The following is a 57,671-nucleotide window of genomic DNA, read 5'->3' as shown; positions in this document are numbered from 1 at the left end:
TTGATATGCTGCCTGCTTCTCTCCAGATAAGTGACGGATTGCTCGTAATTCCGGCTGGCGACGGCGAGATACAGTATATCGACCAGATTGAGCTGGGTAATTCTCGATGCCATCGCTCCGCTGCGGATTTCATTTTCGGTGGCGGAGGTGCACAGCGGTATGTCTGCGTTCCGGCTTAAGGTGGAATTGCCGTATTTGGCGATGCTGATCACGGTGCCGCCGTTCTCTTTGACGATGGACGCGGCGCGGATTACTTCTTTTGTCTCGCCAGAGTACGAAATGCACACGGCCGTATCTTCGGCGGTTGCCGTTATGGCACTGGTAAGCTGCACATGCGGGTCGGCGAACGAAAAGCTCGTTTTGTTGATCCGCAAAAACTTCTGCTGGGCATCCATTGCAATAAGGTTCGAAGCACCCACTCCAAAAAAGTAAATCCGCTTCGCCCGGTCAATCGCCTCCACCGCCCGCTCCACCATCTCTTCATCCAGAATTTTCAGCGTATCGCGGATCGATTGGATGTTATTGTTCGAAACATTCTGCATAATCGCGGCAATGGTATCGTTCGGACGAATTTCCTGATAGCCAACGATTCCTGAATCTCTTCCTTGTAAATCGCCGGCGACTTTGATTTTAAGCTCCTGGTACCCCTTGAATCCGATCGTCTTGCATAGCCGGACAATGGCTGCCTGACTGGAGCCGCTTTTTGCAGCCAGCTCGGCAATGGACAAATGGATCATCTCATCCGGATTCTGCAAAATATACGCGGCAATCTTGTGCTCAGACGGACTGAGCGATTCATGCAATTCCCGCAGACGAATTAAGCCGCCATTCATTGAAAGCAAGCACCTCCCTATAAAGTGGTATTTTGCAAATGATGTTCGAAAAATACCTTCATGTCTAAATGTTAGATTAAATAACATAAAAGGTTTGTTATCCTTCCAAAACATTGGATTGAATTCATTATATGAGTAGTGAAATAAAATTTCAACTAATATTTTTCATGTGAAATTTTATTTTACTTTAAACGAGGTTTCCCATATAATTAGAAAAAAATCAAAGTGGTGATTGATCGATGAAAGTGTATGTAGGCCTTGATGGAGGTGGCACAAAGACCGATGCAGCCGCTTTGGACGAACAGGGAGCCCTGCTGGCCCGCTGTACCGGAGGGCCCTCGAATCCGCATAGCGTCGGATTCGAGGTAGCGCTTACAGAAGTCATGTCAGTTATTGACGGAGTATTGGAACAATTACAGTCAAAAGTTGAAGATTGCGCTTCCATCTGTCTTGGTATGTCAGGTTTCGATACCAAGGAAGAATGTGATCTGCTTCAAAGCTCTGTTCAGCAGCATCTGTTAGAACGGGGGCTTGTCCTTCCGGTGTTCGTGCGTTCCGAAGGAGAGATTGCCCTGATGGCCGCACTAGGCAGCCGTTCCGGAGCGCTCATCATCTCGGGCACAGGCTCCATCTGCTACGGTTATCTCCCGGACGGTTCCCGCCTGCGCACCGGCGGCTGGGGACATTATCTGGGCGATGAAGGCAGCGGCTACCAGGTCGGCCTGCGTACGCTGAAAACGGTCATGCGCAGCTTTGACTCCATTCATCCACCGACCATAATGACCGATATGATTATGCGGGAGTATGGATTTCAGCAGATTACCGACTTGAAGGGTTACATCTATAACCCTGCCCACAGCAAAGCGCAGATTGCCGCCTTCGCCAAAATCTGCGTTCAGGCCGCCACGCAGGGAGATGATGCCGCCGCTGGCATTCTTGTAAGCGAAGCCGAAGCGCTCGCGGATACGGCGGCAGCGCTGCTGCGCAGATCGCCCGCACTCCAGCAGGGGCAGGCCGTGCTCAGCGGCTCAATGTTCAGATACGCGCCGCTCTTCCGCGAAGTGCTGTGCGGCAGGCTGCAGGAGTCATTCGGCGGGCTGGTTTTTGTTGACGGGAGCCGGGGAGCGCCGCCTTCGGTCGGAGCGGCGCGGCTGGCCCGCGAACTGGCGGACGGGCGACAGGACGAACCCCCATCTGCCCTGTTGTAGCTTCAATACAGAGAAACAGGATTTTGCATATTCGATCGAAATGCGGCTTGGGAGATTATGCAAAATACTCAGTATACTAGACTGGTAGGAGGAAGAACCTCATGAACCATATTTTAGGCAGTTTGATCACAGAGCAGCCCAATGACAAAACAAATGCAATCGACCATCTCGATTCCGCCGGAATCATGCATCTAATTAACAACGAAGACCGCCAGGTCGCCGAGGTAATCCACAGTCTGATTCCGCAGATTGCCGAAGCAGCCGACTTTATCGTGGAGGCGTTCCGCAGCGGCGGCAGGCTATTCTACGTCGGCGCCGGAACGAGCGGGAGAATCGGCATTCTTGACGCCTCGGAGTGCCCGCCGACCTACGGGACGAACCCCGAGATGGTGCAGGGCTTAATCGCCGGCGGCTTCCGGGCCGTCAAGGATCCGGTCGAAGGCGCAGAGGACAGCGAGGAGTTGGGCGCCTCCGATATCGATGATGCCGGAATCGGCGCGAGCGATGTCGTCATCGGCATTGCCGCCAGCGGACGTACGCCTTATGTGCTCGGCGCGATGAAACGCGCCGGAGAACGGGGCGCGGTGGTTATCGGCCTCTGCAACAACTACGGGACACCGATGGCCAGGCTCGGCAAGCTGACGATTGAAGCCGTTGTCGGTCCTGAGGTCGTCATGGGCTCGACGCGAATGAAATCGGGAACGGCGCAAAAAATGATTCTGAACATGCTGACCACAACGGCAATGATCCGTATCGGCAAAGTGTACCGGAATCTGATGGTCGATTTGAATCCCTCCAACGAGAAGCTGGTCTACAGGGCCAAGCGCATTATCGAACTGGCTACAGATGCCTCTGGAGAGCAAATTGAACAAGCCTTCCATGAATCGGAAGGCCATGTGAAGACGGCGATTGTTATGCTTCTGGCTGGAGTTGACGCTGCCGAAGCACGCCGCCGGTTGACGGCGGCGGACGGATTCGTGCACGGCGCTTTGGAGGAAAACTAGAATTGCCCCAATATTTGGTACACAACTAATTGGAAGCAGCCTCGTACAACTTAGATGAACATATTAACAACGAGGTGATGACAGCATGACCATCAACAAGGGAGTATCGCTGGCTCTGCTGGCTGTGTCGCTGCTCCAAGCGAATCCGTCTTATGCGGAGTCGGTGCCGCTGACTCCAGTGACGGCCGTCTATCTGGACGACCGCCCGCTTCAGCTTGCCGCCCAGCCGCTGCTGCTGAGCGGGACAACGCTCGTCCCCATGCGCCAGTTGTTTGAGGTGCAAGGAGCCGGACTTTCCTGGAACGGATCCAGCAAAACCGTAACGGCAACCAAAAACGACACGGTGCTGACCTACCGCATCGGAGAACTCACCGCCACCCTAAACGGCAATCCGCTGTCCCTGAATGTTCCCGGACGGATTGTTGAGGGCAACACGATGATTCCACTGCGTTTTGTAAGCGAAGCACTTGGAAGCACAGTGAAGTGGGATGCCCTGACCCGGACGATCCGGATTGTCTCCAGGAACGATTTTTTCACAACAGTCCTTTCCGGGGTCAACCTGCGCAGCGAGCCGGATTCATCGGGAGCTTCCCATTCCCAGCGGCTTATTTCAGGCGGCGAAAAGGTTCATGTCATCCGCGAGGTCAATGCCCTCTGGCTGGAAGTACGCACTAAAGACAACCTGACCGGATACATATCGGCAAAACCAAAATACAGCGATTATACCAGCCCATCCCTGGCGGAACGGCAGGGAGATGAACTGATCGCCTACGGGGAGAAATTCCTCGGTACCCCTTATGAATTCGGCGCAGCAACCGGCCAGACATCGACCTTTGATTGTTCTTCTTTTGTGGGGGAAGTGTTCCGGCATACGCTCTCCATCGACCTCCCCCGTGTCTCTTACGATCAGGCTAAAGAAGGCCGGAAGGTCGGGCTGAACGAGCTGCGCAAAGGTGACCTGCTGTTCTTCAGCGCACGCGGGCTGGAGATCGGCCATGTGGCTATCTATGCAGGGAACAACAAATTGCTGCATACGTTCTCCAAAGAACGCGGCGTTCATTTTGACACGCTTGACGACAAATGGCAGAAACGGTTCGTAACGGCCCGCAGGCTTTTTTAGGACGACCCGGGCAGCGAATAACAGCAGGCTTTTCCATGGCCCGTAATGGTCAGGCAGATCCCGCCATGGTGCTCCTGATTGTGCCACCCAGAACACCCATTCATTATCTTCTGATTGCCTTTTGCCGGACGCCTCCCTTGGGGTTTGCGTTCAGGCGGCAAGAGGTCTTGATTCGTTCCCATTGTTCGACACGTAATTCGTACCATCTTCTCATATGGGAAGGAACTAATCTCTTTAACTGCATAGGACTTGAGCTCAGACACAATTGGGAACATGCAGAGGGGATACAGATTTTCACACTGGATAATCCAGATTGGTCTATATTCATTGATCTAGAAGGAACGATACTGGCTGAAAAAGATTTTGAACCGATATCTATGGAACGAAGTGAATCCAATTGGATTCATTATAAGATGGCGGGGACAACCTTTAAAGGCTACGGTGGCGTACAAAATTTGAATGAGTTGTTAATTGTTTTTAAAAACCGGGGAGAGTCTTTGGAATATAGACAGGTGCAAATTGAGACAAATCGGCTCATCATTCGTGTGATATTTGCAGATCCGATTGGGAAAATATACATACGTACACTTCACTGCCTGAAGTCACTAGGCACATAGCATGGGGACCGAATACAGAAGAAGCTACAAAGGCGTATATAGAACAAGTTCTAGCTTCACAGCAGGAACAGCCAAGACAAGATTACGAACTAGCCATTGTCTGAAAAACGATGGAATCCTGATCGGCGGTATTGGTATTCATGTTAAAGATACTAACGCAGAAATGGGTTATGTTTTAAATCCAGATTATCAAGGAAATGTCCACCATAACCTGCTACACCTTCATATCCACCCATGGCTTGAACCTCCTTTATTTGTAATACAACATAATATATGACTACATTAGAGGAAAAGGCATACAGGTAAACATTACTAGGGCTCTATCGGATACATACCGGTAGAGCCTTTTATACCGAAACAAGGATTGGGCGTTACCGGCACGATGCTTTAAAAATTAAACCCAACTGGCTTTAGTGATGATAACCAACAGAATAAAGAGTACTAAAATTGCAGTTGGCGATGTGAACGCACCAAAATGTTTTTCCTTACGCTCATGTCCACATCCGGCTCCTCCAACGTATCCACTCACATGAACTCCTTCTTATTTTTAAGATACGTTATACGGCATGTGTCAATAAAGAAATTGACTAGACTAAACGGTAATTCGCACAAGGAAGGCTCCTCCAGCTAAGTTCCCACAGATCCCTTTTACCGATACTATCTGTTTTCGTATATGTTGAGTTTAATAAAGTTTATATGGGACATTTCGTGAATAAAAAATCCTTTTAGGAACAGCAACATGCATTGACTACTGGCATTTTGACCGAGGAAATCTATCTATTAGGTAATAGTTTCTTTTTGCTGTAATAGATTCATGCTGATACATCGCTATTGCCACTATCATATAAATAAAGCAGACCTAAGCAAAGGGGGAATGCAGATCCCAGAACAAGAAGTGGTAATGCGCTGGCAACCAATGCACTGAACATCAAAATTTCCAAACGCAAAAAGCACCACTAAGACCATCCGTACCTTCATTTCCTGTGAAGGGAGGTGATATCCATGAGTAGAAGACATTCCAAACACCATGTAAAAAGAAAAAGCTTATCTATCTGGTCAAAACAAAAAGCGTTTGCGCGTGCACGTGGCAATGCGCTGGCTGCCAATCTGTTCAACGTAAATGTCAAAAAGAAAAAACATTAATAATGTTTTTAGCGGGGAGGATTCCCTTCCCGCTTTTTTTGTTACATAGTTTCTATCGCCAAATGAAAAAGAACTCCAAACCGGCTATTTTCCAGTAGTGTCCTTCTTACCTCTACTCTAAATTCAAACTCTTCCATAATAGAATAAATCCCCGCCGACCAATTAATTAGCGGGGATTTATTCTTATTTTGAATATTCACTTACTTCAAACGTTAATATCCGATCATACAGCATGTAGTCCTTACGGCTACTGAATGGTCCTTTGTTGTTATCATGTTTTTTGATCGCGTATGAAGCCGATCCAGTTCCGGCCTGTTTGGCCTCATACCAGGCAATAAAATCGTTGACCTCTTTCATACTTAGATCGAATTCTTTTTCCAAACCAGTTGTCATGGTGACTACAAGAATTGCGCGATTACCTGAAGGTTGTTCAGGATCAGGTTGACCCCCTCCTCCTTGTGGAGTTGCTGATGCTTCATTTGAATATTCCGAATCTACACCATTCACTTTTACACTCACAACAATTGAGTTTAATAAAGTTTATATGGGACATTTCGTGATTAAAAATCCTTTTAGGAACAGCAACACGTATTGACTACTGGCATTTTGACCGAGGAAATCTATCTATTAGGTAATAGTTTCTTTTTGCTGTTAATAGATTCATGCTGATACATCGCTATCGCCACTGACATATAAATAAAGCAGACCTAAGCAAAGGGGGAATGCAGATGATCAGAACAAGAGTAAAAACGTTCAAACACCGTGTCGGTAAAAACAAATTCCTCGTCGTTAAAATTTTTCAATCCGCAGATGCCAGAACAAGAAGTGGTAACGCGCTGGCAACCAATGCACTGAACATCAAAATTTCCAAACGCAAAAAGCACCACTAAGACCATCCGTACCTTCATTTCCTGTGAAGGGAGGTGATATCCATGAGTAGAAGACATTCCAAACACCATGTGAAAAGAAAAAGCTTATCTATCTGGTCAAAACAAAAAGCGTTTGCGCGTGCACGTGGCAATGCGCTGGCTGCCAATCTGTTCAACGTAAATGTCAAAAAGAAAAAACATTAATAATGTTTTTAGCGGGGAGGATTCCCTTCCCGCTTTTTTTGTTACATAGTTTCTATCGCCAAATGAAAAAGAACTCCAAACCGGCTATTTTCCAGTGGTGTCCTTCTTACCTCTACTCTAAATTCAAACTCTTCCATAATAGAATAAATCCCCGCTGACCAATTAAGGTTAGCAGAGCTTTTTATAGTATCAGTATCTACAGGGGCATAACCTATAAAAGCAACATTAGTGCTTTAGTAACCCACCAGGCAGCAGTTTCATTGCCGGTCACTTGCAAAGCACCTGCATATATTGCATCTTCAACAGCTCCAGTAAAGTTGTCAACAACACCAAGGATCTGTAAGAAACCCTCTACTCCAACTCCTCATTGATTTTTATATTAATTTACCATTGATGTAATATTTATACTATCTACGGTAAACTATAGTTGGTTTTATGGTAAGTTCTATTTTTGACGAAATAATTTTGTAGGAGGTATTTGGTGAAAAACATTTGGAGATTTATCATCGCGCTGCTCATCGGTAACATCATCGGGAATCTTACTTACGGAAGGTTAGAATTTTTTCAATACAACACAGGAACTGGATTTTTCACATTAGAAAATCTCATTAAGTTTATTATCGACTATGGTCTTGCTGTGATTATTGCATTAATCATATATGTGTTGATTGGAAAAGTTTTTACGAGAAGTGGTCAGGAATAAACCAAAAGGACTCTACTCGTATATAACCAGTAGAGTCCTTTTGCACATCCACCCTGAACTGATACTGACTCCGATCAAAACATTTACCGTTAATATAAATCGATTCAGGTGAAAACTTTTCTACGGGGCCTCCATATAATCCAAAGAGTCATTTGTGTTCTTCATTCGGTTGTTTTAGAACAAGTAAGAGTTTTTTAATCTCAATCAGTTCGCCTTCAATCCGATGAAGGTGGCTCTGCATATCGTCAATCTCTTGTTCGGCTTTGTAGTTGATCGCGAAGTCAATGATCGATTCATGCTTATCCCTTGCAGTTTGGCGGTTCTGACTCATCATAATGACTGGAGCCTGGAATGCTGCGATAAAGGACAAACACAAGTTCAACAAGATAAATGGAGGTTCATCGAAATGAAAGCGAGTAAACGGCAAGCTGTTCAAGAGTATCCAGATGGTCAGAAAAATAGCGAAATAAGTAATAAATCTCCAGCTACCGCCGAATGATGCAATCCGATCCGCAAGACGATCTGACCAGCTTGTCGTTCTTTGGTACGCTTCATCTAAATGAGAAAGAATGCTATTTTCGTAACTATCGACTAGCCGATCAATACGACGAGTATTTTCCTGATTCAATTCAATATCAAAGCCTTGAATATGAGCAGCACTTTTATTTTGCTGCTTTTTTTGAAAAAAATTCATTTTTGACATGTCGACTGCCTCCTTGTTTTAAGGCAGTCAGGCCCAATACTACTCCGTAGGAGAGGAGTTGCAACCATACTCAATTACGGTATCTAGTTTTAACCCGACTGCCAATAGACTCACTGGTTCTGGATCCGGTTCAGACGAACTTCGACTACTCATAGAATGGTTCAACCCCTCTCCCATTATCATGTTGTGGGCTCCATATTTTACTGATTCACACTGGAACCATATCACTGCCAATACCTAACACATTGAAAAAAACGCCCCTCAGCTCAACTGAAGGGGCGGCGTCGTTCTGCATGCAAAATAAAACATGCAAATATCCGATTCCCCCAAGTCGAGCTTTAGCACTATACGACGTAGAAGAACCAAAGTTCTTTAGCCACATTAAGAAGAGCCTTAATCCGGCAATTCCTGTTATACCCATTGGCATCTTTCGATGTTTCCGGGCAGTGGCTTATGTTCGTATAGGAGCCTCACCTAACGAGGACATCAATATTTCCTTAGCAAGCATACTGCTGTCCAAATGTGCTGTCAACCCAAATATATATACTCTTACCTGGCTTAATGCTGCTGTAAACAGTTCCATATCTGACTTTAATACTTTATATGTATGGTTCATGCTGATCATCTCAGGATAGGTATTCGGTGAATAGTTTGAGAAATCCTTCAATAAAAAAATTCTGGAGAACTCCGGGGTTTTAAAATACAAATAAAGAAGAGCAGTGAGAGTATTTCCCCTCCTGCTCTTTTACTTTTTCTACTATCGCATCAATTTACCATATATGGTACTGTATTCGAATTCTGAGGGAGCATGTATGCTACACCGCTACTCAGAGTAGTAATATTGCCACTTACTCTAGTTCTATAATAGCCTTTTCCCCAATCAGCAATATAGAAACTTTCTTGGTCACCCTTCTATTTGTTAAGGAACCCCTCTTTTCAATCCCTCTCCTTCCAATTGTGTCCCAAGTACCTAAACCAAATAAACCCGATTTTTGAAAATGCATATCAAAGTTCACAAAAGTAATTTGATATTGTGAATTTTTTTTCATTGTAATGTATTATGAATTTTATAACATAATTTCTGGAGGTGGTACTGTATGGAGTACAGATTAACTGATACTCACTTATATATACTTGAATATCCTAGAGTTCTTTGCTTTGTCCGTCCAGCAAATGAATATAAGGATTTAGGAGAATTAATGGAAAACGGCTCGTTTTATCACATTTCAGCAAAAGAAGATTTCGAATTTTTTGATCACAATAAAGTACCTACGCCCGGTGAGGGAGGGAGCTTCTTTTTTGAAGAATTCCTTAATCCAATACTTTCATTAGTAAATGAAAACAAAAAATGAGAATCTGCAAATAAAGAAGGACTCCATACCGGCTAAAGGCCAGCGAAGTCCTTCTTTATATCTACTCTAAATTCAAATTGATTAAGAAAGAAATATGATCCGTTTATTTTAATGGATTCGGGGGTGTACTTCTCCAGTGCTCCACCATAGTCCACTATTCCATCATTTCTGAGTCCAACAGCCTGACAACGTAGATGTGGGACTGGAACAGAGAGGCTGCAAGAAGGTCAGTGTCTGTATGTAATATTCTATGCAAGTATCAACACCTCATAATTCCGAGTTATTATCTTTATGATCAGGATTTTGATTGCAGTCTAATTTGAAGTTTATTGAAGAAAGCCATAATCAGTGCTTGACGAAAGAAACAAAGGTTGAAAATGGAAAAACATCTGCTACTCCTGTATTGTTGTAAGTCTCATCGAACAACAAAAAGGAATAGACAGATGCAGATCCAGTATATCAATGAATGCTTAACATACCAGAGCTACAAATTCAAACCATTCACCCCATTGCTAGGGAAGAACTTCACATCGAAGCGATTCCACTTCACAATACCCAATGCTGCCCGATCTGGTTTTAGGTGTCGATGATTTTGCCATCGAAAAAGGACATACGTATAATACCAGCATCCACAATCTCAAAGACGAGACGATGCTAGACCTGCTACCCGGTCGGAAACTAGAAGACTTACGGACGTATACCTGCCTTCACCCAAACTTCCTTCTGCTGACCCCCAAAGTAGTCGTCATGGATTTAGCGCAGGCTTATCATACCTAGATTAGTATAACAGTCTTGAAAATTAGGAACCTATACCGTGATCCATTGGCTTTATAATAGCATCAGGAAAAGTAGTTGAAATTTGTCCACTCCAGAAAGTAAAACTAAAGAAACTTATTACTAAGATGGCAGAGATTAAGCCTCTCATATACTCTAACCTCCTCCAAAATTTTTTTTGTAACAGTTTAGTTGACCTTCTGTAGCTTGTTCTCTGCATAATTCAAACAAAGCAACTCCCTGAGAAAACATACTACTGTTATTAACAGTAACTGATAAATTGAGACTCTGTAAAGTATTTTGAATACACTGATCTGACGAGCCTTTATCTAAATAATACAGGGATAAATGATAATGAAAATGTAATCTTCTTCCTAATGCAATAATATCATCATATTCGTTGAATTTTGATATTTCTTCAGATAATTCCTGTAGGGTTTTATCTTTCCAGCGGGTGTCGCACTTCATATTACAATCCGTCAAAACAAAAAAATATCTTTAACGAGACTAATCTCTAATTTCTGCCTATATAAATGACGGCAGAAAACCCTTACCACAAGCTGGCAAGGGTTGATGTTATTATGTAGTTTATGTGGGTTGGAATTTAGTTAGAATTCACACAAACTCTCTACTATTCATTAGTTTGTGTAAATCTATTAAGCAAATCATAGCACTTTATAGTATCTCTGAGAAGTGCGATCTCGTTTTATCAAGCCCAAGCAACAACAGAGCAATATAGTTGCGATGACTGAAATCAAAACTTTCGTGTTCTTTAATCCTCTCCAGCAGGTTTCTGTATTTGTTTTGCTGAGAGTCGCTAACTTTATCTTTACAAGATTCAAAAAGAGATATTCCTTGAATGAATAAACTAAAATCGTTACATAGAATTGATGATTCCAGCATCTCAAAAATACTTTCCGCCCCGTTTTCTGTCTTTCCATTGCGTAACAGATAAACAGCAAGTTGATAATGAAATTTCAAGTGCCATCCCTTAGAGATAATCTCGTCTCGTCGCTCTTCTTCTAGCATTTTCTTTGATAATTTGGCCAGCGTTTCTTCAATGGCAAATCCATACTTGTTTGCTGCTTCTATGATAACTACCAGACCAGTTAGAATCTCTCGCGGATGATCGAATAGATATTGGGTATATTCCTGTAATATGTGAACATGTCCCATAAGCATATCCAGCGTATAAGAGTTGGCTATAGCAAACATTTTAAAATTTTCTACATCGTTGGTCGCATCCTCGTCCAAACCTTTAAACCAGCTCAAATCAGCATAACCTTTAATGTATTTTTTAGATTCTTCATAAAGGCCTTGCTTCTCATAAGCAATTGCCCTCATTAGATAGCCTTTTCCATAATATACAACAAGATGTCGCTCCGTTTTTAAAGGGGACTTCTTTCCCTTACTCGTTACTCTTTGTTGCTGTTCCTGATATACGATCTTAGCTAATGCGATTAACTCATCAGCACTTTCCCCCAACTGTTTCCAGTCATTCAAAGAAAAATATATGTTTCCCAACTGTAATAGTCCATCCAACTGATAATTCACAGGTAAACGATTACGAAAAGGTGCAAACCGTGTTACCGCATCTCTATTCTTTTCTAAATCCTTTCCCAATGCTGCTCGAAACAGCCGATATTGGCTGATTGCCAAACGCTCGGAGTGCTGATATCTCTCATGTTCTGCTACACATTCATAAAACACAAGCGACTTATGAATATCCCCTTTAGCGTGCAACTCCTCTGCAACTTCAAACACCAAGGAAATATAATTCAAATCCTCCATCATACGAGATAATACTTGCTCTATACAATTCTTTTTGTCCAACTCCGCGCAACGTAACAAAAAAGGCTTTACACGACTACGATGTGGTTTTCCGGACAAAAAACATTCATCTACATACAACTCATAAAAGCAACCCTCCGGATTATTTAGAGTAAAGTTAATTCGATCCAGTTGATGAACCGATAAAGGCCTACTAGGTCTTTCACTAAGCAATGAACTAAGATGACTGGATGTAATAGTTGATTCTTTTGCAAAATTCGACAAATTATAGCCTCTTTTTTGCATACACTTCCGAATCTCTGTACGGATTGCAATCGCATATTCCATAAACCTTCCTCCTAGCATCGGAATACACCAAACAACGAAATTGACCTATATTTTATGGGTACTGTTTTTTACATAATACCCTGATTATACAACCAATTTAGAATAAATATCAATAATATCCAAATGAAATTCGCTTTTCACATTTTTAATATAGAGCAGAAATTATGGTAATTCATAGTATTCTAAAAAAACAATAAATTAGCATCATAGTAATAATTCAATTCTTCCCTTTATTTATTCCTGCAAATAATAAAAAGAAGGTGAATCATGTTGGACAACAACAAAAAACATCCTGTAACGCCCTTCGGATGGACGATCAAGCAGAAGCTTGTGGAAAGGCAGATGGATCAGAAAACGTTTTGTGAGACGTATCAAATTCCGCCTGCCCGGTTGTCTAATCTCATTCATGGAACCCGCAAGGCCAAGCGCCACAGGAGAATAGTAATCCAACTACTTGGCATTCAGGAAGAATCATAGAAACCTATCGTACATATGAGGGGAGACTTTGAACATGCAACATTTTTACAAGCATAAGCCTGAACGTTGTGTACTCTGTCATTCGACCGAATCTATCATTATGTCCAAAGGTGCATTCATTTGTGCCCACTGTTATCTCAAAAGCACGTACAAGTACCCTACCAAGTTAGAGAGCTACCACCGTTCCAAAGTCGCCTTTCTGGTAAGAATGTACATCGAACATCATAAATGAACACACTACTTCACACTGCCTGTTTTACGCTCCCTCGAAGCCTCACCATGCTAATGACCTTTAAAGTGACCCTATGCTATAATGTGGAAAGTATGGATCGTTACATGTACAGGAGGATGGGAGCAGAATGATCGGGAAATTTTTAATTTTCTCTCTATTATGGAGCTTGCTCGGCAACCCGTTTCTGGCGTTACTCGTACTGCTGATTGTGATCTATGTATTGGATCGCAGCTTTGTCGGTATATTACCCAGCATCAGCAAGCCATGGAAAAGAAGGCGCAATGCTGCCCGGTTGCGTCAACAGATTGCCTTAAATGCCAACGATGTGGCTGCCAAGTTCGATTTGGCTCGTATTTGGATCGAGAGCAAGAAATATGATCAGGCCTTGGAGTTGCTGCTGAACATCGAGTCTCGCTATGAGGGTTCCGCCGATTATTGGAATGCACGGGGAACGGCTGAGGTTCATACGGGCCACATCGAAGGTGGAGAACCGCATTTACTGAAAGCACTGGATATTAACCCGCGGGTGCAATACGGTGAGCCTTATTTGCATTTAGCCGCAGCTTTCAAGGAACGTGACGTAAACAAGGCGCTGCATTATCTCCACCAGTTTCAGGAGATTCAGTCTTCCTCCAGCGAGGGCTATTATCTGACAGGCCTGATGTATCGTTTGCTGGGGCGCAAGGATGAGGCCACGGCAGCCTTTAACCAGTCGATTGCCGTCTACCGCTCTCTGCCCAAATACCGCAAGCGAAGCGAGCGCAAGTGGGCTGTACGCAGCTTATTCCGTAAATTAATCGGCTAGAAAGAGCTGGATTTTATATGGACGACCTTTCTCCTCTCATGAGAAAGGTCGTTTTTACGTTTCATCCACATAACACCTCCATCGACCTGGATCGGTATTTTGATCCTTAGGATGAGAGGTGTTTTTTTATAAACAGTTGTTGACATGCCAAAGATTGGGTCCTATAATCCGTTTATAAACTCTTAAGTTTATATATAAACTATTAAGTATAAAATTAGGAAGGATGATCATCTTGTTGAAACACGGTCTCTACATATCTGCTATATTCATTCTTCTGTTCACCTCAGCTTGCTCATCTACAGGATCGAGTGGTCATGAAGCAGCAGAACAACAAAACCAAAAGGTGGAAGCGCTGGTCGTTAAAAAAGAGCCGCTGTCTGCGTCTTTTGACCTTTCAGGCACATTACAGCCCTATGAGGATACCACCGTATCTTTTGAGTTATCTGGACTGGTACGCGATACCCTTGTAAATGTGGGAGATTCCGTATCCCAAGGGCAGGCTATGACCAGGCTGGATTCATCCAGCTATCAGCTCCAACTGGAGCAAGCCAATACAGCCATTCTTGAAGCACAAGCGGGTATCAAAAATGCAACAGCCGCCATTTCAAGCGCAGATGCCTCCATCCAATCCGCCGATGCGCAAAAGGCAGCAGCTCAGGCCGGAGTTAACAAAGTGAATAAAGGAGCCAGAGAGCAGGAAAAAGCACAGGTGCGTACCAAAGTGCAAAGAGCACAATCCGCTTTGACTAAAGCACAGGCTACCGCTGAACGCACCAAGCTTTTATATGATCAGGGAGCTGCAACCAAAAACGATTATGAAAATGCGCAGCTCGCTTTGACTAATGCCACCAAGGACCTTGAGGATGCACAAGAAGCCCTCTCCTTAATCCAGGAGGGAGCAACATTAGAAGATCGGCAATCGGCAGCATCCAGTTTACAGCAAGCCCAAGCCGGGAAAGAATCTGCCATCGCCGCGAAGGAACAGGCCGCAGCCTCCAAAGATAACTCTGCTGCGGCATACCAGCAAGCGGTCATTGCCAAAAAGCAGGCCGAACTTTCCCTCTCCAAGACAGCTTTAAAAGCACCGATTTCCGGCGTTATTCTGGAAAAAAAGTCAACGGTCGGACAATTGGCAAGCGCAGGACAGCCCGTATACCGTATCGGACAAATCGACAAGCTCAAGGTGCTGCTCCCTGTTCCCGATCATGAAATCACGAACTGGAAGCAAGGTCAGACCGTCCAGCTTCAACTGTACGATGAGAACAGAGAAGGAACGGTCAGCAAAATTTATCCGGCCACCAACACCAATACGGGCAGTATCAACGTGGAAGTGATTGTTCCTAACACCCAACATGATTGGGCCCCGGGACAAGTCGTAAAGGCAGGCCGCCAACGGACCCAGAGTGAGCAAATTTTGCTCCCGACCAAGGCTGTCATTAATAACGGTACAGATACCTTTGTCTATAAAGTAGTGAATAAAAAGGCGGTAAAAACCATCGTGAATGTCGGTCAGATATCCAACAACAAGCTCGAAATTACCAAGGGGCTGAATGTCGGGGATCGTGTGGTTACGACCGGAGTAAACCTGATCTATAATGGACTTCCTCTTCAGATCACGGAGGGAACCAGTAAATGATTGCATATTTTATCCGAAAGAAAAAACTGACCCTCTTTATTTTTATCATGGCGATTGTAGCCGGGGTGTATAGTGTTGCTCAGCTTCCACGGCAGGAAATGCCGGATATTATTAAGAAAACAGCTATGGTCACGACGCTTTATCCGGGAGCTACACCCCAAAAAGTAGAACAAACGGTTACAAAGCCTTTGGAACAAAAAATGAAAGAAATCAACCATATTAAAAAGATTTCTTCCACATCCGAAAATGGGCTGTCGACGATTATTATTGAAACCGAAGGCAACGCCAATGCCAAGGAAGCTTGGGATGAATTACGTAAAAAAATGAACGATGTCCAATCGTCTCTCCCTACAGATGCTCAAAAGCCTGTGGTTTACGATGATTTGAACAAGGTATTTATTCATTCCTACGCCATCACGGGGGACTCTGCGGAGCAATTATACCAATTAAATGATCTTGTGAAGTCTTGGAAAGATCAATTAAGAACCGTCCCCGGTGTATCAGAAGTGACGATTAAGGGATTACCCGATCAAGAGGTTCAGATTCAGATTGATGCACAGAAGCTCCAGCAGTACCATATCAGTTGGGAACAACTTATGAGTGCAGTGCAAAAGGAAAATGAGCAATATCCGATAGGCAATCTGGATTACGATGAACGCACGTACCGAATGAATGTGACGCAGTCCAAGAATGCTCAGGATTTGAGTAAAGTCATTATTTCCAAAACAGAAAGTGGTACGCCTGTATATCTCAGTGATGTCGGCAGCGTTTTGCTTACGCATAATACCAGCAGCTACATGGCTTTTTTTAATGGTAAACCAGCCATTACACTAACGATAAACGGTAACACCGGCTCTGACGTAGAAACGATTTATAGTAAAGTGAACGAAGAAATGCAGGTGTTAAAACCAGATCTGCCTAATACCTTTCAGTTGAACACGTTATTTTCACAAACAGACCGGATTGGTCATATTTTTCATGGTTTGACTCGTGAATTGCTGTTTGCTATTGCGGCGGTTGTGATCGTATGTACATTGGGCTTGAATCTGATTACATCGTCTTTTGTGGCACTGGCTATTCCTATTTCAATCGCCATAGGTCTCATTATTCTCCCTATGCTCGGAATAACATTGAATCAGGTTACGGTCATTGGCTTAATTATTGTAATGGGGATTCTAGTCGATGATGCTGTGGTGGTTAATGATAATATTGAGCGCAGGATGCTAACGATGGGGGAAAGTCCCACGATAGCCGCACTAAAAGGAACGAAGGAAGTTTCCATTTCCATTCTGACTGCAACCTTGGCGACAGTAGCCTCCTTCGCCCCGCTGTTCTTTATGTCAGGCGATGCAGGCTCCTTTATCAAACCGTTACCGTTTGCTGTTATTTTCACATTATTGGCTTCCATGCTCATGTCCTTTACCGTCATTCCGATTTTTAGAGAATGGTACGGTCAACGAAGCCAAGAGTCAGACAACTCCACCATGAAGCCGCCCGGACTTCTGGGCAAACAAATTGATGATCTTCGTAACGCATATGCCGACAAGCTTATTCCTAAAGTGATTAAGCGACCTGGATTATATGCTGCATTAGGATTATTGATCAGCACCTCACTGTATGGCGTACTTGCTTTTATTCCGATTGATCTGTTCCCCAGAACCAACGATCCGCAATTAAGCATTAATGTACGGATGTCGACAGGTACTTCTATAGAAGAAACCAAGCGGGTCACCGAGGATATTGCCAAATGGGTGAAGCAACAGCCTCATGTGCGTACGATCAGCTATGCGGCTGGCGGCGATGCTCCTCCGTTGTTTCAAGATATGACCGCTGAGGCCAAAACAGGTACAACCTTGGGGCAGATTGCTATTGTTGGGGAAGAAGGCGAGTTCGATCCGGATGAAATGGCAGAGAAATGGTCCACCGTCTTAAAAGATCGCTATCCGGGTCAATCCATCTCCCTGAAAATAGCCAAGGTGGGACTGCCTCTCGGAAAGCCGATTTCCATTCGGATTTTAGGTAATAATGTGGATCAGCTACGATCCTTGTCTCAACAGTTAAAAGAAGACATTATGTCTATAGAAGGAACGCAGGACGTTCAGGATGATATGGAAAACGAAGGCTATACGCTGGATTTTCAAATCAACAAACAAGCGATGGATCAATATCAGGTCAGCAATAATGATCTGACACGCACACTTTTATTAATGGGTAATGGCGTGAGCTTTAGCCGATTTGATACGGGGAAAGATTTGATCAATATTAAGCTGAAACTGAGTCAAGCAGACCCAAATCCTGAGATTTTGTTTCAGCAATTGAATGTAACTAATGCCAATGGTGTTCAAATACCTTTGTCCCAACTAACAGAATTAAAGCCATCCTTTGCAACGCAAAAAATTAACCATTATAATTTAAAGCGTTCGATTACTGTAAATGCTGATGTTCGTGGGCGTACAGCTTCAGAAGTCATGAATGATGTGAAACTTAAATTGGAAGACATTAAATTCCCTCCAGGGTACTCTTGGGAAATCGGCGGAGAAATTTCAGGTCAGGATGACATTTTATCAGAAATAGGATTGTTATATGTTGTCGTCATTCTGTTAATCTTCATGCTTATATTCTTGCAATTCTATTCCTTCTCGATCCCGTTCATCATTCTGACTACTGTGTATATGGCAGCCGTGGGCGGATTTCTGGGCCTGTTCCTCCTGAATACACCGATCACTTTTATGGGCGTATTGGGCTTAATGACCTTGGCAGGTATTGTCGTACGTAACGGCATTGTGCTGATTGAGTTTATCGAGGATGCAAGACGTGAAGGAGTAGAACTGAAAGAAGCGGTAATTGCAGCGACCAAGGCACGTTTTCGTCCGATCCTGCTTACTTCGGTGACAGCCATTGTCGGTCTGCTTCCAATTGCACTGATTGGGGAACATATGTTTAGACCTCTGTCGTACACCATTATGTTTGGATTGATGTACTCGACCATTCTTACGATGTTTGTGGTTCCGTCCCTGTATATGGTTATTGCCCGCTGGAAATTAAAAAGACAGAGTAAAAAATTGGGGGTACAATGAAAAAAATAACGAGTGATGATATTATATTTGCCGCCCTTTCCCTGTTTTCTGAAAAAGGGTACGATGCCACCTCGGTGGATGAAATTGCCCGCGAAAGCGGGATGGTGAAGGCTTCTTTTTATAAATACTTTCAAAGCAAGGAAGAACTGCTGCTAGGGACGATTGCCCTGATTGAAAAACTTCTCGATAAAGATGCTAAGGAACTAAATCTCAAGCATCAGCTCCCTGCCCGGGAAAAATTGAGACAGCTTTACTTGATTGCGCTGGGCCGGATCTACAAGAACAGAATTCATTTGCTGGTATACTCCGTCCCTTTAATCGGTTCCAAGGAAGAAAAAATTGCGCATGCTATTGATCGTCTTGAGCATAATTTATCCAGCCTGATGGTCGATTTCTTAATAGATGCTTATGGAGAGTCCATACATGACTATGCGTACGATATTGTTTTTGTCGTCAAAAGCATGATTATCAATTCCTTCCGAATGAGCGATTCAGAGCTGTCCTCGACGGAGCATCAAACACTAGCTGAATTTATCGTCAGCATTACGGATATGCTGGCACAAGGAATGCTGAGCCCTGATGTTCAACATCAAATTATGTGGGGCCTCGATTCCGGATTATATGAAGACTCTGATCATATCTGGACCAAAGGAAGACAAATCGCCTATGTGCTTCAACATATGGACGCAGTCTTGAAACCAATCGAATTAGATGAAGCCATCCAGAATGAACATATGCAAATATTAAGCAGGCTACAGGGCGAACTGTCCGAACAAAACGTGGAGACAGCCCACGTTAAAGCCCTTCTTCTCTTTTTGGAGCAGTTACCTGCGTTACAGGAAGACTGTACCAAGCTGAAAGCTATTTTAGAAATTTAAAGGGTTCAGTTCAGCTAAAGATAAAGAGGTCCACTATGGTCAGATACTACTGCCATGATGGACCTCTTTTTTCTTTTGCACATACCCTTCTACGCTCACCGCAATGGCGCATAGCCAAGCCGATCCAGCTCCTCCGCAATGACGCGATAGCCGCGGCTGTTCGGGTGCACCCGATCCAGCGAGAGCAGTTCCCGTTCGTAGCCCTCAAACGCAGGGTAAATGTTCGCCACCCGGTAATTCGGACCGCCCAGCGTAGCGAGAAATGAGTTATATTGGCGCACATATATTCCCGCCTCCCTCACGCCCGGAAAAGGATTATACAGCCCTACCATCCGAATGATGCATGGCTCACGCTGGCCGAATTTTATTTGATACAGGGCATGTACGATTTGGCGTACATGTTCCTTCGTGCGGTTCAGTGCTTGCGGAATGGACGACGCAGACGAACCGGAGCCTCCAGCAATAGCGCTGGCGTATGGGCGCAGATCATTCCCGCCGATCGTCACCGTTATGAGTTCAGCCCGGCTCAACGCCGACCGAAAGAGTTGATTGTTGCGTACCATCGCCAGCAGCTCCTGCGATGTCAGTCCGTTGATCCCCAAATTCTCGTAACTGACTGGAGTACGAAGACGTTTTTCCGCCATTCGTCGATAGGTAGGCACAAATCCGCCAGTCAGCAGCGTCCCTGCACCTGTCGTTAATGAATCTCCTATAGCTGTGTAGTGGTAACCCATTGGAACCCACCTCCCCGCTAATGCCTTTGCAACCAAAGGCACTTCAACTTTTACATGAGCATGATGTCAATTCCCGACATAACATATCTTATGTAAAAAAAGAGACGCGGGACCCCGTGATTCGCTTATTCTTCGTCCATTTCATACACACAATGAAATTGCCCGCCCTCGGACAAGTCCTCCGACCCATATACGGCAAAGCCCACATTACGGAAAAAGTCTGCCCCTTCCGCGTCCGTATCCACGGTGAGCCGTTTCGGATTACGTTCCTGAATGAGGGTAAGCAGCATACCTCTGGCATATCCTCTATGACGATTTTCGGGCAACACGGCCAGATGCCGGATTACAGTTGTTCCATCCTCCTGCTCCTTAAATCCGACAATACCTACAATAAGTCCTTCATCTTCCACACCGAACAGCTTCCAGTCATCCGAAGCTTGGTAAGTACGTAAAGCTGCCTCTCCGCGTTCAGGATGATCCAGCACGGCGTAGGTTAGCAGCTCCAGAACCTCCTCACGATCCGAATCTGCTTTTATATTTTTAAACATGGTTCATCGTCGCTCCTTATAACCTGAAATGGGGATTACACTCTAGTTCTCCAACATAAGCAACGGCCAGTTATCCAGCCACTGCTTCTCAAATACACGCTGACGAAAAGCCGTCGTATGGCGGAACAATGGACTTTGGCGTACCCGCATATCCAGCAGATCCTTTAATCCGTGCGGACAAACGACCTCCATTTGATCCTCGTCATTCAATCTAACCGCTACTGCCGTAGCCGTCTCCGGCCAGCGGCTCATCGCATCCTCTACCGAAGCATAAGGAGCTGTCCCGTTGCGAAGATGCATCCGCGCCTGATTTTTGACAGACCAGTTGCGTCCCGCCTGCTTGCGGTTCAAGGACAGCTCAAGGTGCTCATCCCGTTCCTCCAGCGTATTTTTCGGGTCAAAATAAATAACATCTATATCATTCAAAGGCGTAGGAGTCGTATAACCATGCAGCTTGTCCCATACCCGATTACGTACATAACCTGCGGCAATACAGCCCTGCGGCAGCCTCAGCTCTCGCACATAGCGCAAATCTTCCAGCACCTGCGGATCATTCATATATTGTATGATTCGTAGCACATCTTCTTCCGACTTCATCCTGCACTCAGCTCCCTTTTTTATGATGACAGTTGCTGGACGGACTCCCCTCCTTGAGCCGCGATCCGGGCTGTACGCTGCGCCAGACGGCGGCGTGCGACCAGCAGGAACGGAATGCCAAGCACGACCGACAGCGCAACCGGAACAAAAACGGCAAGCGGCGCTGTTTGACCATAGGTATCCAGCAGCCAGCCACCAAACAATGGAGCAAGCACGCTACCCAGATTATTAAAGCCAATCGTACCGAAGTAGGTCCCTTTATATTGAGCATCTGCAATTTGGTCAATCAATACGTCCAGCATCGTGAACAACAGCACTTCACCCACTGTAAACAGCACCATATCCAGTATGAACATCCAGCCCGAATTTAACATACCGCACAGTAACAGGCTGACTGCAATACATATATTTCCTGCAATCAAGGAATTCACCGGGGAAAAACGGCTTGCCAGTCGTACCAGCGGATATTGAAAAGCCAATACGCACACCGCGTTGACTGTAAGCATGTATGTAAACCACCGGGTCCCTTCCTCGAAGGATAAGGACAAGAATTGAGGCATCGTGGAATTGGAATGAGCATAGCCCATGACGCAAAATATCGTCCCCAGCAAAATTGGCATAAACACCGGATCACGGCTGGCTGTACGGAACGCCTCGCCCATCCGCAGTGGAGCCTCTCCCGCCGTTGTCCCTGAATGCAGATCTGATGCATACCGAGTAAATTGGATCAACAGCAACACCCCGTACAACGCATACACACCAGCCGCTACCATAAACGGTGTACCCGAGGATGCCGATCCCAACATCAAACCAAGCAATGGCCCTGCCACTACACCTACATTAATCGCCGCATATCTCATATTGTAGATAAGCAGTCTTTTCTCCTTGGGGGTTACATCTGATAACAGCGCCCGCGAGGTTGGCTCGAACAAGGATCTGCACAGTCCATTCAGAGCATTGATGACGAAAAAGGCCCAAGCCGCTTCAGCCAACGCAAAAGCCACGAATACAAGTGCCCAACTGGCGATGGACACCAGCATCACTTTACGTCGTCCGATCCGGTCGGAAATATATCCACCGTAAAAGCTGGCAAAAATACCAACTAATGAACTGACCGATACGATCACCCCTGTATGAAAAGGGGATACCCCCAAGCGGGTAGTCAAATAAATGGACAAAAACGGGATACTCATGGATGTCGCCATCCTGCCAAATATAGTACCCGCAATAATCGTCCAGGCCAGTGGGTGAATCGAACGAAGCTGTTCTTTCATATCTGTTATCTATGTCTCCTTCTCCGCCCTGTCTCCAGAAAAAAACTTGCGCACAGCTCTTCCATCTGTGTGCAAGTCTAACAGGGAAAATTCCAACGATTACTGACGGATATATCGTTCCAGTTCCCTACACGTTGCCTGATAAGCAGACTGAAGGGCAGCCAGCTTCTCTTGTGCAGCTTCAAGTCGCTTCTCCCGTGCAAGCTGCTCAATATCGGAAAATAACGTGGACAAACGCCCAATTCCCAGACTCACGCTACCTGATTTCAGCTCGTGAGCAACCTCCACTACTTTTGCTAATTCGTCCGCAATAGCCAGTTCAATTAATGTGCTTATTTTAGCAGGTGTATCACTGGTGTACATCTCTACGAGTGAAGCCAGCAATCCCATACTGCCATCCTCGTCCAGCAGCATAATTTCATGAATAACTTCTTCATTAAGGATAGGCTCGGCAGCAGCCATGGGAAGCCATTGGATGAGCTTCTCAGACAGTCGTTCGATCATTACCGGCTTCGACAGATAGTCGTTCACCCCAATTTCCCGGCCCCTCGCTCTATCCTCCTCTGACACGTTCCCTGTCAAAGAAATGATTGGCACCGGGGGTAGCTTGTCCACCGCTTCACGCTGGCGAATGGCCCTTGCCGCATCAATACCATTCATGATGGGCATATGATGATCCATCAAAATACAAGCATAAGTCCGTTGAGAGGACGCTTTTACGGCAGCCTCTCCATCCTCCGCGAAATCAATATGCTGGAATCCCAAGTGACGAAGCTGTAACTCGACCACCTGACGATTAACCCGATTATCCTCGGCTACCAGAATAGCAAGGGAATGACTATGCTCACGCAGCCACTCACCAAGCTCTGTCAGCTCGGCGGTTTCACGCTCCTTCACTTCGTCTGCCTGCCCTGTTCCCCTGACAAGAGGAATCTCAAACCAGAACGTAGAGCCTTGACCTTCCTCACTGATGACTCCAATCTGTCCCTTCATCAGATCAACGAATGAACTGCATATCCATAGTCCCAGTCCGGTTCCTCCATATTGTGAAGAGCTGCCTTCCCCTGCCTGCACATAGGGCTGAAATAACTTGACCTGATCCTCCGGTGAAATCCCGATGCCTGAATCCTGCACCTCAAACCGAATACAAAGGGAATCTTCTGTTTCTTCTACCAGCTTCGTCCGAACAACTAGCAATCCATCGCTCGTAAATTTATTGGCATTGTTCAGCAGATTGAGCAAAATCTGCATGATCCGTGCGGAATCTCCCTCCAGATGGTCTGCTACGCCGGAATCAGCCTCTATGCTTAGACGATTTCCCTTCTGATAGATTTGCGGCTCCAACAACTGGGCAACGTGGCTCATAATCGCCTGGACCCTGACGCTCCCGATCTCCAGCTCCATTTGTCCCGCTTCCATCTTGGATATATCAAGGAGGTTATTAATCATATTTAGCAGCAAAGATGCCGATTCGCGTATGACACTGATCGCCTGCCGTTGATCCGGGGAAAGCCTGGATGAACCCAGCATTTCGATCATCCCGAGTATCCCGTTCATCGGAGTCCTGAATTCATGACTGACCATTGCAAGAAAGGTGCTTTTCAAGTCATTCGCCCGTACCGCTTCTTCCTTTGTCCGCTTTAAATCTGCATTGCTTTTGGCAAGCTGACGCTGCAAATTGACAAGCTCATTATTCATCGCTGAAAATTCATTCAGCATCTTCTCTTCTTCAGCCTTGCTTTTCATAATCTCATCTGTTAATTGCTCAATCGTTTTACGCAGGACAGCCATTTCTGCTGCCGGTTCCTTCATATAAAAGGCCCCCTTTACCCAATGACTCCTGGTTACAAATATTTTAAACTGCCTCACACCCTGGACGACAGCAGGTGTTCTGCTACCTCCAACGCTTCCTCTGCATCAGGTGCACAGCCGTCCGCCCCTATTTCCTGCCACAAGCAACGGATCAAGATTAAAGGGCAAACCACCGACCATAATTCTCACATAACATGTAGCAGCCTGTCTGCGGTTGCCTGCGAGTAAATACTCCAAATATTGACCCACATCAGCCGCTAACGGATTATCATTCGTAATAAAAGAGGCGTATTCCTCTTTTTTCCAATTTGCTGTATCCCCAAATCCAGATGCATCAGCACCATCGTTTTATCCGGATGACGGAAATGCATTCACCTGCGGTATATTGCTGTATACTCATGTACAGCTCCTTCCCCGACAAGGCCGTATTTATATCCATAGACTGTAACTGGGGGAACATCCGAGCGTGACTATTTGTCAATTATACCTGATTTCCGCCTTTACATTAACCCCGCTGCCTAAGAATGCGTGTAAAAAAATAAAATACCGGAAAACCGGTATTTTATTTATAAGTCTATTTAGCTCGGATATTTGCAGCTTGTTAGTTGTTACTTTTCTGTCCCTCAGCCGTTAGTCCCAGCTTTTTTAGCAGATGAATGGCCTGTTCTTTCTCTTGCACGGACAAGCCGTCCACTGTCTCCATAATAACACGATGGTGCTGCGGGAATATTTGCTCAAAGAAATGACGTCCCTCGTCAGTCAGTTCTGCATAAATCACACGCCGATCATCCTGTGATGCACGCCGGGTGAGCAGCTTTTTTTTCTGAAGTTTATCTACGACGTACGTAATATTTCCACTGGAGATCAGCACCTTTTCACCAATTTTCTGCAAGGGCTGAGGTCCACGATAATATAACAGATCAAGTACACCAAATTCCGTTGTGTTCAATCCATGACTATGAATATCCCGATTCGTGCGGGATGTGACCGAATTATAGGCGCGAGCCAGCACAACAAACAAGTTAAGCGCCAAGTCCTGATCATCTGGTTTTACTGACATATTAACAGCCTCCGTTATTTATATCTTTATTCAAAGATATATTAATTGCAAACTTTTGTCAAGTTCAACCTTTTTATCCCCCTGATAAATGAAGTTGTATTATGCGAAAACTACAGTCTATTATGTAAAAAAGCCCGTCCCCAATCGGCACAAGAAGCGCCTTCCGGGAGAGCAGGGCTTTCATTATTCAATCTCCGACTTCTTTCGTAGTAGCTTGTAAACAACCCTGCCAAAAAGCACACCCAGTACATTCAGAATCACATCATCCACGTCCATCGTGCCTGCGCCGAGCAGCATTTGGCACACTTCAAGAATTACAAGCGCGGCCGCCACGGTCAGCAACAAGCTGCCTAATCTGCGTAAGGCTACCCAAATGATAGGCAGAAGGATGCCAAACGGGACGAAGACTCCGATGTTACCGAGCAAATTGACACCCCACACCCGAAAAGGAAGCGACTGTGCCGCCCTCATATATCGCCCGATCGTATCCAGCGGAACGATATTATATGAATATGGAGGACCCGGTCGTAATGTACGCCCAAAACCAAGAAACATCCAATATAATAACAGCCCCGTATATAAAATGAATACCACAAAGGCTACATTGCGAAGCAGACGAGCGTTAGGCATCACTTGTTTCGAACGTCAATCTGTCCATTGGCCCGTGCGATAATAACCTGGTCTGCCATATTAATGAACAGTCCGTTATCGACCACCCCCGGAATTTGGTTCAATTGGATTTCCAGCTCTTGCGGGTTTTCAATGGTTCCGTAACGACAGTCGGCAATATAATTGCCGTTATCCGTCTGGAAACGCTCCCCGTCCTTCATTCGCCACTCAGCCCGGCAGCCTGTCTGCTGTAATGCCTCCAACGTCCATTCACTGGCAAAGGGTACGACTTCGACTGGTAATGGAAATGCACCCAGTACCTTCACATCTTTGGACTCGTCCACAATAATGATTAGCCGGTTGCTGTTACTTTCCACGATTTTCTCTCTCAGTAAAGCTCCACCTCCACCCTTCACCAGAACAAGCTGCTCATTCACCTCGTCCGCTCCGTCAATCGTTACGTCGAGTCGTCCAATCTGATCAAATGGAACGATGGGAATTCCCAATTCTCTGGCCTGATCCTCCGAAGCTTGGGAAGTAGCTACAGCCTGTATATGTAAGCCTTGCGCCACACGCTCACCTATTTTTTGAATGGCCCAATAAGCTGTGGAGCCTGTGCCCAGTCCTACTTTCATGCCGTCCTCAATGGCTTCTACTGCTTTTTCAGCTGCTTTTTGTTTCAAATTCATTATCATCACTCCCGCTATATAGGCTAGTATGGTTCATCATTCATTTTATATAAAAACGTTTTATAAAGACACTGTCAGCTTCTTACTGTAACAAAGACTATTTTCATCCTCTTCATATTCACCAAATCGTTCAATAGGCTCATATCCCTGCTTCGTATAGAGAGCAATGGCTTCAGGTTGAGCAGCCCCTGTCTCCAGCTTGATTCTTATAGTGCCTCGTTTACGGGCCTCTTCTTCCAGAAAAGCTAACAGACTGACGGCAATGCCCTGCCTACGATAAGAAGAATCGACATAAAATCGCTTAAGCTCCATCTCTTCCGCATCTATAGGCCTAAGTCCGCCGCAAGCGACCGGTTTTGCATCCGAATACACAACAGCGAAAATCATTTCTTTAACTTTCGGATTGGAAAAATCAACCAAGTAAATTTCATCAGCAGGATACCTTTTCAGCAAATCCTCATCCAGACTTTGAATCAATTCATGCAGATCTGCATGATCACTTTCAACCTTTACAATTGTAAGCTTGGACATTCTCTTCATCCCTCTTCCTATGTCGTGGCTATATTGACTCATTTTGCAAGGAACCCGCAAAAACCGCGGCATATCAAGCATCTGTAACGCCAAATATGAAAAATGTCCCAAATTGACAAGTGCATTTGACTCTATTATAAAGTATGATGGTTTCTATTGGATACCTTCTTAAAGCCTGAAATGAATTTCATTTTCAAGTTGAAGTATAAAATGGAATATACTGAAACACGCACAGGAATTACCAGGTAAAAATTAATTTTTTATTGGGCTAGGTATTCATTTCAAGAGCTTATCGTACGACATATATATAGGGATACATACTTATCTAAAAAGGACCAAAGACCTATTAACAAAACTTCAAGAGGTCTATTGCCTTAATTAATATGTTTGTAAGGGGGACTAAATTATCTCATTCGATAAGCGGTTCAACACCAATATACAAAAATTACAACCAGGGAGTGGAACATTTTGAAAAAGTGGAGTAGCTTATCGTTCTTCACCAAGAACTTATTATTATCTTTCTTCAACATCGTATTGATTGGGCTAGTCCTTATTGTGTCCAGTTATTTGATCCAGCGTACGATTTTGATAGACCAATTGCATGGGCAAGTGGAAAAAATCACATTAAAGTGGGCTGAGGGAATTAATGTAAATGAAGTAACCCAAGCCGTTCAGGAAAAAAGTTATGATGGTCCCGTTCAGGCCAAACTACGCACTTATCTGGATAACATCACAGCGACGAACCCAAATATCTCTCAAGCTTATATCTTCGGAACCGAGCTGGAAGACGGTGACCAGACATCTATTGTAGCGATGCCTACCGCTCTGAGAGAAGCATTCGAAAAAGATAAATTGGGTGTCGGCGCTATGTACAAACAACCCTCTGTTGTCGCAGAAGGCGTAAGCCATATGCTGGATACCGGAAAACCGACGTTTACCAGTTTCTATGATGACAGCTTCGGTACGTGGACAACCTTGACGTATCCGCTTAAAGATTCAAGTGGCAAAATCTTTGCATATTTTGCTGTCGATGCAGATGCAGGCGCTGTACCTGCCGGTTTGACCAAGCTGCTGATCAGCGGTGCTACCATTCTGGCTATCTTCCTGCTCATCTGCTTGGCGCTCCAATATTGGGTCGTGAAGCGTACGCTGTCCCCTATTAAACAACTGATGTACGGTATCAGTGAAGTAAGCCGTGGAAATCTGGACGTTCAAATTCAAGCAGGACAAGACGATCTGGGCGTTGTGAATAGAAACTTCAACGATATGGTAAGCCATATTAACAGCATTATGACCAAAGTGAAGCTGACAACTGATGAAGTGAATGAATCGGCGAAGGAATTACTTGCAATCTGCGAACAAAACGGAATCAATTCGAACATCATCAATCAGAACATCAATGAAATTACGGGAAATATCCGTGCACAGGAAAAAGCAACGGGCGATAGCGCACGGGCCATGGCTGAGATGGCCTCGGTTATCCAAAATATTGCCGCCAGTTCCGCCACCGTTGCAGAGGAAGCCAATTCGGTAGAGAAGCGTTCTAATGAAGGCAACGAAATCATGGGCAAAGTTTCTTCACAAATGCATTTGATTACCGATACAGTTACGAATACATCCCGTATTATCAAGTTACTGAACGACCGTTCACAGGAAATTGGTAATATCATCGGTACGATTTCAGGCATTTCCAGCCAAACAAACCTGCTTGCCTTGAATGCTTCTATTGAAGCAGCGCGTGTCGGTGAGGAAGGTAAAGGCTTTGCCGTGGTTGCCAGCGAAGTACGCAAGCTGGCAGAACAAACAGCGGATGCAACGAAACAAATCACGCCGCTGATCGAAGAGATTCAAAGTGAAATCGGTCAGGCTGTGAAATCGATGGATCAAGGTAACGTTGAGGCACAGAGCGGAATCGTCGTAGCTGGACAAGCAGGCGAGCTGTTCAATAACATTCTTCAAGCAATCAAAACGGTGGCATGGCAAATTCAAGAAGTATCCAGCGCTACCGAGGAAATATCCGCCGGTACGCAGGAAATGACGGCGACAGCAGATGATCTTTCTTCCACCGTAAGCAAAACAGCTAACAACAGCATTCATATTGCACAAACGGTTGATGAACAACAAGCTTCTCTGGATTCCATCATTGAATCGTCCCATAAGCTGTCATCCATGTCGGAAGAGCTTCAGGAAATTACTTCTTACTTTAAAATTGCGAACCCTAACCGCACCAAATCATAATTTGCATTTACCTACTTTAAAACTTATTCAATAAGCAAGTCGTTCGGTAGTGCCTCCCTCCTATTCATGCATTTGACGGGATCGGAGGCATTTATTGACTTTAGCATTCATATTACGACATCATACGTTCAGGAGGTAAGCGTAATGGTTTTATTACTACAAAACAGTACACAAACAGCGCCATCCCCATTCCTGGTTCCTTTGGATTTTGCACGTCTGCAACGCAAACATACATACTCTACTTATCAGGTAGAGTTAGAACCAAGCATCTCGAAGCTGCTTCATCAGCAAACGTCAGCGGAAGAACAACATGCCATGCTTCTGTCAGTATATGCAGCATGGCTGTATCGTCTGTCCGCAGAAGAAGATATCTCCCTCTCTACTTTCGTGCCTCAATCCGGTATACTCACAGCTTCGCTAACAATGGAAAATAATACTAATTTCCATGAGCTGGCAGGCTTGTTTCAGGAAATGCTCTATAAGCCCCAGGCTTATCTGGCAGACCCGCAAGCGGATACCTCGTTTTCGGTAAATCTGCTGGTCAATGAAGATACAGAGCCTCGTATCATGGACTGGGTGATCCGTGAGAACAACGGCACTTACCAAATACAGATTCGGTATGATGAATCACTTCTTCTGGAAACAACGGTTGTTCGGTATACAGAATATTTTGAATTTCTTCTGCGTGGCGCACTCACCAACAGCCATGCCCTTGTCAATTCGGTTGACATCTTATCCGAAGCAGATCGGGCAGCCTATGAAGCCTTAAATAAAACAGTTGTGAAGTATCCTGAGCATCAGACCATTCATGGAATGTTCGAGGAAGCCGCTTCGCAGTACCCGGATCGTCCGGCCATCGCTTCCCACGCCGGAGAATATACGTACCGTGAGCTTAATGAACGCGCCAATCAAGTTGCACGCGTGCTATTGTCCAAAGGTCTGGCAAAAGGCGAATTCGTGACCATTTTCATGGAGCGAAGCCTGGAAACCGTCATTTCCCTGCTTGGTATTCTGAAAGCCGGGGGTGTATATGTGCCTGTCGATCCAGCCCATCCAGCCGACCGGAGCAGCTACATCGTCGAGGACACGCGTTCTCCCTTCGTCCTTACGACTTCTGCACTCGTCGGGCAAGCGGCTGAACTATGCGGCTCCATTGAGACGGTCAAAGAAATTCTGGCCATTAACAACGGGCCTCTGGCAGGCTATGCCGCAAGCAATCCGAACGTTAACGTAGGTCCGGATGATCTCGCTTATGTCATCTATACGTCCGGCTCGACAGGCAAGCCGAAGGGTGCCCTGATTGCTCACCGGGGCGTCGTGAACCTGGGGGCTGTCGTACAGCGCGATTGCGATATTACACCTCAGGATGTATTGACTCAATTCGCCACCTATAGCTTTGATGCATCCGTTTGGGATACGGTTGGAGCCTTGTTCTACGGAGCCAAGCTGTACCTGTTGTCCTCTGAGGAACGCGTGTCTGTTGAAGAATTCGCAGAAGCCATCGCACGCACAGGCACGACGATCATTACCATTTTGCCAACCGTGTTCTTTAATCAGCTATCTACGTATTTGTCAGACGAAGGCTACCGCAAATTAGCCAAGGTACGAATTGTCACCGTGGCAGGCGAAGCCCTGTACGGCTCACAAGTTCGAGCCTTCCAGAGCAAATTCGGTACAGATACAGACATCGTGAACGTGTATGGACCGACTGAATGCACCGTAGCAACGACGACCCACCGGGTGCGTGGTGCTGTGCCTGAGCACGTCGTGAACATCCCGATCGGCAAGCCGATTTATAACTACAAGGTCTACATCGTCAACGATGATAACAAGCTATGCCCGATTAACATTCCCGGTGAAGTATGCATTGCTACGCCGGCACTGGCTCACGGCTATCTCCATCAGCCGGAACGGACGGCACAATCGTTCGTGGACAACCCTTTTGTTCCGGGTGAAAAAATGTACCGCTCAGGCGATATCGCCAAGCTGCTGCCGGACGGCACGATTGAATACGTAAGCCGGAAGGATTCACAGCTCAAAATCCGGGGCAACCGGATTGAAATTGGGGAGATTGAAGATCATTTTTCCAAGCATTCGGGCGTTCAGGATGTGTCTGTCGTAGCTGTCAAGGATCACACGGATCAAAATATGCTGGTTGGCTATTACACAACTACGGACGGACAGTCCATTCCGCAAGACGTAATACAGTCTTATATTGCGGGCAAGCTGCCTTCCTATTTTGTACCGAGCCATGTCGTTCATCTGGAAGCTATGCCGATTTCACCGACGGGCAAGATTGACCGCAAAAAGCTGGCCCTGCTGCCACTTCCCGAGGCATCCGACAGCTCCTATGGCGGGGAGCCTCTCCGTGAAGGAACTGAAACGCTTATAGCCGAAGCCTGGACACAGGTACTTGGCAAAACCAACATCGGCGCAACAGATGACTTCTTCCTGATCGGTGGCGACTCCCTTCGTGTCATTCATGTGCTGGCTATTTTGAAGCCACGTTATGGTGCGTTACGTATTGGAGACTTTTTCCGCTACAAAACCGTTCGTGAGCTTGCCGAATACGTGGAGCAATTGGGTACGGAACAAACACCGCAACGCAAAACGATAGCAGTTACACAAGAAAAAACAGACCTGAATGAGCATCCTATCGAGCTTTCAGGCACCGCGGATGTAGCTGAATTTCGCGACATGAATGTTGTGTTATTGACCGGGGCTACAGGTTATCTTGGTTCGCATATTCTCTATGACCTGCTTCAACGGACAGGAGCCAAAGTGTATGCCATGGTACGCCCTTCTCAGGACGGTCCATCCGGCATCGAACGTATTCAATCCGTATTGACAGGATATTTTGGGGAAGTTGTCTCTGGCCTGATCGAAGGACGGGTCAAAGCGGTGTACGGTGATCTGGAGCAGACAGACCTCGGCCTCTCTGACGTTGACCGCCATATGCTGGAGCATCAAATTGACGGTATTATTCACAGCGCTGCTGACGTTCGCCATTTTGGTGATTCGGCTGCCTTTGACCGTACGAATGTAACCGGAACGCTGGAGTTGCTGAAAATTGCTCAGGCCAAGCCGGGGGTATCTTTTCATCATGTCTCAACCATGGGCATACTGGAGGATCTGGCGAATGAAGGACAATGGGAATCCGTATTGGAGCAGTCCTCCTTCCCTGACGAGCTACAGGTGGACAACCTGTACACGAACAGTAAGCTCGCAGCGGAAAAGCTGCTGTTCCAGGCGGCACAGTCGGGTACACCTGTCTCTATCTATCGTGCAGGCAATCTGACGGCCCACTCGGCTAACGGACGTTTCCAGCGCAATATTGATAGTAACGCCTACTACCGGATGATGAAGGCAATGCTGCTGCTAGGCAAAGCGCCACAGGCTGATTGGCATACAGACTTCACGCCGATTGACTATGCGAGCCGCGCTATTGTAGTGCTGTCCGTGCATCAAAAAAGCGCAAACCGCATTTTCCATATTTGCAATCCGAACCCGCTGCCGTATGATAAGCTGATTGCTATGGTCAACCAGCTTGGATACGCAGTAAAAACGATGCCTTTTGACGAGTACAGCGCTTGGCTGCTGAACCCGTCTTCGGGCATTCAGGAGGATGCGTTGCACCTCGCTATGGGCCAACTGGAAGGGGACGGAGCCAAGGATTCGGCTTACCGATACGGCTGCCCTGTGACCGCCGCTCTACTGGATCAGGCCGGTGTGCAATGCCCGACAACCGATCTGGAGTTTATTCAAAGCATGATCCAGCATGCGGTTGAGATCGGTTATTTCCCTGCCGCATCGTCGGTATCGACAAAAGCAACACAGAGGTAACAAAGTTGTGATATTTCCCCCGCGTGTATTAGGTATGATAGACTAGATTTTGCTAATAGATATCTGGTTTACATATCTGCACTTTTAGAATTTTTGCATGCGGGGGATGTCATCACATGAAACACGTCATATTCAAAAGAACGATTCTTATTATGAGCATGGTAGCTATTTTAGGGATACTGGTGTACGAAGCACGCGCCATCTACCATCCACCCGTTGTTAAAGGGACCCACCGTACACGTACGGCTAATGCAGATCGGCTGGTACGACATTTATTCTCTCTGACGCCAACGCCGGATAAAGTATATTACCAAAACAAAGTTATTGTCCTGATGTACCATGAGGTAACCAAAACTCCACCCGATCCCGGCGCTCTCAAGCTCAGTAATTTGACGAAGCAACTGGATGAAATGAAAGCCAACGGCTTCCACTGGATCACGATGAAAGAATATACGGACTTTATTCTGCATAAAGCCAAGGTGCCCGATAATGCTGTACTCATGACCTTCGACGACGGCTATGAATCTTTTTATACAGACACCTTTCCCGTGTTGAAAAAATACCGTGTACCGGCAACCAATTTTCTTATCACATCCACGATCAGTAATCCCAAGCACATCGGTATTCCGAAGCTGACGTGGGAACAAATCCAGCACATGCATGCTGAAGGTGTTGATTTTTACAATCACACCAATGACCAGCATGCGTATGGATACACAAATGTAGCACGCACCAAGGAAAAACCGCTTCTCATGGGTCCGGTATATTCGAAAAAGCTGGGGCGTATGGAAACCGAGGACGAATTTAAACAGCGGGTTTACAACGATTTGGACACCGCCGACAAGAAGCTGTTCAAGCATCTTCATAATGATCGCAACGTCCTTGCCTTACCGTATGGAGGATATACCAAGGAAACGCTGGAAATTTGCCGCGCCTTGGATATTGACGTTACCTTCACGGTGAAGCGTGGCATTAACTCACCTGGACAAACGAATGGCTATCGTGTTAATGCAGGCGGAATACACAATATTCCGGAAGTATTGGTGCAGTACATGAAGGAAGGCGCTCCAGAGCGGCCATTGCCTTTTGCCCAAGGTCCTAACAAAGCGTCCTGAACTTTGGGTTAACAAAGAACCTTTGAACCATGTATTTCGTGGTTTCAAAGGTTCTTTTGCTAATTTTGAGAATGATTATGAGCTTATTTCAGGGCCAGAGGCGAAGGACTGCAATAACAGCCAGATGCACCGGATAAAAGCTGCGCCACAACCAGCGCGGTACCCGTTTATAAAAGCCACTCTCCCCCGATGCGAAGCATGCGATAAGAATGGTGGACAGCAGACTAAAATGCTGGAGATTCGCGTGATGCACCATGTCATATACGACGTTCAGTACAAAATGCGCCGCAACCATCATATACGAGCGGGTGTAGCGATAAATGAGGATGAGCAGCAGCCCGTAGGCTCCGTAATCCATCAGGGTAAGCTCCATGACCAGTGCTGTCAGCACATACAAGCCTGCCATAGCCGCTCCATTTTTCAGGCGGGACGCGGCGGTCAGTGCCAGCAGCGAGGTCAACAACGTCCAGACCACATTTGGCCTGTACACATCGAACGCCAGCATATAGGGCAACTGAGAAATCAGAGCGATACCGAGCAAGCGGAGCATATAGCTTCGCATATTTCGGGTGCGGGCATACCCCATATACAGCGCATACGCATAGATTGGAAAAGCAAGCCTGCCGGCAATTCTCCAGGCCGGATCAGTGGGGAAAAATACGAGTCCGATATGATCAATCAGCATGGTCAGCATGGCTAACCAGTACATATAAGGCCCCCTTTTTTCTTGTTCCACATCTTCTTTTACGTCTTCTCTTCCGTCAAGCTCAAAATAGCGTTCATGATGTCCGTTTTGGTAACCCGACCCACCAATCCATTGGCTTGAATGGAGGAGGTCTCCATACACTGCTCGTCCATGACCGGAAGGCAATTGACCTGATGACGAACGAGCCTGGATATCGCCTCCAGCAGAGAACCACCCGGAGTAAGTGTCGTCATTTGTGCCCGTCGCGTCATCGCCATCGTTACCGGAACGGCGTGAAGATCTGTATGCCCCAGCGTCACCTTCAGCAGATCCTTGCGAGTAACAATTCCGATCAGCTCCTGATCCTCTCCCGTGACCATCAACGCACCCGTATTTTGCTGAAACAACATCAGTACCGCATCGTAAGCCGTAGCGTCACCGGAAATTAAAATCGGATCACTGAGCACATCAGCCACGGTCAGCTTTTTAAGCATGGTTCCGATATGACTATCATATTTAGGATAACGCCCTGGCAAATATCCCACCTTGGGCTTGGCGTCTACCAGACCGAGCATGACGAGCAAAGCAAGATCGGAACGGAGGGTCGGTTTCGTCAGCCCTAGCTCCTCAGCGATTTTATCCCCCGTAACAGGCGCCAGGCGCTGGACAATATCAACAATTTCCCGCTGTCTTTCAGACAGTTGAATAATGATTACCTCCTTATAGAATGGGGTAGTATACATTATAGATGAGCATAGATCGGTAAATTTCCGCATTTTCCGACAATTCATCAAATCTTAATCAAAGACCGCTTGTTTTCAATTTTAAAATGTGTCACAATTAGTATGTAATACATACTAATTATAAGTTTAACGTGTACAATATGCTACCTTTTATTTAGCTGATGTGCATGGTGTGTGATATGTATTATGAATTACAAACCCCTGAGGAGGAAAGCAAATGAAGTTTTTCTTGGATACTGGTAACATTGAAGAAATCAAACGTATTGAACGTTTGGGTCTGGTTGATGGTGTAACAACGAACCCTTCGCTGATCGCTAAGGAAGGTCGGGTGTTCAAGGAAGTCATTCAGGAGATTTGCAGTATCGTTGAAGGCCCCGTAAGTGCTGAGGTCATTGGCTTGAAAGCCGAGGATATGCTCAAGGAAGCTTATGAGATTGCCAAATGGGCACCAAACGTTGTTATTAAGCTGCCTATGACTGAAGACGGTTTGTATGCTTGTAACGAGCTGACCAAGAACGGGATTAAAACGAACGTAACGCTGATTTTCTCCGCGGCTCAAGGTTTGATGGCTGCCAAAGCTGGCGCTACTTTTATCAGCCCGTTCGTAGGACGTCTGGATGATATCGCCGTTGATGGTATGAAGCTGATTCGTGACCTGAGACAGATTTTGGACATTTATGGTCTGAAAGCCGAAATCATTGCAGCCTCCATCCGTAACATCAAGCATGTGGAAGATGCTGCTCTATCTGGTGCGCATATTTCCACCATTCCAGGTTCCCTGCTTCCTTCTCTGTGGAAACACCCACTGACTGACAGCGGTATTGAACGCTTCCTGAAGGACTGGGAAACCGTACCTAAAGCCTAATTCGTCCGAAACGGCAAAAGTATATTGCTTTAAACCCGAACAGCCCGTATATTGCGGGCTGTTTTTTTGCCTCCGCATCATTTTCTCCAGCGCTCAGGCACGAAGTTATTCGATTCAGAACCTCCCGAAATTGATTCTGAGTGATGGCAGCATCTATCATGGTGATGCAGTTATAATCGCATTATCCATGACTCCTCTCTCCAAATCAGGTCCAGATCATAGTGATCGGTGAACAAGTTTTTTTGACAAAAAAACTTGTTTTACATATAATTGTTTTAACAATTAATTTATTTTTAAATTAATTTATGTACGGAAAACAGAAAGGAAGCTACTCATGAATAACTTACCCCCGGATTGTTCCATCGGCATGCTGCTCGGCATTACCCACCGTAAGATGAGCCAGCAGCTTATGCAGCGCCTTAAACCTTTTGATATTTCCCCTGAGCAATGGTCGGTGCTGTATCAAATTTATCAGGCCGAGGGCCTAAATCAGAAAGAAATTGCGGCCAAGGCCGTCAAGGACCAGCCGACTACGACCCGAATTATTGATTTGTTGGACAAAAAGGGTTGGGTTCGCCGTGTGAATAGTCCACAGGATCGTCGGGCTTATTTGCTTCATTTGACCGTAGCAGGCCGACAACTTGTAGAGGAAACCCTTCCTGTCGAACGTGACGCCAACCATGATTTTGTAAAAGGAATTACCTTTGCTGATATGGAGCAATTCCGCCAGACGCTTTTACACATTCACGCTAACATGACCGAATCAGAGAAACAAGGAGAGACCGACTAACATGCAACAAGGCAAGCAACCTCTTTGGACCAAGGAATTTATCGTTTTAACGGTATCCAATCTATTTTTATTTCTCGAATTACAGATGATTCTGTCTTCCATTCCTTCGTATGTGAAAAATACATTCCACGCCAGTTCCGTCCAGATCAGCCTCGTTACGACGCTGTTCGCATTAAGCGCGATTGCGGCCCGGCTTTTTTCAGCCCGTATGCTGGAAAAAGGACATCGCAGCACCCTGATCTTCATCGGTCTTCTGTTCGCGTTGGCGGGCACACTTGGATACAGCGTTTCACCGACAATTACGGTACTGCTTCTCATGCGCATGCTGTTCGGGATTGGCTTCGGTATGAGCAGTACCGCATTTCCGACAATGGCCTCGGATGTCATTCCCGCCAAGCGCCTCGGTGAAGGAATGGGGTATTTCAGCCTGTCCACCAGCCTGGCGATGTCTATTGGCCCGACTATCGGTATTTCGATGCTGCAATACGGCAGCTTTCATCTGCTGGTATATACGACATCAGTTGTCATTGTCGTTATTTTCCCGCTGGCCTACTGGTTGATTCGTACCCTGCCGAAAGGACATGTTGAGCCGCCGATGGTTCCTTTGGAAGAAGGACGAAAACCGGCATTTAACCGCATGCTCTGGATTCCAGCCTTGCTGAACATGCTTATGTCTATTACGTACGGCGGATTGCTCAGCTTTATGGCGCTTTACGGGGATGAAGCGAATCTGTCGCACCCGGCTTATTTTTTCCTGTTTAATGCGCTGTCCATCCTGATCGTACGTCCCTTCTCGGGTCGTATCTATGACAAAAAAGGAGCAAAAGCGCTGCTCATCCCCGGTGCCCTGTTCCTGATCGGCGGTCTTATCCTGCTTTCTTACGCGCATAGTGACGCCTCCATGTACCTGTCCGCCCTTTGCTATGGTATCGGTTTTGGTGTCATGCAGCCGACCTTGCAAACCTGGATGATTCAGGTTGTGTCGCCCAAGCAGCGGGGCATGGCAAACGGTATGTTTCTAAATTCCCTCGATTTCGGGGTAGCTGCCGGTGCCCTTATTCTTGGTATAATCGCCAAAGCCAGCGAAGGGGTAAGCATATTTCAAAAAAGAGCACCCAACACCATGGCTTCATGGAATCGGGTGCTCTTTGGTTTAGGCTCGCTTTTACTTTGCCGGGGTTTTGCGTCTCAACTTGGAGGAAATCGGTTTTTTTCGTGATATATCTGTCAGCCCTCCAGTGGCGTTCATATGTTCACCGGATTTTTCGTCTGAGGGTTCATCTTGCTTCGGTTTGACCGCAAACAGCATGAGCAGAGCCGCAATTCCGCCCACTCCGGCCATCACGCCAAAGAGCAGACCATGCCCACTGCTTCCGATCAGCAAGGATACAACCGGAGGACCTAGCGATACCCCGACAAAGCGCATACTGCTGTACAGGCTGGTAATCGTTCCGCGCTCCTCTTTTTCAATCCCTTTCGTAATCAGGGCATCCAAACAAGGAAGTGCCAGTCCAATTCCGGCTCCCCCCAATGTAAACAGTCCGATCACCGCATAAATATGTTGAAAAAATCCGAGAATGCCAAAGCTGATCGTCAACACGGCCAACCCGCCAAAACCGATCCATTTCATCCGTTTTTTGTGCTTACCGATGATCTTTCCTCCAATATAAGAACACAGACAGAGAGAAACCAGCGGAATCGCCAGCACGAAACCCTTCCAGACTCCACGAAGGTTGTAACGACTTTCCAGTATGTCAGATAAGTAGAACAGGACGCCAAAAATGACAAACATACAAATGCCACCCACGACGAAAATAGCATATAGCCAGCGTCCTTTTTCGGCAAGCACCTGCTTCACATTTCCCACAAACTCCCGAAACGTAACCGGTTGGTTCTTACGTTTGGGCGCATGAATCAGCCAAAGCACCAAAATAAGTGAAATCAGACAGAGGCCCGGAATCACCGCCAATGGCAAAAACCAAAGGACTGCTCCCAATGCCGCACCAAGGATCGGACTTAGCACTTTGCCGAATGTATTGTACGTCTCAACTACACCCAGATTTTTGCTGGCTTCTTCCTCGTTCTCATACAAATCCCCCACGAGCGGAATGACAATGGGAAAAGCTCCCGCTGCTCCAACCCCCTGAAGCAACCGACCCCCAATAATGGTCCAGTACGCTGCCTGATCATGAAGCAGCCATGCCCCCACCGCAGAAATTCCCCCGCCAATCACCGTCAGGATCAAGCAGGGTACAATCACGGCCTTACGACCAAATCGATCGGAGAGATATCCCGCTATTGGAATCAGCAAAATGGCAACTACTGCATATACCGTAATCAACATGCTAACGCGAAAGGAACTGACATGTAGCTTGCGTCCGATTTCCGGCAAAACAGGAATCAGCATGGAATTGCCTAGCGTCATCATCAGCGGGATGGAACCTAATGCAAGCAGATTCCCTTTATTTTGTTGCATCCCGTTACCACCTTTGCAAAAGTAATAACATAACTGTCCAAAATGGTCCAACAGGTGTTATTGTGTTTACCTTGGTGCGGTTTTATACATCTATACCTTAAATCCTCCAACCCTTGTATTCAGCAATTTCGACATTTCTGCCAGCGTATGAATAGATGAAGCGATATCCTCCATGGAAGCCAGCTGTTCCTCAGCGGCTGCACTGACGCTCTGGGTTCCGCCTGCGGACTGTTCGGCTACTTCACGGATACGCTCTACGGCTTCCACCATTTGCCCCGATCCGGTAGACATCTGTCCCACGGAGCGATTTACACTGTGTATCTGTTCGCTAACCTGCTGAATGGAGCCGCCAATCTGACGAAATGCCGTTTCAGCCGATTCCATAATCTTCACGCCTGATTGAACTTCAACCGTTCCGGCTTGCATCGTTGATGCTACATGACCAACATGGTCCTGAATATGCTGCACAAATTGTGTAATTTCCGCTGCTGAAACGGATACCTGATCAGACAGCCTTCTTACCTCAGATGCTACGACAGCAAATCCCCTGCCCTGTTCTCCTGCTCTGGCGGCTTCAATCGACGCATTAAGCGCCAGCATTCCTGTTTGCTTGGCAATACCGGTAATGACGGAACCGATCATTCCAATCTGTTCAGCCTGTTCACTGAGCAGACGTACAGCACGAGCAGAGCTATCTACACTTTCGCTGACCTTTTCCATCTGCCGCATCGCTTGACCGATGGATTGCTCCCCTGCTTGCGCATCTCTGGCAGCCGTATCAGATAGCTCATATACCTGCTGGCTCGTCACCGCAATATGGTTGAGTCCGTCAGCAAGCTCCTTCACTGTATCGGTGGTGCTTGTAATATCATCGACCTGATGCTCCATACCAGTTGCAAGCTCCTCCATCACACTGGAAGTATGACGATTGGCCTGGTTCATCTCTTCAGTGCTCAGGCTTACCCGCTCGGCGGTCACAGATAACGTACGGGCTGTATCCTGAGCATCCACAATAATATTGCGAAAGCCCGCGATCAGCTTGTTGTACGAGCTGGCAATCATGCCAATTTCGTCTTTGGATGTAATATCGAGGCGGCTACGCAAATCTCCCCCTCCCTCCGACATTTCCAGCAATTGTTCATTCATGTGATGCAGCGGCCGGATCGAACGAATCAAAATAACTGATTGTGCAATACTGTAAATGATGATCAGACAACCCACAATACTCGTTATCCAGGTTGTGTTCGTCATGGTTTGGTGCGCGTGCTGTATTTTCGCCTTTACCATGTCCTCCTGAGCTTTAACGAACGCCATCATCTTCACATCAAGCTGCTTTCGTTGAACCCGTTCATTTTCAAACACATCGAGTAAATCCGAAAATGGCGGGAACTTGTCCTTAGTGCTCCGGTAACCCGCTGTATTCAATAAGCCATGGACATGGTTAAAATAGGCATTGATTCCCGTTTTCAGGTCATCCATCTTTTTGTTTATATCCCCATTACTCGTATCGACCAAAGCTTCCGTTTCCCGTAGCAGCTTTTCGATTTCGCTCTGCTTGTTTTCGATCTCTTTACCATACTGTTCGTCCCGGGTTAGCAAATATCCACGCTCGTCATTAGATATTCCGTTCAATAAAAATTGAAGAGATTTTGAATTATATACAATGGTCTCCTCACGATTCATAATATCCTTATACTCGTTCTCATTGTGCACACTCAGAGTGTAATTTGTCAGCAGCATAGCTGCAATGACACCCGGAATAAGCAGTGCACTAAGAATCATTTTGGCCTTGATTGTTAAATTCATGAATCGGTCCCCCAGTTATGTCTGAATAAAATGTCCAACTTACTATATATCGTTTAATTTAGAGAAGTTTTTGAACGAAACAAGAAAAGTGTATAGATTTCTCAATGTATTTGTGACAATATTATGAACCAAAAAAGCCACCTTCATTTTCTGAAGAAGCAGTTTAAAAATGATATACTATTTTTTATGTAGTATAAATGTCAAGGAGGGACTTACTTGAGTAGTTTGGAACTTACACCGCTTGTTCGTGGACTGAAGGAGCTGGAAATTCGTAGCTGTCTGATCGTTCAGCAGGGGAACATTATGCTGGAATACTACCGTGAACCTCAATTCGCGAATGAACTCTATAAAATAAACTCCTGCACCAAAAGCGTGGTTTCCGCACTAGTCAGCATCGCAATGGATCAGCAAATCGTACCACAGCCGGACACGCCTATCCTTAATTTTTTTCCCCAGATTGCCGAGGACAGCGATACGCGAAAACGTGATATTACGATTGAACATCTGTTAACGATGTCCGCGGGCTTTAACTGGACTGAATTTGGCGGGCAAAATTCATTTCCGACGATGAGCCGAACATCAGACTGGGTACAATTTGTGCTGTCACAGCCATTGGCTGATGTACCAGGTACACGAATGGAGTACAACTCCGGCTGCTCCCAGCTTTTGGCTACCATTTTGCGTCATGCTTCTGGACAAGCGGTAGCTGAATTTGCCGAGCAGCAGTTATTCCAACCGCTGGGTATCGAAAGCTACCACTGGGAAACCGATCCGCAAGGCACTCATACAGGAGGCTTTGGACTGCATCTCAAACCCATGGACATGCTCCAATTTGGATTGCTGTACCTGAACGAAGGAAGCCGTGAAGGCCGTCAGCTCATACAAGCTGAGACCGTCCGGCACTCCACCCGTGCGCTCCTTCCGACGGCCAAACCCCAAAAAGCCTTTTACGGCTGGCACTGGTGGGCTTCTTCCTTTTCAGACGAAACGGAGAAAAGCGCTGAAACGGATTATTATTACGCGCTCGGCTTTGGCGGTCAATACATTGTTGTCGTCCCGTCTTATGACATGGTGGTGGTCGTTACTGCTGACAAGTTCAAAAAGAAACGGACTCCTGTGGATATATTCAGGCAGTACGTTGTTCCGATGCTTCTCCAGCAAGGATAACCGGCAAATCCAAAGCAAAAAAAAGGGCCTGCCCGTTGAATCAGGCAAGCCTCTTTTTGCAATACAATCGTTATACAACAAAATAGCGAATTTTATTTGTGAGCGAGAGTGTACATGACCTATCCCAAGTGAATGGTAAGCTCCTGTTGTCCGCTTGAGGCTGGTGCAATGGTCACACCCTGCTCTCCCGCTTGACTGCTGCCATCCTCGACTTGGATAGCCTCGTGCATCCCTCGCAGTACCAGTGACCATGGTTTAACCGCACCCTCGGCCTTCACCGTTATCACAGCATCCTTGCGACTGGCCGTAACGGTCAGCTCTTCTTCACCTGAAGTGTTCACGATAACCGCTCGAGCCTGCTGGCCTTCGCCCAGTTCGAACAAGTGAAAAGCCACTTGTTCTGCATAATCGTAATCCGGGCGGCTGTCCTCATGACCGATTGCCAGCAGCGTGTTCGGCTTCACCAGCACGGGCAAGGTTGTAAAATCGTGATGCTCGTTAACCCAGCGACCACCTGTTACGGTTTCATTCGTCAACAAATTCGTCCACTGGCCCTCCGGTACATAATACTGCACATTGCCTTCCTTATTAAAGATCGGGGCTACCAAAATGGAATCACCCAGCATGTATTGCAGATCCAGCGTTGCACAGGTTGGGTCCTGCGGGAATTCCAACACCATAGCCCGCATCATTGGCAAACCCTTCACCGAGGATTCCACAGCGGACGGATACAGATACGGCATCAGCGAGCATTTGAGCTTTGTAAAGCTGCGTACCACATCCACCGATTCTTCATCGAACAGCCAAGGCACGCGATACGATTCATTTCCGTGCAGACGGCTGTGGGAGGACAGGAGTCCAAATTGTACCCACCGTTTGTACACGTCCGGCGCAGCCGTTAATTCGAAGCCGCTAATGTCATGGCTCCAGAAGCCAAAGCCGCTCAAACCGAGCGACAAGCCGCCCCGCAGCGATTCCGCCATCGACTCATATGTCGACGAGCAGTCGCCGCCCCAGTGAACCGGGAACTGCTGTCCTCCGGCTGTGGCGGAACGTGCGAACAAGGCCGCTTCATTTTTACCCAGCTTTTCCTCCAGCACGTCAAATACAGCCTTGTTGTACAAATGCGTGTAATAATTGTGCATTCTCACCGGATCAGAGCCGTCATAATACACCACATTCGTAGGAATCCGCTCGCCGAAATCCGTTTTAAAGCAACCTACGCCCTGATCCACCAGTACCTTCAACTTTTCCTGATACCAGGCGACTGCAGCCGGATTCGTGAAGTCAACCAGCCCCATCCCCGCCTGCCACATATCCCATTGCCACACGCCGCCATCGGCGGTTTTGACCAGATATCCGTTCTCCATGCCTTCATCGAACAAAATGGATTTTTCCGCAATATACGGGTTAATCCATGCGCAAATTTTAAGTCCCTTTGCTTTCAAACGCTGTAGCATGCCTTCCGGGTCCGGGAACATATCTTGGTCCCACTGGAAATCGCACCATTGGTATTCCTTCATCCAGAAGCAGTCAAAATGGAATACCGAGAGCGGCAAATCACGCTCAGCCATCCCGTCCACAAAATGATTCACCGTCGCTTCATCATAGTCGGTCGTAAACGAGGTGGTCAGCCACAAACCAAAGGTCCAGGCTGGTGGCAACGCCGGCTTGCCCGTCAGCTTGGTGTAATTGTCCAGCACTTCTTTAGGGTTGGCTCCGCCAATAATAAAATACTCTAACGATTCGCCAGAGACGCTAAACTGCACCTTTGAAACATTTTCCGATGCAATTTCATACGATACCTTTTCCGGATGATTGACGAACACACCATAGCCTTTATTAGACAGGTAAAAGGGAATGTTTTTGTACGCCTGCTCACTGCTGGTGCCGCCGTCCTCATTCCAGATATCGACCACTTGCCCATTTTTCACAAACGGAGTGAAGCGCTCCCCGAGGCCGTATATGTACTCCCCGATTCCCAGCTCCAGTTGCTCCCGGAAAAAAGGCTGATCCTGCGGGTCTGTAATGTATCCAGGCCCACGATGCCCGCTACCCGTGATTTTACGATCCTCCACATAAAAGCCTACGTCCCAGCTCTTTCCACGGCCGACCCGCACACTCAGATCGCCGCTTTGGAGCACCGCTACGTCCTCATCTACCGTAATGTCCACCTTTGTCGGCAAGGTATGAATTTCAAAATCCGGTCCATGATGTACCCGTCCCTTGTGGTGATTGAAGCGTACCCGAATGACATTCGGCATCGGCGAGCTATAGGTCGCTTTCAGTAACGCCCCGTTCAGGGTGTCTCCTTTATGCTCGATCCGGTGAGTAGCCGCATATACCGTCATGGAAGCATCGTCCGTCACAATATCACGGATTTCCGCAGGGCTTTGTATTTCATAGCCCTTGCGGACCATCCAATAACCATCTGTAAATTTCATCTGTTTATTTCCTCCGTTTCGATCTATATATTGTTGAACCCAAATCGCTTGTTGGATTTTTTCGAAATCCTCACTATAATAATATTGATTTATGTAAGGGTTTACTTCTTTTATTTTGACGTATTGTATCAATATTTTGATATTTTCTATACAAAACAAAAATCAGGAAGGGAGTGAATGAAATGAATCGGGAAATGCTGCGGGAAAACCGTATTCATGGCAATCCCATGTATCCGGTCAGCGTGTATCCGGGTGTGGAACAGTTGAATGGAAATTGTGTACTGGAGTGTCATTGGCATGAGGAAATGGAGTTTATTGTTGTGGAGCGGGGCAGCGCGGTATTTCAGACGGATATGGCCTACACTGAGGTCAGCGAAGGTGAAGCCCTTTTTGTAAATAGCGGGGAACTTCACGCCGGGTATTTGAAACGAGACCCTGACTGCGTATTCTCTGCCGTGGTGTTTCATCCCGATCTGCTGCACAGCCGGACACAGGATACGGTGCAGGAGCAGTTTATCGACCCTTTTATCAGAAAAAAGCTGGTCGCTCCCCCTCACATTCGCGGAGTCCTGCCCTGGGAGCAGGAGGTGCTGACCGCGCTGCGCCGCATCATCACCAGCCATGAACAGAATGCACCTGCCCGTGAACTAGCGACCAAGGCACAGCTCTATAGCATCATCGCCAGCATGTATCCACATATGACCCCGGCTAATGGAGAGGACGTGATTGTGGCAGGTCAACGCAGCAAGGTTGAACGGATCAAACAAGCGTTGGCGTACATCAACAATCATGCTCATGAGCCTATTCGTTTGCGGGATATCGCCGATGAGATCCGTATGAGCGAGGGCCATTTTTGCCGTTTCTTCAAGCAGATGGTACAAAAAAGCCCGGTCGAATACATCAATTACCACCGGGTTCAGAAGGCTTGCCGACTGCTGGAGCAAAGTGACCGCAAGGTGGTCGATATTGCGCTGGAGGTTGGCTTTGATAATCTGAGCTATTTTATCGCAACCTTTAAAAAATGGAACGGCCTGACTCCTTCGCAGTACCGTAAGCAGCACGAAGCAGATCAGGCGCTTGCTGTCCCTTATATAACAGACTAATATGCATAGGACAAATCATTTATTTTTTTTGGGCTTCATAAGTACTAATATTATTTTTCTCCCTCTTAATATAGTAAATATGTAGCCACCTACGCCTCCTAAAACAGAGGGAATTAGCCACCCCAACCCTACATCATATAATGGAAGAAGATGACTGAAAAAATCATTAATTACTTTAATTTGTATTCCAGCAGCATTCAAGCCATCAAATAGACTAATGATAAAGGTTAATATCAAACTGCCTTGATATACTTCTGACTTTCCTTTAAATACAGGATGTAAAAACGTTAAAAATATTAGAGAAATAGCAATGGGATATATCGCCATTAATACTGGCGTTGAAACCTTAATGAGCTGTGTTAAACCTATGTTGGCTACAAGGGTACTAAATATAGATAACATGAGAGCAACTCTTTTATAAGAGATTTTTGGAAATAATCCATGGAAAAAGGAAGAGCAGGCAGTGATAAGCCCCACACTTGTCGTTAAACACGCTACTGTAATCATTAAGCCTAATAGAATAGAACCGTAAGATCCAAAATAATAGGAGGAAACCTTAGCTAACACCTCAGCGCCATTTCCTAGAACGCCCAATTTTTCAACGCTAGAAGCTCCCATGTATGAAAGAGACGTATAGATAAAAGCTAAGAGTATAACCGCAATCGCTATCGCTTTGGCACAAATGATCATCAACTCTTTTTTTGTAGTAACTCCTCTATCCTTAATTGCATTCACAATGATAATTCCAAAAATAAAGGCTACAAGAGCGTCCAATGTTAAATAACCCTCTTGAAAGCCTTTGAAAAAGACATTCGATGTATAACCCTCCGCAGGTTCTTGGAATTTTCCTATTGGGTGAATAATAGCTACAATCACAAGTAATCCAATGAATGTCAATTTAATGGGTGTTAAAAACTTTCCGATTACATCAATAATTTTTGTAGGATTAAGTGATAACAAACATGCAACTGCAAAAAAAAGGATAGTAAATACAAAAAGTGCGACAGGATGATCTGCATTGTTTGAAAAAAAAGGTTTTACTCCAATTTCAAATGACACACTACCGGTTCTAGGAATTGCATATAAAGGCCCGATGGCTAGATAAAGGATGGTTGTAAAGACAATGCCGAATACAGGATGTACACGACTCGCTAAAGTTTGCAAATTGCTTTTGCCCGAAAAAACAAAGGCTGTGACGGCTAGTAATGGTAAGCCAACTCCGGTAACCAAAAAACCCGCATTGGCTATCCATACATTCTTTCCAGCCATTTGCCCAAGCATAGGTGGAAAGATTAGATTCCCTGCACCAAAAAATAAGGCAAATAGCATCGATCCTATAATGATAATAAAGGACGAAGAAACACTTTTTGACATAATAAATCCTCCAACCACGAACTCACAACGTTTTGTTTTATTCGTTTTCTTTTAATTTTGTATAATATATGTTAATAGGGACGTAGCCAATTGTTGCATCCAAAGAACGGTATCTGTTTGCCTAGAGTATGTAAACTCGTGCTATTCACAAAAAAATGCTCACTTCGATCTAAATGACCAGCATCAATCAGGGACAGCCATCCCTCCCCCCTTCTGACCGGTGTAGGAAAGTTTTTAATCAACAAAACATGGCAACTATAAAGACTGTCCGTATCCTCGATACGCATCCTGCTTCTATCTGGATGTTAGCAATGTCTATTGAGCCTAGTGATAACCTGTGCCTTTAGGATGAGTGGGTTTCGTCTTAACTCATCGTTACACAATACTCTATATACGATCACTATTTCAAGTAACTTTGTACTTGCAGAATAAATCACTTCATACCCTTGCTTATGCAATTATGATGCTACCCTATGTTTCTCCCCCTACTTAGTGAGCTTAATGAACTATAAGGGAATTTTACACTTAGGACTTATTTCTTACAAGATGTAGATGTAGTTACACATACCCGATAGGTCTCGTAAAAATTTTTAATTACTCCAAACACCCATGTAACAGCACGTTCCTCATGGTTTGGAAGTCAAAAGATCTTTAGGTGTTAATTTAGATAGTTTCTTTTCATCAATTTCAGATAAAGAACCCTTCTTTAAAATAGAATTTTGTGTTGCTGAGTAAGTATATAATACTGGTTGTGGAGAATCATCACCTTTACTCACAAAATCAAAGATTTTCCCATCTTTATGCCAAACTATAGAGGGGATTAGTATAAAATCTTTTGGATAAGGAAAGTGAGTTAACTCTCAAAGGTCGTGGTTGAGCTTAATGATTTGCTCTCCACGCTTACTGTCTTGGTTATTAAAATACTGTGAATAATCTATAGTATCCATCTTGGTGTCAGTTGCTTTGGGTGCTTCTATGGTTGCTTCATTATGAGGCAGTTGCTGATTTGAACTTGGAGTTTCAGCTTTACCACTGCACCCCGAAATCGCCAATACTATGATCGCTCCTACAGTCAATATCTTCACAAATTTCATAAGTCTCTCCTTATTAATATAGTGTGTCGCTATTTCTAGATTTCTTTTATAATCATCACATTTAAAGACATACGCGACTCGAACTGGAAATCGTTATACTAACGGGATAAAAGGCGAAATCCCAGCTGAACATAAACAGCATGGGAATTCGCCTTTTTTAACCGTATATAAGCTGAACTCTTCATTTTACATAGAAGCGGAGTGACGGTTATTTTTTCATCTGTAGTATTTCTGACTCGTATGACTGAAAGGCATTTTCCATCCCCATGACCACATTTTTAATCTTCATATATCCCTTGGTATACGGCTCCGAGTCGCGAATTTCTTCCCACATATAGTGATACTGTTTCATATCCTCCGTTTCGCATACGACGAAATCGGTGTAATCCTTGCCGGGAAGCGCCTCTGCATCAAAAAAACGAACTTGAACATGCTCGCTATATTTTTGAATGCTCTCCTGCAAGGATGCCGCATGTTTTCGACGCTCTTCCCGAGGCAAAGCCAGCCAGGAAGGATAAAATTCCAACAACACAACCATCATATATCGCATATGCCTATCTCCTTTTTTATGAAGCTCGAATGGACTAACATGATTGTACTCTGCTTGTCCCCCAAGCTGCATTAACCTATGTTAATGCGGATCGCTGCGGAGCAATCGGCTAAGCGAAACGGGAGATACACCGATGTACGAAGCGATATGATATTGGGCAATTCGTTTGTCCAATCCGGGGTATTTGAGAAGAAAAGCATGATAACGTTCCTTGGCGGAAAGATACAAGAGTTCGCGTTCCCGTTCCTCTTTTCGAATATATAGTCTCTCTACACTCTTGCGCACGAATCTTTCCCACATATGGCTTGTATCCATAAGCTCCTTCAGTACGTCATAGGGGATTTCAACGACTACCGAATCCTCCATAGCCTCAATGGTAAAGGTCGACGGCTGCCCTTGGACCATAGCCCCGTAAGAGGTTACATAATCATCTTCTGGCGAAAAGCCAACATTATACTCCCTGCCATCTGCCAAAGTGTAAAATAAACGGAATATTCCCTCTGAGCAAAAATAGGCATGATTTACGGGTACACCCGTTTCAATTAGATACGTTCCCTGCTGCACATGCTTCACACGGGTTCGTTCTACAAATCTCTTCCAATCCTGCTCTACAATCGAAGCTTGATAAGCCATCTTCTCTAATGAACGATAATATTGATGCATATGCTCATTGCTCCCCGAATCCCTGTATAGAAGGAAACCTTTTTGATATTTAATGCAGAAAACAGGGGCTATCCCTCCAGTCTTTACAGACCTTATGGGACACCCCCTTTCAAAAACACATATCGTAGCTACGCCCATATGGGCAAAGGATTCTGTCAGGCTTCCGATGTATCCTCTTCCACGAAGAGCGATACCTTGCGGATACCGTCCGCTCCGATCACGACAAGTCCCTGATCCGACAGGCGGATTTCGGGGATGACCACCAACGCCAGCAGCGATAGTGTCATCAGTGCGTTGTTCAGCACACAGCCGGATTGCTGAAGTGCCCGGCTGATGCTCTCGGACTGCGCAGCCACCTCTGCAAACGGCGCAGGAGACATCAGCCCGGCGATAGGCAGCGGAAAGCGTGTTTCGCCCGAGGCGGACACGACCACCACGCCGCCGCGCATAGCCACGGCCTGCTTCGCCGCCTGAGTCATTAGCTCGTCATCGTTGCCAATGACGAGCAGATTGTGGCTGTCATGCGCCACAGTCATGGCAATGGCGGCAGGCTCGGTGAAGCCGACGCCCGTCACGAGTGCCACGGCATGGCTGCCACTGCCATGATGCCGCTCGAAGACGGCTATTTTGCAAAGATCCTGCGCGGGATCTGCCGTGACCTCACCATTGCGGATCTGAACATTCATCCGCACTTCCTTCGTGTCCACATGATTTTCCGTGACACGAATTACCCGTACAGGTACGTTCCCCTCTTGTACTGGAGCCGCAATGCGGAAATCAGCAGGACTCAGGTCGCGTCCCAGACGAACCGTGTCCATCACTTCCGCAGGATAAACAAAGCCATCCCAATCGGCGACCATTTGGCCGTGCTCAGCCACCAACTGCCCCGCTGCAATCGTAGCGGTCACGTTCACTTCGGCCAGTCGGCCATCGAGCAAAATAATATCGGCAATCGCTCCCGGAATAATCGAGCCGATATCCCGCGCTACGCCGAAGCGCTCTGCCGTATTCAGCGTAGCCATCTGAAACGCGGTCACGGGCTTGACGCCCTGCGCAATGGCATGACGCACGACGAAATCCATTTGTCCCTCATGGAGCAAGGATTCCGCGCTGCGGTCATCCGTCACCAACATCATGCGCCGGGTATCGAGGCCCATTTCCGTGCTGGCGCGGATGGTCTCGGCCACATCATGCCATGCGGAGCCTTGCCGCATTTTGGCATACATGCCGAGCCGGATGCGCTCGGCTACATCCTCGGGCGTGACACATTCGTGGTCGCCCGTAATCCCTGCGGCTGCATATACCGGCAGCCGCCAGTCGTCGGAGGCCCATGTAAAATGGCCGTCCGCCACCTTGCCCGCGCGCAGCGTGGCCTGAATTTCCCCGATCATCACATCGTCTCCATAGACGACGCCCGGGAAATTCATGACTTCGCCCAGCCCGATCATATCCGGGCCCCAGCGTAAGGCTTCCGCGACTTCCGCCGGGCCGAAGGAGGCCCCTGTCGTTTCCAGTTCCGGTCCTGTGGACGGAACACAAGAAGCCACCTGCATGTAGGCAGCCAGCGGTGTCGTGCGTGCTTCATCGAGCATCAGGCGAAGCCCTTTCAGACCAAGCACATTTGAAATCTCATGCGGGTCAAAAAATCCGCCCGTCACGCCTAGCGGCAGCACAGCTTTTGCAAACTCCGTTACGGTAAGCTGCGTGCTTTCGATGTGACAATGTCCGTCCAGTAATCCTGGTGCCATATAACGGCCTTCCGCTTCAATGATCACGGTGTCTTCTCCGATGGTATGGCTAACGTCCCGACCGACGTATGCGATACGGGAGCCCTGCACAGCAATAGACATTCCCGGTAATAATTCGCCCGATACCACATTGACCAGCGTTCCTCCGCGGATAACCAGCGATGCCTTGCGCTCCCCTCTGGCTGTAGCTACCAGCTCGGGTACACAGTCCGCCAGCGGCGGGCGTTGAAATGCACTCTTCATGTCCATTACGTTTTGTTACCTCCGTTTATGCTTCTTACCTGTTTTTCTTATTTGCTTATGTTACTGGAATACGCACAATTATGCCAGTCTTACAGAACAGGATCACTTTCTTCCACTTTACGGGTATACGTATCCGATTCCTGCGAACTCACGAATGGTGTAATTTCGCCTATCGTATAAATATGCAGCAAATGCATAGCCCGTGTACAGGCAGTGTAGAACAACTTGCGCTCACTTTCACGCTGATATTGCTCCGCTGATCCGTCATAGATCAGGACCGCATCGAATTCTACGCCTTTCGCCAGATAAGCCGGAATGATGTGAATTCCCTTTTCAAAAGCCGGAGTTGTTTTCTTGATCAGCCTTGGCTTCACGGGCAACTGCCCTTCGAGCGCTTCATAAGCTGCTGCACTTTCTCCGGCATTTTTGCAGATTACTGCCACGGATTCATAGCCTTCTGCCAGCAATTCCGTGATGTTTCCGACGATCAGACGATGCAGCGTTTCACGCGAATGTACCTCCGTAACACGTGGCTTCTCACCCTTCCGGTTAAACGGTACAATATGCTCGCCTCCGGCCACCATTCCCCGGGTAAACTCCACAATTTCCTGAGTCGAGCGGTAGCTGCGTGTCAGGGAGATCATCTCAGTCTGTTCCGCTCCATACAGCTCATAGAGAGGCTCCGCATCCTGAAGCACCGAAGCATGCGCATAGATCGCCTGATTAAAATCGCCCAGCGCCGTCATTTTAGCCTGCGGAAACAAGCGCTTGAAAAAAGCCAGTTGAAACGGTGAATAGTCCTGCGCTTCATCAATAAACACATGACGGATATGGCTATTGGAACGGAAACCCAACATCAGCTCACGCAGATACAAAAAGGGGGTTACGTCCTCATACGCCAGCTCCCCGGCCTGCATCCGTTCCAGCGTTTGGCGGCTGATTTCACTCCAGCTATCGGGCAGCTCAGCGTGATCGGCCAGTTGGCTCAGCAGCGTCTCATTCAGGAACAACTCCCCGTATAAGCGGGTCGTATCCACGAAACGAAGCGCTTTGATCCACTTACGCAAGGGCTTCAAGCGGTCACTGACCACCATACGCGCCAGTATTTCCCGTTCACGCGTAAAATCGTCGAAGGTATGGCCCTTGTTCTTGGATTTACGCCGCATGCGATTATAAGCACGCTGGTAATCCTCGGGCTCCATCAGATCCATCTGCTGATCCACCCATGGAGCAGAGCATTCCTCCTTACCGAAACGAGCCAGCTCCTTGAGCATCCAGTCCCTTAGCAGCTCCAGCCGATTCGCCAGCCGTACCGAAGAGTCGAACCCATAAAACTTGCGCACCATTTCCTCCAACGGAACCACCTCGCGCCCTTGAAACCGGATCGGTTTAAAACGCATACCCTCCTGCTCCAAATACGCCTTGTATCCGGTAATGGCTTGTAAAAACGTCTTGGAAGACTTAAAGCGGATACCTTCCATTCTGGCCTCGTACCCAGGCTGTGACGATGCCGAAAGTACATATTCCAGTTGCTCAAAAGGATCTTCCAGTTGAAACTCCCGGCCCAACCGACGCTCTAAATACTCCTGAAGCGTGGCCTGGAGCATGTTTTCCTCACCCAATTCGGGCAGTACCGTCGAAACGTAGCTGTTAAACATCGGATTGGGCGAAAATAGCACCACCTGATCCGCGCGCAAGCGATCACGGTACTTATACAGCAAATAGGCTACTCTCTGGAGCGCAGCAGATGTTTTGCCGCTTCCCGCCGCCCCCTGTACGATGAGCATACGGCTTCGATCATCACGAATAATGCGATTCTGCTCCCTTTGGATTGTTGCCACAATACTTTTCATCTGAGCATCCGAGCTGCGGCTCAGCACCGCCTGTAGCAGCTCGTCTCCAATCGTTACCCCTGTATCGAACATAAAACGAATCAGTCCACCGCGGATCGAGAATTGGCGCTTGAGCGTCAGTTCTCCTTTCATTTCCCCTGTCGGAGTCTTATAAGAAGCGGGACCCGGCATATTATCGTAATAGAGATTGGAAATCGGTGCACGCCAGTCATAGACCAGAAATTCCTCGTCTTGATTATCCAGCAGGGAGGCGATCCCCAGATAAACACGCTCTGCGGGCTGTCCTTCCTCAGCAAAATCAATACGTGCAAAATACGGTGATTCCAGCAGCTTTTTCAAACGACCTAGCGCCTCTGTAGAATGCTTGTGCCTGCGCTCCCGTTCCGACAAAATTTCAGATTGCTGACGCAAGCTGGTGGAGGTCTCGCCCACATCATCCGCCTCACTGAAATTGATCGTTACCTCATCCCAAAAGTCTTTACGCATATCTACGACATCTCCGCGTACAGAGCCAACCTCCGTCTCCAGCCTCCGAATGCGCCCGCTAATGACAGCAGTCACGTCCTCTACTCTCCGTTGTTCCTCATTCCATTGCTGCTCAGTAGTCACTGGCATCACTCCTGTTCCGTTTCCTCCTGCTCCACCGCAGGGCTAAACTATGTTCTATTATGGACCTGGGTATACCCTTGGCATCCCTCTGATCCGGGAAAATTGACTTACACTTTGAAACATGCTATAATGCGATAAGAAGTGTAATTAACGAATTTAAATTCATGGCTTTACCATAAACATAGCATCCTCTATTGTAGCAAGTTCAACCCCTGTTCGCAACCAGCGGGCTTTTTTTATGTCTTTTTATATACGCAAAAAGCGGTCGTCCATCTGTATAGATGAATACGACCGCTTTTTGCTTTTTCATACATTCGCTACTTGCTCTCTTCCACAGGATGAATATGATCCGCCAATCTGCTCAACCGCTCCAGTTGATGACCATAGTCATACATCGCGGCAGCCACAATCGACAGTCTTAGCATTCCTTCCTGACAGTGGTCAAAACGGGTAATCGCATGCTTCATAAATTCGCCGTTCGCCTGCTGGAACATTTCGCTTTCTTCCTCGTTCGGTTTCAGCTTATCCTCGAATTTTAGCAGCGCATGTTCATGGAACCGGATCAGCAGCTCCAGATGACTATCAAAAAATGCATCCGTTCCCTTCGGTCGTAAGGACTGGAAGTAGTGCCTTTCCACCGCGTCCAGTACCTCATATCCTTTGTGCAAACTTCCGAGCATTTGCTTGTATACCACCATCTGCCTCGTCTGACTGAACCGGGAGCGCTTGAGCTTCTTCTGATCTTCCTCGAACAAATGATATTTATCCGATAGCGATTTTATAGCTCCCTCCAGATTGCCTTTTTCCTCTTTAAAGACAGACTCCTTAATCTCATCGGAAATGGCGGTGCGCAGCAGCAAGGACATACTGTTAAATACACTTTGAATCTGATTGATAAACTGCCTTTTCGGTTTCGGGGGAAAAACAGTAACATTAATGACAAAAGCAGAAACAATCCCGATTAAGGTGAGCACAAAACGGGTCACCGCAAATTTCCAGTCACCGGAAGCTTCCATTACAGAAACAACGGTAACGAGTGTCAAACCTACCGTATCAGCCATATTTAATTTCAGACATATCATTAGTACCAGTACACATACCAATCCGACCGCAATCGGTTCATTTGAAAATACCATTCCGCCCAGCAACGCCATGATTGCACCCAGTGTGCTTGTTTGGAGTTGATCCAGAAAATAACGCCACGACCTGTATATTGATGGTTGCATGGCAAAAATAGCGGCTATCGCTGCCCCCACAGGCGAATGGGTATTCAAGAGCGTGCTCAAAAAAAGGGCGAGCGTCACTGCGATTCCCGTTTTTAACACCCGTGCTCCAAAAGCCAAAGCCATCCCTCCTGCTTACCCTTCAAATTTATTCATACCGAATTACTATAATGAAATTTCAATGTAAAGTCTATGCTTTATTATTACCCAAAAAAAATCGGAGACAAGGAATATTTATGGAATGCACAGATCCTGCTAGAATACATATCAACAGCATCAACTTATCTACATCAACGTCACAGGAGGATCGCATCGTGTCATGGATTAGCAAAATGTTAGACGAGCCTCGAAAGTGGCCGCGTAATATCCGATTGTTTTTTATCGCCAATCTGCTGTACCAGATGGGTACGGGGATGTTTTCCGTACTGTATAACCTGTATATCCAGGGGCTTGGCTTCGGGGATGACATGAATGGCCGAGTGGTGAGCATGCAGGCGCTGGCTACAGCTTTGCTGTTTATTCCGGTCGGTTTTTTAGGGGATCGGACGAGCCGCAAACACATGCTGGTCATCGGAGCGCTATTCAGCGGTGTTGCCTTTCTCATCCGTACCTTTACGGATACCAGTGGCAGTATGCTGGTTTTCGCCGTCGTTTCGGGAGTATTTGCCGCCTTTATTCAGGTGCTGGCTGTACCCTTTTTGGCGGAAAGCATAAGCAAAGCCCAGCGCTTGAAGATATTCAGCTATTACTCGGCTCTTGTACTCGCGGCACAGGTCATAGGGAGCTTTGGTGGTGGTGTGCTTGCGGATGGACTGCAAACGTGGGGGATCACACAGCTTTCCAGTCTGCGGGTCGCCCTGTTTCTCGGAGGAACGGCAACACTGACCGCTTTTATTCCTCTATTGTTCATGACAAAAGCCTCTCACGTCGAAGAAAATGTTCACCTTGCCAAATCGACACCTGAACCGGTAACAGCGGATACGGCGGAATCCACGTCCGCTTTACCAGTAGCACCTGCTCCTGCTGCTTCCGATACCCGGGTTATCGGACAATTTGTTCTTGCCCAGTTTTTTCTCGGGTTGGGCTCAGGTCTGGTCATCCCGTATCTCAATTTATATTTTACGAACCGCTTTTCCGTATCGCTCAGCGCGATGAGTTTGCTGATTGCTCTCGGTCAGCTCATGACCATCCTCTCCATGCTGATCGGGCCTACGCTTGGCAGCCGGATCGGACTGGTCAAGGCTGTCGTGGGCTTTCAACTGCTCTCGCTCCCGTTTCTTCTGATTACCGGCTTCACCAATGTCCTCTGGATTGCTTCCATCAGCTTTCTGTTCAGGCAAGCGCTGATGAATGCGGCCAATCCGCTGCAAACCGCCATTCTGGTGGAACGTGTATCGGATAAGAACCGGGGCATTGCCAACTCGATTCTCCA

Annotated in this window: 50 protein-coding genes, 2 pseudogenes and 1 riboswitch (2 of these 53 cut by a window edge); of the genes and pseudogenes, 24 read left to right on the top strand and 28 right to left on the bottom strand. The window is 46.5% G+C overall.

What is annotated here, in order from left to right:
• Nucleotides 1–833, bottom strand: the 5' portion of a protein-coding gene (locus AC0WRU_RS09390; RefSeq protein ID WP_476128090.1) for a MurR/RpiR family transcriptional regulator. It extends 10 nt beyond the left edge of the window; only the first 833 of its 843 coding nucleotides appear in the window; its start codon is at nt 831–833; the stop codon falls past the left edge of the window.
• 239 nt (nt 834–1,072) lie between these two features.
• Between AC0WRU_RS09390 and AC0WRU_RS09385 the strand changes: the two genes are divergently transcribed.
• The 4 genes from AC0WRU_RS09385 (at nt 1,073) to AC0WRU_RS09370 (ending at nt 4,782) form a co-directional block, all read left to right on the top strand.
• Nucleotides 1,073–2,041, top strand: coding sequence for a BadF/BadG/BcrA/BcrD ATPase family protein (locus tag AC0WRU_RS09385; protein ID WP_476128089.1), 969 nt, complete (start codon nt 1,073–1,075; stop codon nt 2,039–2,041).
• 101 nt (nt 2,042–2,142) lie between these two features.
• Nucleotides 2,143–3,045, top strand: a complete 903-nt coding sequence (murQ, locus tag AC0WRU_RS09380; protein ID WP_476128088.1) for an N-acetylmuramic acid 6-phosphate etherase — start codon at nt 2,143–2,145, stop codon at nt 3,043–3,045.
• An 85-nt stretch (nt 3,046–3,130) separates the two neighbouring features.
• Entirely contained in the window at nt 3,131–4,165 is a 1,035-nt protein-coding gene (locus tag AC0WRU_RS09375; protein ID WP_476128087.1) for a C40 family peptidase, read from the top strand.
• Between the two features lie 35 nt (nt 4,166–4,200).
• Nucleotides 4,201–4,782, top strand: coding sequence for an immunity 53 family protein (locus tag AC0WRU_RS09370; protein WP_476128086.1), 582 nt, complete (start codon nt 4,201–4,203; stop codon nt 4,780–4,782).
• A gap of 394 nt (nt 4,783–5,176) precedes the next feature.
• On the opposite strand, the gene AC0WRU_RS09365 is transcribed toward AC0WRU_RS09370, so the two are convergent.
• A complete protein-coding gene (locus AC0WRU_RS09365; RefSeq protein ID WP_476128085.1) occupies nt 5,177–5,311 on the bottom strand; it encodes a YjcZ family sporulation protein in 135 nt (44 codons plus the stop codon).
• Between the two features lie 473 nt (nt 5,312–5,784).
• Between AC0WRU_RS09365 and AC0WRU_RS09360 the strand changes: the two genes are divergently transcribed.
• Nucleotides 5,785–5,925 carry a hypothetical protein gene (locus AC0WRU_RS09360; protein WP_162833908.1) on the top strand — a complete coding sequence of 47 codons (141 nt, stop codon included), beginning with the start codon at nt 5,785–5,787 and terminating at the stop codon, nt 5,923–5,925.
• A 183-nt stretch (nt 5,926–6,108) separates the two neighbouring features.
• Here the strand turns inward: AC0WRU_RS09360 and AC0WRU_RS09355 are convergent.
• Nucleotides 6,109–6,447, bottom strand: a pseudogene (locus tag AC0WRU_RS09355) (fibronectin type III domain-containing protein); the annotation flags it as partial.
• A 206-nt stretch (nt 6,448–6,653) separates the two neighbouring features.
• Here AC0WRU_RS09355 and AC0WRU_RS09350 point away from each other — a divergent pair.
• The 3 genes from AC0WRU_RS09350 to AC0WRU_RS09340 all read left to right on the top strand — a co-directional run bounded on the left by AC0WRU_RS09350 (nt 6,654) and on the right by AC0WRU_RS09340 (nt 7,701).
• Nucleotides 6,654–6,815 (top strand): hypothetical protein, encoded by a 162-nt coding sequence (locus AC0WRU_RS09350; protein WP_162833907.1) that lies wholly within the window; start codon nt 6,654–6,656, stop codon nt 6,813–6,815.
• Between the two features lie 42 nt (nt 6,816–6,857).
• Nucleotides 6,858–6,998: a hypothetical protein gene (locus tag AC0WRU_RS09345; RefSeq protein ID WP_162833908.1), complete on the top strand. Its 141-nt coding sequence runs from the start codon at nt 6,858–6,860 to the stop codon at nt 6,996–6,998.
• A 481-nt stretch (nt 6,999–7,479) separates the two neighbouring features.
• Complete coding sequence (locus AC0WRU_RS09340) at nt 7,480–7,701, top strand: hypothetical protein (protein WP_476128084.1); 222 nt, start codon at nt 7,480–7,482, stop codon at nt 7,699–7,701.
• A gap of 148 nt (nt 7,702–7,849) precedes the next feature.
• On the opposite strand, the gene AC0WRU_RS09335 is transcribed toward AC0WRU_RS09340, so the two are convergent.
• Nucleotides 7,850–8,404, bottom strand: a complete 555-nt coding sequence (locus AC0WRU_RS09335) for a DUF1003 domain-containing protein (protein ID WP_071641676.1) — start codon at nt 8,402–8,404, stop codon at nt 7,850–7,852.
• 316 nt (nt 8,405–8,720) lie between these two features.
• Nucleotides 8,721–8,893, bottom strand: a riboswitch (M-box (ykoK) riboswitch).
• Nucleotides 8,894–9,501: 608 nt separating this feature from the next.
• Between AC0WRU_RS09335 and AC0WRU_RS09330 the strand changes: the two genes are divergently transcribed.
• Nucleotides 9,502–9,756 carry a hypothetical protein gene (locus AC0WRU_RS09330; RefSeq protein WP_476128083.1) on the top strand — a complete coding sequence of 85 codons (255 nt, stop codon included), beginning with the start codon at nt 9,502–9,504 and terminating at the stop codon, nt 9,754–9,756.
• A gap of 567 nt (nt 9,757–10,323) precedes the next feature.
• Nucleotides 10,324–10,530, top strand: a pseudogene (locus AC0WRU_RS09325) (transposase); the annotation flags it as partial.
• Between the two features lie 156 nt (nt 10,531–10,686).
• On the opposite strand, the gene AC0WRU_RS09320 reads toward AC0WRU_RS09325, so the two are convergent.
• Both AC0WRU_RS09320 and AC0WRU_RS09315 read right to left on the bottom strand, forming a co-directional pair.
• Nucleotides 10,687–10,998 carry a hypothetical protein gene (locus AC0WRU_RS09320; protein ID WP_476128082.1) on the bottom strand — a complete coding sequence of 104 codons (312 nt, stop codon included), beginning with the start codon at nt 10,996–10,998 and terminating at the stop codon, nt 10,687–10,689.
• Between the two features lie 207 nt (nt 10,999–11,205).
• Nucleotides 11,206–12,648 (bottom strand): DNA-binding protein, encoded by a 1,443-nt coding sequence (locus AC0WRU_RS09315; RefSeq protein WP_476128081.1) that lies wholly within the window; start codon nt 12,646–12,648, stop codon nt 11,206–11,208.
• Between the two features lie 267 nt (nt 12,649–12,915).
• Between AC0WRU_RS09315 and AC0WRU_RS09310 the strand changes: the two genes are divergently transcribed.
• The 5 genes from AC0WRU_RS09310 to AC0WRU_RS09290 all read left to right on the top strand — a co-directional run bounded on the left by AC0WRU_RS09310 (nt 12,916) and on the right by AC0WRU_RS09290 (nt 19,753).
• The gene (locus AC0WRU_RS09310; RefSeq protein ID WP_476128080.1) at nt 12,916–13,125 is read left to right on the top strand and encodes an XRE family transcriptional regulator; all 210 of its coding nucleotides are present in this window, start codon (nt 12,916–12,918) and stop codon (nt 13,123–13,125) included.
• A gap of 359 nt (nt 13,126–13,484) precedes the next feature.
• On the top strand, nt 13,485–14,162 hold the full coding sequence (locus AC0WRU_RS09305; protein WP_476128078.1) for a tetratricopeptide repeat protein: 678 nt from the start codon (nt 13,485–13,487) through the stop codon (nt 14,160–14,162).
• 223 nt (nt 14,163–14,385) lie between these two features.
• Nucleotides 14,386–15,798, top strand: coding sequence for an efflux RND transporter periplasmic adaptor subunit (locus AC0WRU_RS09300; protein ID WP_476128077.1), 1,413 nt, complete (start codon nt 14,386–14,388; stop codon nt 15,796–15,798).
• Nucleotides 15,795–18,875, top strand: a complete 3,081-nt coding sequence (locus AC0WRU_RS09295) for an efflux RND transporter permease subunit (RefSeq protein ID WP_476128076.1) — start codon at nt 15,795–15,797, stop codon at nt 18,873–18,875. Before AC0WRU_RS09300 ends, AC0WRU_RS09295 begins: the two co-directional genes overlap by 4 nt.
• Nucleotides 18,872–19,753 (top strand): TetR/AcrR family transcriptional regulator, encoded by an 882-nt coding sequence (locus AC0WRU_RS09290; RefSeq protein ID WP_476128074.1) that lies wholly within the window; start codon nt 18,872–18,874, stop codon nt 19,751–19,753. The genes AC0WRU_RS09295 and AC0WRU_RS09290 overlap by 4 nt, the downstream gene beginning before the upstream one ends.
• A gap of 95 nt (nt 19,754–19,848) precedes the next feature.
• On the opposite strand, the gene AC0WRU_RS09285 is transcribed toward AC0WRU_RS09290, so the two are convergent.
• The 9 genes from AC0WRU_RS09285 to AC0WRU_RS09245 form a co-directional block, all read right to left on the bottom strand.
• The gene (locus AC0WRU_RS09285) at nt 19,849–20,487 is read right to left on the bottom strand and encodes a GDSL-type esterase/lipase family protein (RefSeq protein ID WP_476128073.1); all 639 of its coding nucleotides are present in this window, start codon (nt 20,485–20,487) and stop codon (nt 19,849–19,851) included.
• Nucleotides 20,488–20,612: 125 nt separating this feature from the next.
• Nucleotides 20,613–21,035 (bottom strand): GNAT family N-acetyltransferase, encoded by a 423-nt coding sequence (locus tag AC0WRU_RS09280; protein WP_025682653.1) that lies wholly within the window; start codon nt 21,033–21,035, stop codon nt 20,613–20,615.
• A 42-nt stretch (nt 21,036–21,077) separates the two neighbouring features.
• A complete protein-coding gene (locus AC0WRU_RS09275; protein WP_476128072.1) occupies nt 21,078–21,632 on the bottom strand; it encodes a nucleotidyltransferase family protein in 555 nt (184 codons plus the stop codon).
• Nucleotides 21,633–21,652: 20 nt separating this feature from the next.
• On the bottom strand, nt 21,653–22,906 hold the full coding sequence (locus AC0WRU_RS09270) for an MDR family MFS transporter (protein WP_476128071.1): 1,254 nt from the start codon (nt 22,904–22,906) through the stop codon (nt 21,653–21,655).
• A 99-nt stretch (nt 22,907–23,005) separates the two neighbouring features.
• Nucleotides 23,006–24,718 carry an ATP-binding protein gene (locus AC0WRU_RS09265; RefSeq protein WP_476128070.1) on the bottom strand — a complete coding sequence of 571 codons (1,713 nt, stop codon included), beginning with the start codon at nt 24,716–24,718 and terminating at the stop codon, nt 23,006–23,008.
• 601 nt (nt 24,719–25,319) lie between these two features.
• A complete protein-coding gene (locus tag AC0WRU_RS09260) occupies nt 25,320–25,778 on the bottom strand; it encodes a MarR family winged helix-turn-helix transcriptional regulator (protein ID WP_025682648.1) in 459 nt (152 codons plus the stop codon).
• Nucleotides 25,779–25,961: 183 nt separating this feature from the next.
• Nucleotides 25,962–26,408 (bottom strand): VanZ family protein, encoded by a 447-nt coding sequence (locus tag AC0WRU_RS09255; RefSeq protein ID WP_476128607.1) that lies wholly within the window; start codon nt 26,406–26,408, stop codon nt 25,962–25,964.
• A complete protein-coding gene (gene rpiA / locus AC0WRU_RS09250; protein WP_025682646.1) occupies nt 26,408–27,076 on the bottom strand; it encodes a ribose-5-phosphate isomerase RpiA in 669 nt (222 codons plus the stop codon). Before rpiA ends, AC0WRU_RS09255 begins: the two co-directional genes overlap by 1 nt.
• 60 nt (nt 27,077–27,136) lie before the next feature.
• Nucleotides 27,137–27,607 carry a GNAT family N-acetyltransferase gene (locus tag AC0WRU_RS09245; RefSeq protein ID WP_476128069.1) on the bottom strand — a complete coding sequence of 157 codons (471 nt, stop codon included), beginning with the start codon at nt 27,605–27,607 and terminating at the stop codon, nt 27,137–27,139.
• A 468-nt stretch (nt 27,608–28,075) separates the two neighbouring features.
• On the opposite strand from AC0WRU_RS09245, the gene AC0WRU_RS09240 reads away from it, so the two are divergent.
• From AC0WRU_RS09240 to AC0WRU_RS09230, 3 genes are all read left to right on the top strand, one after another.
• Entirely contained in the window at nt 28,076–29,845 is a 1,770-nt protein-coding gene (locus tag AC0WRU_RS09240) for a methyl-accepting chemotaxis protein (RefSeq protein ID WP_476128068.1), read from the top strand.
• A gap of 144 nt (nt 29,846–29,989) precedes the next feature.
• The gene (locus tag AC0WRU_RS09235) at nt 29,990–33,688 is read left to right on the top strand and encodes a non-ribosomal peptide synthetase family protein (RefSeq protein ID WP_476128067.1); all 3,699 of its coding nucleotides are present in this window, start codon (nt 29,990–29,992) and stop codon (nt 33,686–33,688) included.
• A gap of 116 nt (nt 33,689–33,804) precedes the next feature.
• Entirely contained in the window at nt 33,805–34,803 is a 999-nt protein-coding gene (locus tag AC0WRU_RS09230; protein ID WP_476128066.1) for a polysaccharide deacetylase family protein, read from the top strand.
• An 88-nt stretch (nt 34,804–34,891) separates the two neighbouring features.
• On the opposite strand, the gene AC0WRU_RS09225 is transcribed toward AC0WRU_RS09230, so the two are convergent.
• Entirely contained in the window at nt 34,892–35,512 is a 621-nt protein-coding gene (locus AC0WRU_RS09225; protein WP_476128065.1) for a TraX family protein, read from the bottom strand.
• Nucleotides 35,513–35,547: 35 nt separating this feature from the next.
• Nucleotides 35,548–36,264, bottom strand: a complete 717-nt coding sequence (locus AC0WRU_RS09220) for a CBS domain-containing protein (RefSeq protein WP_476128064.1) — start codon at nt 36,262–36,264, stop codon at nt 35,548–35,550.
• A 184-nt stretch (nt 36,265–36,448) separates the two neighbouring features.
• Here AC0WRU_RS09220 and fsa point away from each other — a divergent pair, with 184 nt between their 5' ends.
• From fsa to AC0WRU_RS09205, 3 genes are all read left to right on the top strand, one after another.
• Nucleotides 36,449–37,096, top strand: a complete 648-nt coding sequence (fsa, locus tag AC0WRU_RS09215) for a fructose-6-phosphate aldolase (protein WP_476128063.1) — start codon at nt 36,449–36,451, stop codon at nt 37,094–37,096.
• A 334-nt stretch (nt 37,097–37,430) separates the two neighbouring features.
• A complete protein-coding gene (locus AC0WRU_RS09210; RefSeq protein ID WP_476128062.1) occupies nt 37,431–37,886 on the top strand; it encodes a MarR family winged helix-turn-helix transcriptional regulator in 456 nt (151 codons plus the stop codon).
• A gap of 1 nt (nt 37,887) precedes the next feature.
• Nucleotides 37,888–39,105 (top strand): MFS transporter, encoded by a 1,218-nt coding sequence (locus tag AC0WRU_RS09205; RefSeq protein ID WP_476128061.1) that lies wholly within the window; start codon nt 37,888–37,890, stop codon nt 39,103–39,105.
• Here the strand turns inward: AC0WRU_RS09205 and AC0WRU_RS09200 are convergent.
• Together AC0WRU_RS09200 and AC0WRU_RS09195 are read right to left on the bottom strand one after the other, a co-directional pair.
• Nucleotides 39,052–40,362, bottom strand: a complete 1,311-nt coding sequence (locus AC0WRU_RS09200; protein ID WP_476128060.1) for an MFS transporter — start codon at nt 40,360–40,362, stop codon at nt 39,052–39,054. The two genes, AC0WRU_RS09205 and AC0WRU_RS09200, sit on opposite strands and share 54 nt — an antisense overlap.
• A 90-nt stretch (nt 40,363–40,452) precedes the next feature.
• Nucleotides 40,453–42,168 (bottom strand): methyl-accepting chemotaxis protein, encoded by a 1,716-nt coding sequence (locus tag AC0WRU_RS09195; protein WP_476128059.1) that lies wholly within the window; start codon nt 42,166–42,168, stop codon nt 40,453–40,455.
• 216 nt (nt 42,169–42,384) lie between these two features.
• Here AC0WRU_RS09195 and AC0WRU_RS09190 point away from each other — a divergent pair, with 216 nt between their 5' ends.
• Nucleotides 42,385–43,335: a serine hydrolase domain-containing protein gene (locus AC0WRU_RS09190; RefSeq protein ID WP_476128058.1), complete on the top strand. Its 951-nt coding sequence runs from the start codon at nt 42,385–42,387 to the stop codon at nt 43,333–43,335.
• A 119-nt stretch (nt 43,336–43,454) separates the two neighbouring features.
• Here AC0WRU_RS09190 and yicI read toward each other — a convergent pair whose 3' ends face one another.
• Nucleotides 43,455–45,779, bottom strand: a complete 2,325-nt coding sequence (gene yicI, locus AC0WRU_RS09185) for an alpha-xylosidase (protein ID WP_476128057.1) — start codon at nt 45,777–45,779, stop codon at nt 43,455–43,457.
• A 182-nt stretch (nt 45,780–45,961) separates the two neighbouring features.
• Between yicI and AC0WRU_RS09180 the strand changes: the two genes are divergently transcribed.
• The gene (locus AC0WRU_RS09180; RefSeq protein WP_476128056.1) at nt 45,962–46,882 is read left to right on the top strand and encodes an AraC family transcriptional regulator; all 921 of its coding nucleotides are present in this window, start codon (nt 45,962–45,964) and stop codon (nt 46,880–46,882) included.
• Between the two features lie 15 nt (nt 46,883–46,897).
• On the opposite strand, the gene brnQ is transcribed toward AC0WRU_RS09180, so the two are convergent.
• The 8 genes from brnQ to AC0WRU_RS09140 form a co-directional block, all read right to left on the bottom strand.
• Nucleotides 46,898–48,256 carry a branched-chain amino acid transport system II carrier protein gene (gene brnQ / locus AC0WRU_RS09175; protein ID WP_476128055.1) on the bottom strand — a complete coding sequence of 453 codons (1,359 nt, stop codon included), beginning with the start codon at nt 48,254–48,256 and terminating at the stop codon, nt 46,898–46,900.
• A 626-nt stretch (nt 48,257–48,882) separates the two neighbouring features.
• Nucleotides 48,883–49,032, bottom strand: coding sequence for a hypothetical protein (locus AC0WRU_RS09170; protein WP_476128054.1), 150 nt, complete (start codon nt 49,030–49,032; stop codon nt 48,883–48,885).
• Nucleotides 49,033–49,116: 84 nt separating this feature from the next.
• Entirely contained in the window at nt 49,117–49,350 is a 234-nt protein-coding gene (locus tag AC0WRU_RS09165) for a hypothetical protein (protein ID WP_476128053.1), read from the bottom strand.
• A 208-nt stretch (nt 49,351–49,558) separates the two neighbouring features.
• Nucleotides 49,559–49,900: a darcynin family protein gene (locus tag AC0WRU_RS09160; protein WP_025685403.1), complete on the bottom strand. Its 342-nt coding sequence runs from the start codon at nt 49,898–49,900 to the stop codon at nt 49,559–49,561.
• A gap of 81 nt (nt 49,901–49,981) precedes the next feature.
• Nucleotides 49,982–50,563: a Crp/Fnr family transcriptional regulator gene (locus AC0WRU_RS09155; RefSeq protein WP_476128052.1), complete on the bottom strand. Its 582-nt coding sequence runs from the start codon at nt 50,561–50,563 to the stop codon at nt 49,982–49,984.
• Between the two features lie 155 nt (nt 50,564–50,718).
• On the bottom strand, nt 50,719–52,560 hold the full coding sequence (locus AC0WRU_RS09150) for an adenine deaminase (RefSeq protein WP_476128051.1): 1,842 nt from the start codon (nt 52,558–52,560) through the stop codon (nt 50,719–50,721).
• An 83-nt stretch (nt 52,561–52,643) separates the two neighbouring features.
• Complete coding sequence (gene helD, locus AC0WRU_RS09145) at nt 52,644–55,022, bottom strand: RNA polymerase recycling motor HelD (protein ID WP_476128606.1); 2,379 nt, start codon at nt 55,020–55,022, stop codon at nt 52,644–52,646.
• A gap of 311 nt (nt 55,023–55,333) precedes the next feature.
• The gene (locus AC0WRU_RS09140; protein ID WP_476128050.1) at nt 55,334–56,365 is read right to left on the bottom strand and encodes an FUSC family protein; all 1,032 of its coding nucleotides are present in this window, start codon (nt 56,363–56,365) and stop codon (nt 55,334–55,336) included.
• Nucleotides 56,366–56,553: 188 nt separating this feature from the next.
• On the opposite strand from AC0WRU_RS09140, the gene AC0WRU_RS09135 reads away from it, so the two are divergent.
• Nucleotides 56,554–57,671, top strand: partial view of an MFS transporter gene (locus AC0WRU_RS09135; protein ID WP_476128049.1) — the 5' portion only. 181 nt of this gene lie beyond the right edge of the window; only the first 1,118 of its 1,299 coding nucleotides appear in the window; the start codon lies at nt 56,554–56,556; its stop codon lies beyond the right edge, outside the window.

Source organism: Paenibacillus sp. 1-8 (genome assembly GCF_056316205.1).
The sequence above is the reverse complement of the archived record's forward strand: the minus strand, read 5'-3'. Positions and strand labels throughout refer to the sequence as shown.

Excerpts from the sequence above, each read along its gene's own strand:
- AC0WRU_RS09385 (WP_476128089.1), top strand. The coding sequence starts at position 1,073 with ATGAAAGTGTATGTAGGCCTTGATGGAGGTGGCACAAAGACCGATGCA.
- murQ (WP_476128088.1), top strand. The coding sequence starts at position 2,143 with ATGAACCATATTTTAGGCAGTTTGATCACAGAGCAGCCCAATGACAAA.
- AC0WRU_RS09375 (WP_476128087.1), top strand. The coding sequence starts at position 3,131 with ATGACCATCAACAAGGGAGTATCGCTGGCTCTGCTGGCTGTGTCGCTG.
- AC0WRU_RS09370 (WP_476128086.1), top strand. The coding sequence starts at position 4,201 with ATGGCCCGTAATGGTCAGGCAGATCCCGCCATGGTGCTCCTGATTGTG.
- AC0WRU_RS09360 (WP_162833908.1), top strand. The coding sequence starts at position 5,785 with ATGAGTAGAAGACATTCCAAACACCATGTAAAAAGAAAAAGCTTATCT.
- AC0WRU_RS09350 (WP_162833907.1), top strand. The coding sequence starts at position 6,654 with ATGATCAGAACAAGAGTAAAAACGTTCAAACACCGTGTCGGTAAAAAC.
- AC0WRU_RS09345 (WP_162833908.1), top strand. The coding sequence starts at position 6,858 with ATGAGTAGAAGACATTCCAAACACCATGTGAAAAGAAAAAGCTTATCT.
- AC0WRU_RS09335 (WP_071641676.1), bottom strand. The coding sequence starts at position 8,404 with ATGTCAAAAATGAATTTTTTTCAAAAAAAGCAGCAAAATAAAAGTGCT.
- AC0WRU_RS09330 (WP_476128083.1), top strand. The coding sequence starts at position 9,502 with ATGGAGTACAGATTAACTGATACTCACTTATATATACTTGAATATCCT.
- AC0WRU_RS09320 (WP_476128082.1), bottom strand. The coding sequence starts at position 10,998 with ATGAAGTGCGACACCCGCTGGAAAGATAAAACCCTACAGGAATTATCT.
- AC0WRU_RS09315 (WP_476128081.1), bottom strand. The coding sequence starts at position 12,648 with ATGGAATATGCGATTGCAATCCGTACAGAGATTCGGAAGTGTATGCAA.
- AC0WRU_RS09310 (WP_476128080.1), top strand. The coding sequence starts at position 12,916 with ATGTTGGACAACAACAAAAAACATCCTGTAACGCCCTTCGGATGGACG.
- AC0WRU_RS09305 (WP_476128078.1), top strand. The coding sequence starts at position 13,485 with ATGATCGGGAAATTTTTAATTTTCTCTCTATTATGGAGCTTGCTCGGC.
- AC0WRU_RS09300 (WP_476128077.1), top strand. The coding sequence starts at position 14,386 with ATGATCATCTTGTTGAAACACGGTCTCTACATATCTGCTATATTCATT.
- AC0WRU_RS09295 (WP_476128076.1), top strand. The coding sequence starts at position 15,795 with ATGATTGCATATTTTATCCGAAAGAAAAAACTGACCCTCTTTATTTTT.
- AC0WRU_RS09290 (WP_476128074.1), top strand. The coding sequence starts at position 18,872 with ATGAAAAAAATAACGAGTGATGATATTATATTTGCCGCCCTTTCCCTG.
- AC0WRU_RS09285 (WP_476128073.1), bottom strand. The coding sequence starts at position 20,487 with ATGGGTTACCACTACACAGCTATAGGAGATTCATTAACGACAGGTGCA.
- AC0WRU_RS09280 (WP_025682653.1), bottom strand. The coding sequence starts at position 21,035 with ATGTTTAAAAATATAAAAGCAGATTCGGATCGTGAGGAGGTTCTGGAG.
- AC0WRU_RS09275 (WP_476128072.1), bottom strand. The coding sequence starts at position 21,632 with ATGAAGTCGGAAGAAGATGTGCTACGAATCATACAATATATGAATGAT.
- AC0WRU_RS09270 (WP_476128071.1), bottom strand. The coding sequence starts at position 22,906 with ATGAAAGAACAGCTTCGTTCGATTCACCCACTGGCCTGGACGATTATT.
- AC0WRU_RS09265 (WP_476128070.1), bottom strand. The coding sequence starts at position 24,718 with ATGAAGGAACCGGCAGCAGAAATGGCTGTCCTGCGTAAAACGATTGAG.
- AC0WRU_RS09260 (WP_025682648.1), bottom strand. The coding sequence starts at position 25,778 with ATGTCAGTAAAACCAGATGATCAGGACTTGGCGCTTAACTTGTTTGTT.
- AC0WRU_RS09255 (WP_476128607.1), bottom strand. The coding sequence starts at position 26,408 with ATGCCTAACGCTCGTCTGCTTCGCAATGTAGCCTTTGTGGTATTCATT.
- rpiA (WP_025682646.1), bottom strand. The coding sequence starts at position 27,076 with ATGAATTTGAAACAAAAAGCAGCTGAAAAAGCAGTAGAAGCCATTGAG.
- AC0WRU_RS09245 (WP_476128069.1), bottom strand. The coding sequence starts at position 27,607 with ATGTCCAAGCTTACAATTGTAAAGGTTGAAAGTGATCATGCAGATCTG.
- AC0WRU_RS09235 (WP_476128067.1), top strand. The coding sequence starts at position 29,990 with ATGGTTTTATTACTACAAAACAGTACACAAACAGCGCCATCCCCATTC.
- AC0WRU_RS09230 (WP_476128066.1), top strand. The coding sequence starts at position 33,805 with ATGAAACACGTCATATTCAAAAGAACGATTCTTATTATGAGCATGGTA.
- AC0WRU_RS09225 (WP_476128065.1), bottom strand. The coding sequence starts at position 35,512 with ATGTACTGGTTAGCCATGCTGACCATGCTGATTGATCATATCGGACTC.
- AC0WRU_RS09220 (WP_476128064.1), bottom strand. The coding sequence starts at position 36,264 with ATGCGGAAATTTACCGATCTATGCTCATCTATAATGTATACTACCCCA.
- fsa (WP_476128063.1), top strand. The coding sequence starts at position 36,449 with ATGAAGTTTTTCTTGGATACTGGTAACATTGAAGAAATCAAACGTATT.
- AC0WRU_RS09210 (WP_476128062.1), top strand. The coding sequence starts at position 37,431 with ATGAATAACTTACCCCCGGATTGTTCCATCGGCATGCTGCTCGGCATT.
- AC0WRU_RS09205 (WP_476128061.1), top strand. The coding sequence starts at position 37,888 with ATGCAACAAGGCAAGCAACCTCTTTGGACCAAGGAATTTATCGTTTTA.
- AC0WRU_RS09200 (WP_476128060.1), bottom strand. The coding sequence starts at position 40,362 with ATGCAACAAAATAAAGGGAATCTGCTTGCATTAGGTTCCATCCCGCTG.
- AC0WRU_RS09195 (WP_476128059.1), bottom strand. The coding sequence starts at position 42,168 with ATGAATTTAACAATCAAGGCCAAAATGATTCTTAGTGCACTGCTTATT.
- yicI (WP_476128057.1), bottom strand. The coding sequence starts at position 45,779 with ATGAAATTTACAGATGGTTATTGGATGGTCCGCAAGGGCTATGAAATA.
- AC0WRU_RS09180 (WP_476128056.1), top strand. The coding sequence starts at position 45,962 with ATGAATCGGGAAATGCTGCGGGAAAACCGTATTCATGGCAATCCCATG.
- brnQ (WP_476128055.1), bottom strand. The coding sequence starts at position 48,256 with ATGTCAAAAAGTGTTTCTTCGTCCTTTATTATCATTATAGGATCGATG.
- AC0WRU_RS09165 (WP_476128053.1), bottom strand. The coding sequence starts at position 49,350 with ATGAAATTTGTGAAGATATTGACTGTAGGAGCGATCATAGTATTGGCG.
- AC0WRU_RS09160 (WP_025685403.1), bottom strand. The coding sequence starts at position 49,900 with ATGCGATATATGATGGTTGTGTTGTTGGAATTTTATCCTTCCTGGCTG.
- AC0WRU_RS09155 (WP_476128052.1), bottom strand. The coding sequence starts at position 50,563 with ATGCATCAATATTATCGTTCATTAGAGAAGATGGCTTATCAAGCTTCG.
- AC0WRU_RS09150 (WP_476128051.1), bottom strand. The coding sequence starts at position 52,560 with ATGGACATGAAGAGTGCATTTCAACGCCCGCCGCTGGCGGACTGTGTA.
- helD (WP_476128606.1), bottom strand. The coding sequence starts at position 55,022 with ATGCCAGTGACTACTGAGCAGCAATGGAATGAGGAACAACGGAGAGTA.
- AC0WRU_RS09140 (WP_476128050.1), bottom strand. The coding sequence starts at position 56,365 with ATGGCTTTGGCTTTTGGAGCACGGGTGTTAAAAACGGGAATCGCAGTG.